The following is a 43,691-nucleotide window of genomic DNA, read 5'->3' as shown; positions in this document are numbered from 1 at the left end:
TATACAGACGGCCTCACCGCTCGGGTGCGAAATGGGAGAGGACCTCGGGGTTGGCCATCGCGTCGGGGTTGGCGGCCTTCTCGACCGGGGTGCCGAGCAGGATCTTCCGTACGGGGACCTCCAGCTTCTTGCCCGACAGCGTCCTCGGGATGCCGGGGACGACGTGGATCTCGTCGGGCACGTGCCGGGGCGACAGCTCGGTGCGCAGGGCCGTGCGCAGGCGGGACGCCAGGTCGTCCGACAGGGACACGCCGTCGGCGAGGGTGACGAACAGCAGCAGCCTGCCCTCCTGGCCGAGCTGCCCGGTGTCGATGACGAGGCTGTCGGCGATCTCGTCGAAGCGCTCCACGACGCGGTAGAACTCGCTGGTGCCCATGCGCACGCCGCCGCGGTTCAGGGTCGAGTCGGAGCGGCCGTAGATGACGCAGCCGCCGTCGGGGAGGATCTTGATCCAGTCGCCGTGCCGCCAGACGCCCGGGTAGTCGGCGAAGTACGACTCCCGGTAGCGGTCGCCCGAGGGGTCGTTCCAGAACATGACCGGCATGGACGGCATCGGCCGGGTGATGACGAGCTCCCCCACCTCGCCCACTACCGGGGAGCCCGAGGGGTCGAAGGCCTCGACGGACGCGCCGAGGCAGCGGCACGGGATGACGCCGGCCCGGATCGGCAGCAGCGGCACCGCGCCGACGAACCCGGTGCACACGTCGGTGCCGCCGGAGAACGAGCCGAGCTGCACGTCGGGCTTCACGTCGGAGTAGACCCAGGCGAACCCCTCGGGCGGCAGCGGCGAGCCGGTCGAGCCGATCCCGCGCAGCCGCTCCAGCCCCTCCGGCTTCACCCCGGCCTTCATCGACGCCGTGATGTACGGCGCGCCGGTGCCGAAGTAGGTCACGCCCTCCTCGGCGGCCAGCCGCCAGAGCGCGCCGGTGTCGGGATGGGCCGCGCTGCCGTCGTAGAGCAGGACGGTGGACCCCACCAGCAGGCCGCCGATGAGGTAGTTCCACATCATCCAGCCGGTGGTGGTGTACCAGAAGAACACATCGCCCTCGCCGAGGTCCTGGTGGAAGGACAGCGACTTGAGGTGCTCCAGGACGATCCCGCCGTGACCGTGGACGATGGGCTTGGGCAGGCCGGTGGTGCCCGACGAGTACAGCACCCACAGCGGATGGCCGAACGGCACCCGCTCGAACTCCAGCGGCGCGGTCTCCGCCCGCAGGTCGTCCCAGATCAGACCGGCGTCACCCGCATCCGCGCCGAGGGTGGGAATCCAGACGGTCGCCTCCAGCGTCGGCAGCCTGCCGGCGATCTCGCGCACCACCGCCGACCGGTCGTACGCCTTGCCGCCATAGCGGTAGCCGTCCACCGCGACCAGCACCTTCGGCTCGATCTGGGCGAACCGGTCGGTCACGCTGGGCGCGCCGAAGTCGGGCGAGCAGGAGGACCAGATCGCCCCGAGCGAGGCGGTGGCCAGGAAGGCGATGAGGGCCTCGGGGATGTTCGGAACATAGGCGGCGACCCGGTCGCCACGCCCGACGCCCAGCCGTACGAGCCCGGCCCGGACCCGGGCGACCTCCTCACGGAGCTCACCGAGCGAGTACTGCCAGCGGCTGCCCGATTCGTTGCGGAAAATCACCGCCGTCCGGCCGGGGTGGCCGCGCAGGGCGTTCTCCGCGTAATTCAGGGCCGATCCCGCGAACCATTCGGCGTCCGGCATCGTTCCCTGGATGACGGGCCCGTCACCACGTGTACCGACCACACCGAAGTAGTCCCATATCGATGTCCAGAAGTCGGCCGGCGACTCGACCGACCACTTCCACACGTCCTCGTAGTCACCCGTGCGGCCCAGTCGTTCCAGGTAACGGGTGATCCGAGCCGCGCGTACGACGTCGGGCGTGGGTTCCCAGAGCAGAGCGCCTTCCTCGACCATGCCCCCATCTTGGCCACGCTTGAGCCGCATGTCACCCTTCCCGCCCACATAGAAAGGCTCTGTCATATGTGGGTCCTGAGCTGGTCGATCGCCGTCCGGGCGGCGGTCCCGATCGCGGCGTCGGCGCGCGGCTGGTTCTGCGCCGTGCTGAGCGACCGGGTGAACACGGCCACGGCGTAGCGCCCGCCGTCGGGATACTCCACCACCCCGACCTCGTTGCGGAGCGTCGGCAGCGTGCCCGTCTTGCCGCTGACCGCGACGTCGTCGAACGGGAAACCGGAGGCCAGCCGGTGCGGCCACACCTGCAGCGCCATGAGGCGGCGGATCGCCGCGCAGGAGGCCTCCCCCGCCGCCTCGTCCCGCCAGATCATGGCCAGCAGCCGCGTCATCTCGCGCGGCGTGCTCCGGTTGCTCCGCGCCGGGTCGAGCGCGCGCAGGCGCGCCACCACCTCGGGGTCGGCGCATGCCTGGGTCACCGCGGCCTGGTCGGCCACTCCCGCGTCCACCCACAGGCTGGTGAGCATGTCGCGGCAGTCGTGCACCACCCGGGTCGCCGTCAGCCCGAGGCCGTCGAGCAGCGCGTTGACCGACTCCCTGCCCACCCGGGCGAGCAGCACGTCGGCCGCCGCGTTGTCGCTGACGGCCATCATCAGGTACGCCAGGTCGCGCAGCGACAGCGTGGCGTCGTCCAGCATCGCCGCCAGCCCGGTGCCCCCGCCCGTACGGTCCGCGGACGTCACCCGGACGCGCTCGGCGAGGTCGAGCAGCCCGCGCTCGGCCTGGCGGTGCAGTTCGAGCAGCAGGGGCACCTTGAAGACCGACGCGAGCACCACCGGCTCGTCGGCCCGCAGGCCCACCTCGCGCCCGCTGTCGATGTCGACGGCGTGCAGCCACCCGCTGACACCGGCGTTGCGGAACACCCGCTCCACGGGGTTCGGCGCGGGGTTCATGCGAGGAATCCGGTCGCCGGGCGCGGCGCAACCCGCGGCGGAGGCGGAGCGCCTTCGTCCACCATGCCGGCGCTGCCTTTCAGCACCTGCACGGCCACGGCCGTGAAGTCCCGCACGTACGGGCCCGGCTCGGCCCGCCAGGCCGGGGTGCAGCGCCAGGCCAGGGGGGTGCCCGCGAGGGGCCGCCACACCACGCCCGGCATGTCCGCGGGGACGCCGAACGCGACGGCCGTGCCGGACAGGACCAGACCGAGGGCGAACTCCACGCGGTCGGTGCAGATGATGTCGGCGGGGACGAAGCCGCCGCGGCGGCAGGTGGCCAGCGTGTCGTCGTACAGGCCGGGCTCGGCGTCCCGGGGGAACAGCACCAGATCCCGCCCGGCCAGGTCGCCGAGGTGCACGGTCGCCCAGGCGGTCAGCTCGTCGCCCTCGGCCAGCAGGACGCCCGGATGCCGGACGAGCACCGGCCCGTAGGCCAGGCCGTTCGCGGCGACCGGATGTCGCAGCAGACCGACGTCGAGCCTGCCCTCCAGCAACGCGGCGACCTGCGCGGCCGTGCCCATCTCCGTCAGCGACAGCCGTACGTCGGGGCGGCGGTCGCGAAACCCCGCGATGAGCGCGGCGAGCACGGCGGCGCCGAGATCGGCGGGAACGCCCGCACGCACGACGGCGGAGTCGCCGCGCGCCAGGTCGGACATGAGATCGCGCATTCGCTCCACCCGGGCGACGATCTCACGGGCCTCCGGCACCAGCAGCCGGCCCGCCTCGGTCAGCGCGACCCGCCGGCTCGACCGCTCGAACAGGCGCACGCCCAGTTCCTCCTCCAGACGCCTGATGCGCTGGCTCAGCGGCGGCTGGGCCATCCCCAGCCGCGCGGCCGCGTTCCCGAAATGCAGCTCTTCCGTGACGACGAGGAAGTAGCCGAGATGCCGGACAAGGTCCACGAGCTTGGAGCATATCCGAACTGCACATGAAGCACGTTGATATCCATATTGGACATACTCCCGGCGCATCTGCTGCTCTTGGCGGGCACTCGATTCGAAGGGGGACGCATGCGAGAGCGGAGGCGCCGGCCATGGATAACGGCGGCGGTGCTCGTGCCGGTGGTGGCCGCGGGGGCCACCGTGTGGCTGCTGCGCACGAAGGGCTCACCGGAGGAGACCGCGCGGGAGTTCCTCGCGGCATGGTCACGCTCGGACTACGCGGCGATGCGCGTGCTCACCGCCGATCCGCCGGCCGGCTTCGAAAGCACCTACCGCCGGTTCCACGACGACCTGAAGCTCACCGGGCAGCGTTTCCAGGTGACGGCCGTTCAGGAGGAGACCGTACGGTTCCGGGCCCGGCTGACCGGCCCGCTGCCCGTCTCCTATGACGGGAGGCTGCGGCTGATCGAGCGCGACCGTTCCTGGAAGGTGGCCTGGACCCCGGCGGCGGTCCACCCCCGGTTGACCCGCGACCTGCGGGCGAAGCTCACCACGGTGCCCGCCGAGCGCGCCCCCGTCACGGCCGCCGACGGCACCCGCATCGACACACCCGGGACCCCCGGCTCGGTGCAGCAGATCGTGGAGGGGCTGCGCGAGCAGTACGGCTCCCGCCTGAACGGCACCGCGTCCGCCCGGGCCGATCTGGTGGACGCCCGGACGGGTTCGAAGGTGGTGACGCTCGCCGAGGGCGGCGCGAAACCCGGCAAGCCGCTGCCGACCACGCTCGACCTGCGGGTCCACCGGGCGGGGGCGCAGGCTCTGGAGGGCGTGGACAAGCCCGCCTCGCTCGTCGCGCTGCGCCCGTCCACGGGCGAGGTCCTCGCGGCGGTCAACAAGCCGGGCGGCTACAACCGCGCCCTGCTCGGCGCGTACCCGCCCGGGTCCACCTTCAAGATCGTGACCGCGTCGGCCCTGGCCGCCGGAGGCGTCACGCCCAATCAGACCGTCGAATGCCCGGCCGAGAAGACGATCGGCGGCTTCCCGTTCCACAACGCCGAGTTCCACGACTACGGCACGCTGCGCTTCATCGACGCCTTCGCCCATTCGTGCAACACGACGTTCGGCGACATGGCGGTGCGACGCCTGGGCGCCGACCGCCTGTCCAAGGTGGCCGCCGACTTCGGGTTCGGCGCCAGCATCAAGATCGGCGTGCCTGCCGTGGACGCCGCCTTCCCCGCGCCGCACGACGCCACCGATCTCGCGTCCGCCGCCATCGGCCAGGGCCGCGTCCTGGCCAGCCCGCTGAACATGGCCGCGGTCGCCGGCGCCGTCGCCGCCGGCACCTGGCGGCAGCCCCGGCTGGTCCCGGCCTCGCTCGTCCCCGAGGGCGGCACGCCCCCGCGCACGCTGGAGCCCGCGGTGGTGTCCGCGCTGCGCCGCCTCATGCCCGCCGTCGTCAGCGAGGGCACGGCGAGCGGCGTCTCCTTCCCCGCGGGCACGGCCGGCAAGACCGGGACGGCCGAGTACGGCTCGGCCAAGGACGGTGAGAACCCGCCCACGCACTCGTGGTTCATCGGCTACAAGGGCGACCTGGCCTTCGCCGTCGTGGTCGAGGGCGGCGGGACCGGGGCGCAGGTCGCCGCCCCCGTCGCCGCCCGCTTCCTCAACGCGCTGTGACGTTCGGTACGGAACGCTCAGTACGGCCAGCCGGGGACGTTCAGCCGGACGCGGTAGAGGCCGAAGTTGCCGCTGTTCCCGCCGCGGGAGGGTGTGCCCGAGGTGATGTACAGCGTCTGACCGTCAGGGCCGCCGAAGGCGACGTTGGTGCTGTTGAGCCCGGCGGAGATGGTGCCGAGCTGCGCGCCGGACGGCGCGTACACGTGGACCTTGCCGTCGTTGAAGGAGGCCTGGTAGAGGTTGCCGGCACAGTCGATGGTCGCGCCGTCCGAACCGTTCAGTGACGCGAAGTCGGAGCGGGCGCCGACACTGCCGTCGGAGTTGACGGGCCACTTGTAGATCCGGCCCGTGCCGTTGCCGCCGACGTAGAGCGTCTTGCCGTCGGGGGACAGCACGATGCCGTTCGGCTCCCGGATGGTGTCGTCGATCAGCGAGACGACGTTGTTCTTGACCCGGAACACGCCCGTACGGCCGGACATCTGGTCGGGCCGGTTGGCGCGCTGGAAGTCGGGGTCGGTGAAGTAGACGGTGCCGTCGGCGCCGACGGTGAGGTCATTGGGCGAGTTGAAGGCGCGGCCCTGGTAGGAGGAGACGACCACGCCGCGTGTCCGGTCGGGCAGGTGGAAGGAGGAGACGCTGCGCTGGTCGTGTGTCGCGGCCAGCAGCGTGCCGCCGTCCCGGGTGAGGGCGAGGCCGTTGCTGCCGGCGTTGGGAATGAAGGTCTCGAAGGTGTTCGGCTCGGTGAACCGCAGGACGTCCGAGGGCTGGACGTTCTCCGACCCGGTGCCGTCACGCATGAGCGACAGCAGCAGGGTCTGGGTGGCGGAGTCCCAGACCGGGCCTTCCAGGAAGTTGAACCCGTCCCGGATCTTGGTGGCGGTCACCGACGACGACGGCAGCGGGTTGGGGTAGGTCGCGCCCGGCGTGCACGGCCCGACGCCGGGGCGCGGCGTGCCCGCTGTGGGGGTGACACTCGGGCTTGGGCTTGGGCTCGGGCTCGGCGACGCGCTCGGGCTGGGGCTCGGGCTCGGGCTCGGGCTCGGAGTGGGGCTGGGGCTGGGGCTGAGGGTCACGGGACCGCTGCACATGACGCCGTTGAGCCAGAACGTGGTGGGCACGGGGTTGGCGCCGGTGAGGTTGGCGGTGAACGCCATGCCACTGGCCGTGGCGTTGGTGGGGATGGAACCGTTGTAGGACATGCTGGTGGCGGTCACGTGGGTGCCGGACTGCGTCCAGGTGGCGTTCCAGCCGGACGCGATCTTCTGGCCTGAGTCGGGGAAGTCGAACTCCAGCTTCCAGCTGCCGACGGGGTCGCCGAGGTTGGTGATGGCAACGTCGCCCTGGAAGCCGCTGCCCCATTGATTCACGATTTTGTAGGTCACCTTGCACCCGGCGGCGGCCGCGGCCGGCGTCGTCGTCATCGCGGCTCCACCGGCGGCGACCAGCGCGGCGGCCAGTCCGGTGGCCGCGACGGTGGCGAGACTTCGTCTCATCAGGAGTCCTTTCGGGGACGACGACGGGCGACTGCCGGCCGGGACGGAGCCGACCGGCACGCCACGCGGCGCACAGCGGCCGCGCGTTCCGAAATTAAGCGACCGAGTAGGCGGTCCCCAGATACGCCGTCCGCGGTGCAGGACCCGGCGTGTTCCTCATTGCCGTGGTGACCCGGTCGCACGTCGCGCCGGGAGCCGCCTCAGCCTGGGCGAACGCGGGCGCCCGCCCAACCGGCGAGCCGATCGGCGGCGGAAAGGATCCCAGCCGCGGCACTGAAACGTTCAGCGCGCCGTACGGTCGGCCGGGGTGGTGAGGCGGGCGACGGCGGCGACGACCTCGGAGGGGTTGGACAGGTCGGGCAGCACGATGTCGGCGCCCGCCTCCTGCAACTCGGCGGTCGTGGACCGGCCCGACGCCACCGCGATCATGGCCGCGCCGCCGATCTTCGCCGCCTGGACGTCACGGGTGGAGTCGCCGATGAGCACGGTGTTGCCGGCGGTGAAGGCGACGCCGTACCCGGCCTTCGCCCGGCCCTGGGCCACCTGCAGCAGGGTGGCCTTCGGGTAAACCTCCTCACCGTAGCCGCCCACCTCGACGTCGATCCACTTGTCCAGCCCGAACGCCTTGAGCTTGTGCACGGCGTTGCTCTTGATGGTGCCGGTGAGCACCGACTGAACGACGCCGTCGAGGCGGGAGACGGCCTTGAGCGCGTCCTTTGCTCCGGGCAGCGCACGGCCGTCCTTGGCCAGCCGCCCCCGCCGCTCCGCGAAGCTGACGGCCAGCGCGTCGATGAACCTGGGCAGGTGATCGTCCTCGACGGCGATGCCGTTGACGGCCAGCGTCTCGAAGATGATCTCCGAATCGGGGCGGCCGAGCGCCGGGGCGAGCTTCACCAGCGGCCGCCCCGTCACCCGCCGGAACGCGTCCGCGTAGGCGTCACGGGTGACGATGGCGACGTCGACGAGCGTGAGGTCGACGTTCCAGAGAACGAGGCGGTTGATCGCGGCCTCCGTGGGGGTGCGGTAGGAATCGCCCCCAGCGTACGACCCCTCCCCCCGTGATCTTGCAATTTGTCGCAGCGATGTGCGATGACCTGACCTGACACCCTCCGTGATCTTGCAGTTTGTCGCACGCAGGGCCGCCTACCTGGCCTCCCGCACTCCGTGATCTTGCACAGGGCGCGCCACAACGACCGCCGAGCAGAGCAGACACGGTTCACGACCTTGCAATTGCTTGATCACGAACGATGAAGGCGCAGGTCAACGGCACATGCGACCAAAGCAGTGCAAGATCACGGAAGAAAGACCCCCAGCTCAGGCCAGGTGTCTGCGACAAACTACAAGATCACGCCCTGGAGGGGGGTCAGACGAGGTCGAGGGCGTCGGCCAGCGAGTCGACCACGGGCACGCCGACGCCCTCCAGCTCCGACCGCCTGGTCATGCCGCCGGTGTAGAGGATCGCGCGGGCGCCGACGTGCCGGGCCGCGTGGGCGTCGTCCACGCTGTCGCCGATGACGACGACCTTCGCCGAGTCGACACCGAGCGCGCGCAGGTGCTCGACCATGTGCTCGGCCTTGTGGCCGCCGGTCGCCGAGCGCGAGCCGTCGATCCGGGTGAAGTGGCCGTCGATGCCGAACTCGCCGGTCTTGCGGACCAGCCGCTCGTGCCCCCACATGGACAGCAGCGACTGCGTGCGGCCCGACTCCTCCCAGGCGCGCAGGCTCGACAGCGCGCCCTCGGCGAGGCTGCACGCCTCCATCAGCCGGTGGTAGTGATCGTGGAAGCCCGCGTCGAGCAGCTCCCACTCGCCCTCCCTGAGCGGCCGGCCGAGCATCCGCTCGTACGCCACCCAGATGGGGCGGGTGTACACCTCGCGGAAGCCCTCCGCGTCGTACGGCCCGAGGCCGTACGACTGGAAGAGCTCGTTGGTCGCGCCGACGACGGCGTCGATGTCGTGGAAGAGCGTGCCGTTCCAGTCCCAAACAATGTGTGTCATCTCGCCTCCCAGCTTAGACGCCGGGTGTGACAGATCCATGAACGCCGTGGGTCAGGTGAGCAGATCCGGGATCTCCTGCGTGGCGTACCACAGCAGTTCGTGGTCCTCCACACCGTCCACGACGAACCGCGCGTCGTCGTCCCCGGTGTCGGCCGCCGGCAGCGCGGCGATCGCCGCCTCCACGTCGGGCGCGGCGTCCGTGTCGTCCACGTGCACCGCGGCGACCAGCCGCAGCGGGACCGGCTCCAGCACCCGCACGCGGGCGCGCTCCTCCAGGTCGGCGCCGGCCTTCACGGTCTCGTCGGGCACATCCGCCGCGATCACGATCCGCCGCGCGGCCACCTCGACGCCGTCCTTGCGATCGGCGGCCAGCATGCGCAGGGAGGCCCGGGCGGCCTCGGTCAGCGCGACGTACTCCAGCTCCTCGGTGTCCCCGGAGACGTACCACTCGATCAGAGCGGGGGTGACCGCGAAGCCGGTCAGCGGGGCCGGGCCCAGCTCTCCCGCGGCGACGACGCGCGCCAGCGCGGGAATCGTGGACGGCAGATACACGCGCATGCGTTCCTCGACTCGGTTCTATGGTTCGGGCTACAGGCGGGCGGTGCCGGTCTCGCGGAGAGGCAGGCCGAACAGGCGCTCCAGCTCGGCGATGGTCGCCGCGGGCTCGTCGTGGTGGACGCCGACCAGGCCGATCGCGCGGGCGGCCAGGATGTTCGCCTCGATGTCGTCGACGAACACGCACTGTCCCGGCTCCAGCCCCAGCAGTCCGAGCGCGTGGTGGAAGATCCGCTCCTCGGGCTTGCGCATGCCGACCTCGCCCGAGATGACGACCGCGTCGAAGATGGCCTCCCAGCCCTCACGCGTGTAGTGGTCGCCCCAGGAGTTGGACAGCAGACAGGTGCTGAAACCGGCCGCGCGGGCCAGGCGCAGCATGTCGTTCATCTCCTCGACCGGCCGGAAACCGGCGAACATCCGGGCCAGCAGGCCGTCGGCCTCCGGCGGCCCGCCGTCGAGGGTCACCAGCCGTGCCGCCAGGTCGCGCTCGAACTCGAGGACGGGGATCTCGCCCCGCTCCAGCGCGTGGATCGGGTTCTCCGCGCCGGGCTCGGCGCCCGCCCGGTACGCCTGCGCGACCAGGGCGCGCATCACCTCCCGGTAGTGCCGGGGGTCGATCCGGTCCGCCTCGATCCACTCCGCGACGGACTCGGCCAGGCTCGTGGTCAGAACCCCGCCCCAGTCGATCAGCACACCCTTGAGCACCGCGCCTCCCAGCCGACGTGCCTCAAATACTAGGCCGCCCGGCCCGCCCGCCTGGTCATCCGGCGGCGGCGAAGACGCGATGGGCGATTTCGAGGTGCGCGGCGGATTTCAGCGCGCCGGGGTCGGTGCGGATCGGGCCGAAGACACCGCGCTTGTCCTTCAGCCGCAGGATCCGCAGCACCGACTCGTCGATCCTGCGCTCGGAGATTCGTCCCGACTTCACCGCGTCGAGGACCGCGTCGTACGCCTTGGGCAGGTTAGGCGGCATGAGGAGGATGTCGGCCCCGGCGAGGACGGCCCGTACGGCGACCTCGGTGTCGCCGTACTTCTTCCGCACCCCGGCCATGTCGAGCGCGTCGGTGCTGATGACACCGTCGAAGCCGAGCTCCTCGCGAAGCAGGCCGGTGAGGATGCGGGGGGACAGCGTCGCGGGGTCGCCCGACGGGTCCAGCTTCGGCATCACCACGTGCGCCGACATGATCGCGTCGACACCGTGCTCGATCGCCGTGCGGAACGGCGGCGCGTCCAGCTTCCGCCACTGCGTCTTCGAGTGCCTGATGACCGGCAGGCCCGTGTGGCTGTCGACCGAGGTGTCCCCATGGCCGGGGAAGTGCTTGGCGACCGAGGCCACGCCCGCCGCGTGGAAGCCGTCGACGGCCGCCCCGACCATCGCGGCCACCTTCTTCGGGTCGGAGCCGTACGCGCGGGGGCCGATGACGGGGTTGCGGGGGTTGATGTTGACGTCGGCGACCGGCGCGAAGTCGAGCGAGATGCCGAGATCGCGCAGCTCCGCACCGGTCACCTTGGCGACGTCGCGCGCGTTCGCGGTCTTGCCGGTCGCGCCGATCTGCGACGCGCCGGGAAGCTTGGTGACGATCGGCTTGAGCCGGGAGACCAGGCCGTTCTCCTGGTCCACACCGATCATCAGCGGCGCCTCGCCCGACCTGGCCGCCGCCTCACGCAGGCCGGTGGTGAGCGCGGCCACCTGCTCCGCGCCGGAGACGTTGCCCGCCCAGTCGAACAGGATCACTCCGCCGGGGCGGAACTTCTCCACCACCTCCGCCGGCGTCGCCACGCCGTACCGCGCCTCGTTCTCCTTGCTCGCCGCCCCGGCCTTCGGGCCCCAGACCACGATGGTGAACAGCTGCGCGACCTTGTCCCGCAGGCTCATCGCCGCGAGCGTCCGCTCGGCCCGGTCACCGGAGGGCCGGGCCGCGGGCGATGGCGATGGCGATGGCGACGGCGCCGCCGATGACCCGGACTTCGGTGGCACCGACGTGGGTGGCACAGACGCCGGGGACACGGCCGCGGGGGACACGGACGAGCACCCGGTCGCGAGAAGGGCGAGCATGACGACACCGTGTCTGATTCGTGGCACGTTCTTTACCGTATCCGTGCCCCGGCAGCGACCGGGCCGGGAACCGGCATGCCGGGGAGTCAGAGCGCGAGCGCGTCCAGGCCCGGCAGCCGCACGCGGGCGGCCGCTTTGGCCTCCTGCGCCGAGGTGGCCGAGCGCGCCGCGGCGGCGGCGTCCCGGCACTGCGCGAGCGTGTGCCGCGACAGGGCCGCGCGCACCCAGGGCAGCGCGGGGGCGCCCATGGACAGCGAGGTGACCCCCATGCCGACGAGCACGCAGGCGAGCACCGGATCGGCCGCGGCCTCGCCGCAGACACCGCAGCCCTTGCCCGCCGCGGAGGCCGCCGAGGCCGCCATCGCGATCAGGTCGAGCACCGCCGGATGCCACGGGTCCTGCAGCCCGGCGACGGCGCTGACCTGGCGGTCGGCCGCGAGCGCGTACTGCGTGAGGTCGTTGGTCCCGATCGAGAAGAAGCCGACCGCCCGGATGAGGTCCGCCGCCCGCAGCGCCGCCGACGGCACCTCGATCATGATGCCCGCGTCGTCGAGTCCCGCCGTACGGCAGGCCTCGGCGAACCACTCGGCCTCCTCCACTGTGGCCACCATGGGCGCCATGACCTGGACCTTGGCCGAGGTCCCCGCCGCGGCCCCGGCCAGCGCGCCCAGCTGGGCGGTCATGATCTCGGGATACCGGCGGAACATGCGCAGGCCGCGCTCGCCGAGCGCCGGGTTCGGCTCCTCCTCCGGAGGCGGCAGGAACGCCAGCGGCTTGTCGGCGCCGGAGTCGAGCGTGCGCACCACCACCCGGCCCTCCGGGAACGCCTCGAACACCGCCCGGTAGGCCTCCTCCTGCTCGCTCGCCGACGGCGCGGTCTCGCGGTCGAGGAAGAGGAACTCGGTGCGGTAGAGGCCGACGCCCTCGGCGCCGTTGGCCAGCGCGCTCTCCAGGTCGCGGGGGCCGCCGATGTTGGCCAGCAGGGGCACGGGGTGGCCGTCGGCGGTCGCGCCCGGGCCGGTGGCCGCCGAGAGCGCCGCGCGCCGTGCCTCGTCGGCGGCGCGGGCCTCGGCAACGCGGGCCGAGCCGGGCGCGAGCAGCACCTGCCCCGAGGCGCCGTCGACCAGCACGGGGGTGCCGGGGCCGATCGCGGTCGCGCCGGCGCAGCCCACGACGGCGGGCACGCCCATCGAGCGGGCGAGGATCGCGGTGTGGCTGGTCGGCCCGCCCTGCTCGGTGACGAACGCGGCGACCACGTCCTTCGACAGCAGCGCGGTGTCGGCCGGGGCGAGGTCCTTGGCGACGAGCACGAACGGCTCGTCGGCGCCGGTCGGCACGCCTGGCATGGGCAGGCCGGTGAGCACGGCGATCACCCGGTCGCGGATGTCGTCGAGGTCGGCCACGCGCTCGGCCAGGTAGCCGCCGGCCGCCGCGAGCAGGTCCCGATACTTGCCGAACGCGTCGAAGACGGCACGCGGGGCGGCCACGCCGCGGTCGACGAGCTCGCCGACCTCCATGGCCAGGCTCGGGTCGCGGGCGATCAGCGCCTGCGCGCCGAGCACCTCCCGGGCCTCGCCGCCGGCCCTGGCGCCGCGCGCCTCCAGGTCGGCGGCCACCTCCTCGACCGCCCGTTCGGCACGGGCGCGCTCGGCGGCGGCGTCGCCGTCGTGGCGGGCGTCCTTGTCGGGCTCGGGGATCTCTCCCACGAGCACATGGGCCGGGCCGTACCCGGCGCCGGGGCTGACCCCCGTGCCGGCGAGCACAGTGCCGGCAAGCACAGTGCCGGCAAGCACAGTGCCGTCGTCGTCCCCCGCCGTCATCCCCGTCGTCCCCGTCGTCTCGCGCCCGTCCATCGGCGTCAGGGTGCCGAGGCGATCTGGGCGAGCTCGTCGAGCAGCTCTTCGGCGCCCTCGCCGTCCGCGCTGATGACGATCGACTCCCCCTGCCGTACGTCGAGCGCCAGGACCGACAGGATGCTCTTCGCGCTCACCGGCGCGCCGCCCGCCTTGGCGATGGTGACGTCGAAGGGCACCTTCGCCGCGGTCTGCACGAACGTCGCCGCCGGCCGGGCGTGCAGACCGACCTCGGACGTGACGCTGACTGTGCGTTCGGCCACGTTTCCTCCTCTTGGGGCGGTGGTCTAGACCGCCGGTAGTTCCGTCAAGGGCCAGTCAATACCCGACATATCGGGGATTACCAGATCCGCGTGCGACAGTTCATCCGGATGATGGGTGGTGGCCACCGCAACGCAGGTCATACCCGCGGCCCGGGCCGCCGCGATCCCGGCGAGCGAGTCCTCGAACACCACGCACTTCGCCGGGTCCACCTGGAGCAGGTCGGCCGCCAGGAGATATCCGGACGGGTCGGGCTTGCCCACGCTCACGTCCTCGGCGGACACGATGGTCCGTACCACCTCCACGACGCCGATGTCGGTGAGCCGTTCCACCGCCCACCAGCGCTGGGCCGAGGTGACCAGGGCCAGCGGAGCCCCCTGCTCCGCGACCCGCGACACCAGCTCGGCCGCCCCCGGGACCGGCACGATGCCGGGCAGGTCCGGATGGTCGTAGTAGGAGCGGATCTCCTCCATCACGACCTCCGGATCCGTCCCGGGCAGCACCTCGGGCACGACGTCCACCCCGCGACGGCCCATGACGCGCCGCAGCGACGTCTCGTCATAGGTGATCCCGTGGTTGTCCAGGAGCATCCGCCACAGAGCCAGACTGCGGATCTCCGTGTTGATCAGTGTGCCGTCGAGGTCGAAGAGAGCCGCCTCCATCACGACCACTCGAACAGCGCGTCGCCCGCGTTCACGCCGCCCTCGGCGACCTTCCCCACCGCGTCCGCCGGCGCGTCGAGCGCCACCACCGGGCAGACCGGCGAGCGGCCGCCGGCCTCGACCGCCGCGGGGTTCCAGGCCACGACCGGCTGCCCCGCGCCGACGCGGTCCCCCTCGGCCGCGAGCAGGCGGAAGCCCTCGCCCTTGAGCTGCACGGTGTCGATGCCGAGATGCACCAGCACGCCCCTGCCGTCGTCCCCCACCACGACGTACGCGTGCGGGTGCAGTTTCACGATCGTGCCGCTGATCGGGGCCACGGCCTCGACGGGCCCGCGTACGGGGTCGATCGCCCTGCCCGGACCGACCATCGCCTGGGAGAACACCGGATCCGGCACGGCGGCCAGGCCGATGGCCGCCCCCGCGACCGGGGCGAGAACAGTCGTCAATGAAGCGCCCTTTCCTGGGACCGGGCAGGCGTCACCGATAGGTCCGCCGGATACCGGCGGACCTGCCGTGACCTCCCGGTCAGCCGATGATGTCCTCGATGTCGCTGGCGATGGTGTCGGCCTCGGGGCCCACCACGACCTGGACGACGTTGCCCGCCGCCATCACTCCGTGGGCGCCGGCCGCCTTGAGCGCGGCCTGGTCCACCTTGGAGGCATCGTGCACCTCGGTGCGCAGCCGGGTGATGCACGGCTCCACCTCGATGATGTTGTCGGCGCCACCGAGCCCGGCGATGATCGCCTCGGCGTCTGCAGCCATGGGGGATCCTCCTGTTGTTCAGTCGGTCTGGGTGACCTTCTTCAGACCGCGGGGGGAATCGGGGTCGATTCCGAGCCTGCGCGCGAGCGCTTCGGTGAGCAACTGCCCGGGGACGATGAGTCCCAACGGGGCCACCCACTCGGGCAGGTCCGGACCGTTCAGTGCGGCGGTCGAGGCGGCGGCGAGCCGTTCGCCACCCCCGACGCCGAAGGCTGCGGCGCCCGCGCCGGTGACCCGCTCGGCCAGCGCGACCGTGCCCGCCAGTGTCGGGCCCTGCCCCGCCGCCACCAGGATCGCCGGGGTCTCGGCGTCCACGACCGCGATCGGGCCGTGCAGCAGATCGGCGTACGACAGGCCCATGGCGTGCAGGTAGCACGCCTCCTTGAGCTTGAGCGCCAGCTCCAGCGCGGTCGAGAACGCCAGGCCGCGGCCGGAGACGACGACGCCGGGCTTGTCGGCCAGGCCCTCGACCACGGCGTCCAGGTCCCCGGGGTCGGAGACCAGCTTCTCCACCGCGTCCGGCACCCGGCGCAGGTCGTCGGGGTCCACGTCGGCGCCGAGGCCGATCGCGAGCACGGCCAGCGCCGCGAGCTGGGTCGTGTAGGTCTTCGTGGCCGGGACGGCCTTCTCCTCGCCGGCGAGCGTGCACAGCGCGAGGTCGGCGGCCTGGGCCAGCGGCGACTCCTCGCCGCCGTTGGTGATCGCGACGGTCTTCGCGCCGCAGTCCTTCGCCCACTGGAGGGTCTCGACGATCTCCTCCGTACGGCCGGACTGGGACAGGCCCACGGCCAGCACCCCGTCGAGATCGAGCCTGCGGCGGTAGGTGGTGGCGACGGAGGGCGCGCCCATCGCGGCCATCCGGCCCGCCCGCGACTCGATCAGGTAGCGGCCGTAGACCGCCGCGTTGTCCGAGGTGCCGCGGGCCACGAACAGCAGGTGGCGGGTGCCGCGCGCGACCGCCTCGACGTCGCCGGTCCTCGGGAGGAGGGCGTCCAGCGTCGCCCGGATCGCCGCGGGCTGCTCGGCGATCTCACCGCGCATTCTGGTCGTCATCGATGATCATCCCTTGCTTGGCGAGATTTGTCCGTTATCGATCCGTCGCCGGCCCATACATTGACACACATTTCCCGGCTGTGGTCTAGTCCGGACTAGACCAGTAAGAACCTTAACTTATTCGGACGATCCAGAGCGAGAGGGGAGGATCAGTGGCCCAGATCGATCCGGACAGCCCGGTGCCCAAGTATTTCCAGCTGCGGGAGATCCTGCTCGACCTCATCGAGAGCAACGAGCTGCCGATCGGCGCGGCGATCCCCTCCGAGCGTGACCTGAGCCAGCGTTACGACCTGTCCCGTATGACGGTACGGCAGGCCGTCGACCACCTGGTGTCCGAGGGCCGGTTGCACCGGGTCCCCGGCAAGGGCACGTTCGTGGCCCGGCCGAAAATCGAGCTGGCGCTTCAACTCACCTCCTTCACCGACGACATGCGGGCGCGCGGCATGGAGCCGGGCTCCCGTGACCTGGACCGGCGGGTGGTCCGGGCCAGTGCCCACCTCGCGCGGCAGCTCGGCATCCAGCCGGGAGACGCCGTCCACTTCATCGAGCGGCTGCGCACGGCGGACGGGGAACCGCTGAGCATCGAGCGCGCCCACATCCCGGTCGCGCTCGCGCCCGATCTCGACACCTACGACCTGACCGGACGATCCCTGTACTCCCTGCTCGAGTCGCGCTACGGACTCGTCATGGACGCCGGGGAGCTGACCATCGACGGCGGCGTCGCCGATCCGAGCGACGCCGACCTGCTCAAACTGCCCCGGGGCGGGGCCGTGCTGCTGCTGCAGCGCCGGTCCTTCGCCGGCGGGGTCTGCGCCGAACTCGGCGTCTCCACCTATCGCGCCGACCGCTACCAGCTCCGGACGCTCCTCGGAGCCCCGGCCAGACGCCTCTAGTAGTCCCCCCACCCTGGAGGAACACCCGATGAGTTCCACCTCCGCCGACGCGGGCCTGCCCGCGGCACCCTCGAACCAGAACGCGGTGATGACCGCGCTGTCCCGTATCGGCCGCTCGCTGATGCTCCCGATCGCGGCGCTGCCCGCCGCGGCGATCCTGCTCCGGATCGGCCAGGACGACCTCCTCGGCCGCACGGACAACGCCGCTCTCGACAAGATCGCTCATGTCATCGCCAACGCCGGCGGCGCCCTGTTCGACGCGCTGCCGCTGCTGTTCGCGGTCGGTGTCGCGATCGGTTTCGCCCGGCGCGCCGACGGCTCGACCGCCCTGGCGGCCGTGGTCGGCTACCTCGTCTGGGACCGGGTCACCCACCTGATGTTCTTCGACGCCTCCGCGGACTCGGCGGTGCACACGAAGGTGGCGCAGACCGTCGTGGGAGCGGACGGCAAGCCGGCCGAAGCGCTCAACCTCGCGTCGGCCAACCCGACCGGAGTGCTCGGCGGCATCCTCATGGGAATCGTCACGGCCATCCTGTGGCAGCGCTTCTATCGGACGAAGCTGCCCGCCTACCTGGCCTTCTTCGGCGGCCGCCGTTTCGTGCCGATCCTCACCGCGCTCGCCGGGCTCATCCTCGGTGTGATCTTCGGCCTGATCTGGCCGCCCATCGGGCAGGGCCTGAGCAACTTCGGCGACTGGCTCGCCACTCACTCGACGCTCGGTGCGGGCATCTACGGGATCGTGAACCGGGGCCTCATCCCCTTCGGTCTGCACCACTTCGTCAACTCGATCGTCTGGTTCACCGTGCCGGAGTGCACCGTCGGCGCGACCCAGGCCGCGGGCGACCTGAACTGCTACTTCGCCGGTCAGGACGGCGCCGGAGCCTTCATGGCGGGCTTCTTCCCGGTCATGATGTTCGGCCTGCCGGCCGCCGCGATCGCCATGTGGCGGGCCGCCCCGCCGCACCGCCGCGCCACGGTCGGCGGCATCATGCTCTCCTCTGCCCTGATCTCCTTCGTCACCGGCATCACCGAGCCGATCGAGTTCGCGTTCATCTTCGTGGCCCCGATCCTGTTCGGGGTGCACGCGCTGCTCACCGGCGTCTCGATGGCCGTGGTCGCCGCTCTGGACGGACGGCTCGGCTTCGGGTTCTCCGCGGGCCTGATCGACGCCGGCCTCAACGCGTCCAAGGACAACACGCACAACTTCCTGCTGATCATGCTGATCGGCGTCGTCTACTTCGTCCTCTACTACGTGATCTTCAGCTTCCTCATCAAGAAGCTGAACATCATGACGCCCGGCCGCGAACCCGAGCCCGACGTGGACTCCGGGGAGAGCGCCGAGACGGCGCGAGCCCGCGCCTGACGCGTCACGTCCCCTCTCAGGGAGACAGGGGCGCCCGGTGATCCCGGGCGCCCCTGTTGTGTTTCCCGCGGTTGCGGATGCCGTTAATCACCGATCGGACCATGCGCGAATCCAAAGGGATCACGCCAACCCGAGGGGATTTCCCGGACGAACGGCGGCACAAAGGCCCGCCATTCGGCAAAGTTGGCGTGTCCCGTATCAGGAGGGATGACCGCAACCTCTATTAGGCGTCAGGTTCACGGCGCACGAGAGCGGAGTCCCGATGCCCAAGCCCGTCCCCCTGCCACGGCTCGCGTCCGTCCCCCCGGCCGACCCGCCGTACGACGAACGCGACGGCGGCGGCCGCATCACGCGCCCCGGCACGTACGGCGCGCTCGCCCTGGCCCCGGTCCCGCGCCGTACGGGCACGCCAACGGACGAGCGCCGCCTGCGGGGGCTCGGCCAGGCACTCGCGGAAGTCCTGGCGGGCCGCAGGCCCCCGGAGACGGTCGCCGGGCGGCTCACCGAGCGGGCCTACCGCGAACTGGTCCGGGCCGGGAAGATGATCGACGCCGAGCGGCCGCCGCTGACGGGGCTTCCCCATGTGCAGCGCCCCCGCGACGGCGCGATCGAGATGTGCCTGCTCGTCCACTGCGGGCCGCGCAGCCACGTGCTCGCCGTACGGCTGGAGCGCCAGGGCGTGCAGTGGCTGGTCACCGAGTTCGAGACCGCGTGACCGGGACCCCCATGACGCGAAGGACCCCGCCGGGCAGGCCCGGCGGGGTCCGTTCTCAGGTCAGGTCACGCCTGCTGGTTGCGCGGGTCACCGTGGCAGCGCTTGTACTTCTTGCCCGACCCGCAGGGGCAGGGCGCGTTGCGCTCGGTGTCGCCGTAGGCGGCGCGCTGCTCGGGGGTCGACCGCACCCGGCTGACCTCCACGTCGCCGCTCTCGCCCGGCGCGCTGTAGACCATCTCCGTCGGCCGCGACGGCTGCCGCAGCGCCCGGGCGATGATCGAACCGGTCTCGGAGAGCGTCGTGTCGTCCTCGGCGTTCTCCTCGACGATCGGGTTGGCCTGCACCTCGACCTCGAGGTTGAACAGGTAGCCGACCGACTCCTCCTTGATGCCGTCGAGCATCGCGGAGAACATCTCGTAGCCCTCGCGCTGGTACTCGATCAGCGGGTCCTTCTGGGCATAGGCGCGCATGCCGATGCCCTCCTGGAGGTAGTCCATCTCGTAGAGGTGCTCGCGCCACTTGCGGTCGAGCACGGAGAGGATGACCCGGCGCTCCAGCTCGCGCATCGCCTCGGAGCCGAGTTGCTCCTCGCGGCGGTCGTAGGCCGCGAGCGCGTCCTCCTTGACCTTTTCGGCCATGAGTTCCGCCGTCAGCTCCTCCCGGTCGCCGCCGATCCGCTCGATGAGCTCGTCGACGGTGAAGGAGATCGGGTAGAGCTGGCCGAACGCCTTCCACAGCTTCTCGAGGTCCCACTCCTCGGCGAAGCCCTCCGCGGTGGCGCCCTTGACGTAGTCGTCGATGACGTCGGTGACGAAGGTGCGGACCTGCTCGTGCAGGTCGGCGCCCTCCAGCACCCGCCGCCGCTCGGCGTAGATGACCGTGCGCTGGCGGTTCATCACCTCGTCGTACTTCAGGACGTTCTTGCGGATCTCGAAGTTCTGCTGCTCGACCTGGTGCTGCGCGGAGGCGATGGCCTTGGACACCATCCCCGACTCGATCGGCACGTCGTCCGGGATGTTGAGCCGCGTCATGATCATCTCGACCCGGGCCGAGTTGAACAGCCGCATGAGGTCGTCCTCGAGCGAGAGGTAGAAGCGCGACTCGCCGGGGTCGCCCTGACGGCCGGAACGACCGCGGAGCTGGTTGTCGATGCGCCGCGACTCGTGCCGCTCGGTGCCCAGCACGTAGAGGCCGCCGGCCTCGGTGACCTCCTCGTGCTCGGCCTTGACGGCCTCCTTCGCCTTCTCCAGCGCCTCGGGCCAGGCCTTCTCGTACTCCTCCGGAGTCTCGGAGGGCGACAGGCCGCGCTGCTGAAGCTCGAGGTCGGCGCGGAACTCGGGGTTGCCGCCGAGCATGATGTCGGTGCCTCGACCGGCCATGTTGGTCGCCACGGTGACCGCGCCCTTACGGCCCGCCTCGGCGACGATCGCGGCCTCACGGGCGTGGTTCTTCGCGTTCAGCACCTCATGGGGCACGCCCTGGCGCTTGAGCATCCGCGACAGCTTCTCGGACTTCTCGACGCTGGTGGTGCCGACGAGGACCGGCTGGCCCTTCTCGTAGCGCGCCTTGATGTCCTCGACGCACGCCTGGAACTTGGCGTCCTCGGTCTTGTAGACGACGTCGGGCTGGTCCTTGCGGACCATCGGCCGGTTCGTCGGGATCGGGACGACGCCCAGCTTGTAGGTCTGGTGGAACTCGTTGGCCTCGGTGGCGGCCGTACCGGTCATGCCGGCGAGCTTCTCGTAGAGGCGGAAGTAGTTCTGGAGGGTGATCGTGGCGAGAGTCTGGTTCTCGTCCTTGATCTTCACGCCTTCCTTGGCCTCGATGGCCTGGTGCATGCCCTCGTTGTAGCGGCGGCCGTGCAGGACGCGCCCGGTGAACTCGTCGACGATCAGGACCTCGCCGTCGACGACGATGTAGTCCTTGTCCTTCTTGAACAGTTCCTTGGCCTTGAGCGCGTTGTTGAGGAACTGCACGAGGTGGGTGTGCTCGGGCTTGTAGAGGTTGTCGATGCCGAGCCAGTCCTCGACCTTCTCCACGCCCGCCTCGAGGATGCCGACGGTGCGCTTCTTCTCGTCGACGACGTAGTCGCCGGTGCTCTCCTCGCCGTCCTTGCCCTCGGTGCCGCGCCGCAGCCGCGGCACGATCTTGGCGAACTCCTGATACCACTTGCCCGACTGCTCACCCGGGCCGGAGATGATGAGCGGAGTCCTGGCCTCGTCGATCAGGATCGAGTCGACCTCGTCCACGATGGCGAAGTTGTGGCCGCGCTGGACGCACTCCTCCTTGGACCACGCCATGTTGTCGCGGAGGTAGTCGAAGCCGAACTCGTTGTTCGTGCCGTACGTGATGTCGGCGTTGTACTGCTTGCGGCGCTCCTCCGGCGACATGTTCGCCAGGATGACGCCGACCTCCAGGCCGAGGAAGCGGTGGACCCGGCCCATGGTCTCGGCGTCGCGCTTGGCCAGGTAGTCGTTGACCGTGACGACGTGGACGCCCTTGCCGGAGATGGCGTTCAGGTACGCGGGAAGGGTACAGGTGAGGGTCTTGCCCTCACCGGTGCGCATCTCGGAGATGTTGCCCATGTGCAGGTTGGCGCCACCCATGAGCTGCACGTCGAAGTGGCGCTGCCCGAGGACCCGGCGAGCGGCCTCGCGGACGGTCGCGAACGCCTCCGGCAGCAGGTCGTCGAGGGACTCGCCCTCGGCGTGGCGCTGCTTGTACTCGGCGGTCAGCGCGCGGAGCTCGGCGTCGGACAGGCTCGTGAAGTCCTCTTCGATGGAGTTGACCTGCTCGGCGATGCGCTTGAGCTTCCGCAGAGTCTTGCCTTCGCCGGCGCGAAGGATCTTGTCGAGAATGGCTGGCACTTTTAGTAAAGCTCCTCGCAGGTCTACCCCGGCCGATCACCGGGGTGTGAGGACGAGACATACTTCCCCGCTAGCCATCGTAGGCGGTTCCAGTACCAGACACACCCACCTGCAATCGACGGAGCGCCGCGGCACAATCGCGTAACTCATAAGGGGAAAACCGCGCCCAAGGATCCCCCGATGTTCCGACCACCTCTGCCATCAGGTAGAAAACGGGGTATGGCACAGAGCGGACACCAGGGCAGCCACGCGGGTAGCGCCAAATCTTGGCTCGCCGTCTCCATCATCCTCATCGGCTTCACGTTCGGGGGCGTGGCGCTGACCCTCGGCCCGAACTGGCTCTTCGTCTGGATCGGCGTGGGCATCTGCGCCGTCGGCGGCCTCCTCGCGCTCGCGTTCGACATCTTCTCGGACGTGATCGTGGACGCCCCCAGAGAGGTTCCGGTCCAGGAGCACCACTCGCCGTTCGAGCACCGGTCCATCACCTCCTGAGGTCGCTCCGGACCCGAATCCGAACCACCGTAAGAGTTTTGTCGGTCACGGCGTCTAGCATCTGTGGCTGTGACCGACCTGACCGCCGATCTCACCGCTGACGAGGCCCGAAGGATCATCCTCCGGGCCCAGGGTTTCCTCGGCGCCGCGGCCCGCGGCGGCGGTGTCTCCGCCATGCTGCGGCGCGTCGGCGCCGTTCAGCTCGACACCATCTCCGTCCTCGCCCGCTCCCACGAGCTCGTCGCGTACGCGCGCCTCGGGGCGGTCGGGCGCCCCGCGGTCGAGCGGGCCTACTGGGACGACCCCGCCCGGGCCTTCGAGTACTGGTGCCACGCCGCCTGCGTCCTGCCCATCGAGCAGTGGCCGCTGTACGCCTTCCGCCGCCGGGCCTACCGGGAGCGGCGGTTCCGCTGGCACGAGGTGCCTCCCGTCGTCGACAAGGTCCTGGAGCAGGTGCGCACGGACGGCCCGCTGACCACGGCCGACATCGGCGGCGCCAAGAACGGGGGCCCGTGGTGGGACTGGTCGGACACCAAGATCGCGATTGAGTTCCTGCTCGACATCGGCGAGGTCGTCTGCACCCGCCGCGTCGGCTGGCGGCGCGTCTACGAGCTGGCCGAGCGCGCGGTCCCCGCGGACCTGCTCGCGCAGGACCTGTCCGACGAGGAGTGCGTGACCCGGCTGACCGCGATCGCGGGTCGGTCGCTCGGCGTGGCGACCAGGGCGGACCTGGTCGACTTCACCCGCGTCAAGGGCGGGCACGCCGCCATGCTCGACGAGGCGCTGCTGAGCGGCGCGGCCGGCCTCGTGCCCGTACGCGTGTCGGGCTGGCCGGGCCGGCGCGGCGCGGACGCGGGCGGGCCGAACGCCTGGGCCGATCCCGCGGCGCTGGACGGCGAGCCGCGCGGGCGGCACCGCACCACGCCGCTGTCGCCGTTCGACTCGCTCATCTGGGAGCGGGCGCGGGCGGAACGGGTCTTCGGCCTCAACCACCGCCTGGAGGCGTACGTCCCGAAGGACAAGCGGGTGCACGGCTACTTCGCGATGCCGGTGCTCGCGGGCGGGCGCATCATCGGCCGGGTCGACCCGGCCCGCGAGGGCGCCACACTGGTCGCCCGGCAGGTCGGCTTCGAGCCGGGCGGCGGCCGCAGCCGGGCCGTGGAGGCGATGAGCGACGCCCTCTGGGAGGCCGCGAGCTGGGTCGGCTGCAGCGACGTGCGGGTGGAGCGGGTCACCGCCCCGGACCTGGAGGCTCCGTTGCGCGCCGCCGTGGCCCGCGGTCCCGAGCGGGCGCCGGCCAAGCAGTCGCCAAGTGTCCCCTAAGGACGTGTTCCGACAGTGGACGCATGACGACAGACGACGCGGTCACCCCGCTCCCCCTGCACCGGCTCGCGTGCGGCATCGCGCTCGCGGCCTACGCCGCCTCCATCGCCTTCCAGATCTACCGGGCCACCCGGGGCACCGGCCTCGCGGTCGACGACTTCGGCGTGAACGCCGTGGTCGTCTACGGGGCCGGGGTCGCCCTCGCCCTCACCCTGCTCGGCGACCGCCGCTGGTCGTGGTGGGTCAACGGAGCGCTGTCCGCCGTGGTGGTCGCGCAGGCGCCGTTCGCCTACTACCCCTCGGTGGCCGGCGCCCGCCCGCTGGAGACCTGGGACTGGCTGGAGGGCATCTGGTTCACCGCGCTCCTGGTGCTCGTGGTCGCGTGCGCGGTGGTCCGGCTCAGCGGCGTCCGGCTCGTGCGGGCACGGCCCGGCGCCCTCACCCCGCTCAGGTGATCTCCAGCAGCCGCTCGCGCACCGCGTAGACCACGGCCTCCATGCGCGAGTGGAGCTGGAGCTTCTCCAGGATGTTGCGGACGTGGTTCTTCACCGTGTTCTCGGAGATGAACAGGTCCTTGGCGATCTCGCGGTTGTTCATGCCCTTCGCGACGAGGCGCAGGACCTCCATCTCCCGTTCGGTCAGGCGGGGAACCGGGAGCTGGGGCGGCCGCTCGGCCTCCTTGCGGCTCATGTTCGCGAACTCGCTGATCAACTTGGCCGCCATGGCGGGGTTGATGAGCGACTGACCCTCGTGGACGCCGCGCACGGCGTCGGGCACCTCGTCGATCTGGACGTCCTTGAGCAGGTATCCGGTGGCACCCGCCTTGATCGCCTCGAAGAGGTCCTCCTCCTCGTCGCTGACCGTCAGCATGATGATCCGGGTGCTCGGCACCGACTCCTTGATCTTCCGGGTCGCCCCGATGCCGTCCAGCCTCGGCATGCGGACGTCCATCAGGACCACGTCCGGCATCAACCGGTCCGCGAGTTCGACGGCCTCCTGGCCGTCGTTCGCCTCGCCTACCACCTCGATGTCCGCCTCCGCGGCCAGCGCGAGCTCCAGACTGCGGCGGATCAGCGCGTGATCGTCCACGATCAGCACACGGATCGGCTCGCTTCGACCGGCTGCTCGGGCCGCCTCGTCGGGTCGGGTCACGGAACCTCCTTGCGGGGGCCAAGGACGCTGGATCGCCATCATTACACGGGTGCCAGGGTGGTTAGGGATCTTGTCGCGCCCGTCCGTCCCTCTCCGCCCGGTTTCTGCCCGGATGTGCGGAGCCCCGGCCCAGATGTCCGGGCCGGGGCGCCTCGCGGAAGCTAGCTCTCGACGAGCCTGAGGACTCCGTAGTCATAGCCGCGCCGGCGGTAGACGACGCTCGGCTGGCCCCCTTCCTTGTCGCGGAAGAGGTAGAAGTCGTGACCCACCAGCTCCATCTCCAGGAGCGCCTGGTCGATCGTCATGGGGTCGGCCTTGTGGAACTTCTCGCGGACGATCAGCGGTCCTTCGCCGTCCATCTCGATGGGCACGATGGGCTCGGACGTCGCGCCCCGCTCCGCGGCGGTCTCCGCCGGGATCTCTGCGACCGGCGTCGGCTCCGGTTCCTCCCGGAGGGTCTGGATCTCCCCCTGGACGTCCGCCACCGCGGTGTACGAGGCGACCGAGCGAGGATAGTTCTTCCCATGGTGGATCTTGCGGCGGTCGGCGAGGCGCCTCAGCCGCTCCTCCAGCTTGCCGATGGCGATGTCCAGCGCCGAGAACCGGTCGTCCGCACAGGCCTCGGCGCGGATGGCGGGGCCCCGCGAGTGGATCGTCAGCTCCACCCGTTCACGTTGCCCGCTCTGCCGGTGATTGGGCTCTTTCGAGACCTCTACGTCGATCTGGATGAGCTTGTTGTTGAGCTTCTGGATCCTGGCCAGCTTGGACGTCACTTGATCGCGGAACCGGTCACCTACAGTGGTGTGCCGTCCCTTGACGATGATTTCCACGCAAAGCCCCCCTTCGCACATCGACGGTGGTGCACGCGCTCCTTGGACACCCGTCCGGCCGACCTGGTCTTCGTCCCCACATCCGCCTGCTGAGAGATTCGCAGCTCACTCGCCACTACTACCCTTCTCCTCTGACGGGGGACATCTGGACCCCCGGGAGGGCAGGACTTACCTCTAAGCCGCACCGTGATCGGTCGACCAAGAGTCGCCTTACGTGGGCCGTTTCGCCTGCGGCTGGCATCGGCTAACCAGGCCGGACTCCGCGATGGAGTCGGCCCGGCGCAACCACGGACCCGAACGGGTGCCATGTCTGAACGCTAGTCGCTACCGCCTCGAATGTCAGCCAGGAGATCGGCTAAACGATCACTTTGCGTGATCCCGGTTGCCGTCTCGCCGATGGAAAATTCGCGGTCATGTTCTGGGAATCCCCGCCAGCACGGGATCCACACCTGCATTGAGCAGGGAACTCACCGCAAATCCGACAGGTATCCGCTCCACCGCGCGACGTCCCCGGCTTGCACGAGTCTTTACTCTCGGTGATATTCACCAATCCGGCGTCTCCGGCGTGTCGCGGCGATCGTCACCGCCACGGCCGGCTCCGTGCCCGTGGCGCGCAGCGCCCTCGCCGCCTCCGCCAGCGTCGTCCCGGTCGTCACGACGTCGTCCACCAGGACCACGGCGACGGCTCCCGGACGGCGGCCGGAGGGCAGGAGCCGCGCCGCCGCGCCCGGCACGACCTCGAAGGCGCCCGACAGGTTGACGGCCCGCTCCGCCGAACCCAGCCCGGCCTGGTCGGCCACGCGCCGGCCCTGGCGGAGCAGGGGCGCGAGCACGGCGGGGCGGCCCCGCCGGCACAGCTCACGGGCCGCCGCCGTGGCGAGGCTCCGCACGGGATCGTGCCCGCGGCGGCGGGAGGCGGCCCTGGCGCTCGGAACCGGCACCAGCCACAGCTCGCGCTCCGCTTCCCCGCCCGCCGCCCACGCGGCCACACAGGCGCTCACGGAGGCGGCCAGGGCCGGCACCAGGGCCGTACGGCCGCGTTCCTTGTGCGCCAGGATCATCCGGCGGGCCGCTCCGTCGTAGGCGGTGGCCGACCAGCAGTCGGGCAGGCCCGCGGGCGGCGGATCCGGCGGCCGGGGAGCCGGCTCCCGCAGCAACCCGGTCGTGCAGGACGGGCAGGCCACCGCGCCCGGCGCGCCGCATCCGGCGCAGCGGGGCGGGAGGATCAGGTCGAGCAGGGCCGCCGGCACGTCCCCAGCATGCCGCCCGCCACCGACAAACCGCTCCGGGCGGCTCAGCCGAGGGGGTAGACGGGGTTGGTGGCGCCGTTGTAGGCGCGCGGGGTCCAGGCGTGCTTGTCCATGCTGTAGGTGAGCACCTGGCCGTCGTCGGCCGCCGCGAGGATGTGGTCGGGGGCGGCGGCCACCGACTTGACCTTCGAGTCGAGCTTGATGGGCCCGTCGCCCGGCACGACGCCCTCCATCACCGACCACGTGACCAGTTCCTGGCCGCTCCTGCCCTCGGACAGCACGAGCAGGTCGGCGGCGTCCTGCCACGCGATGTCCTTGATCTTCTGCGCGTCGCGCGGCTCGATGAGCGTGCGTACGGACTCGATCCGGGTCTGCTGGCCGTTGCGGACGATCGTGCCGATCTTCACGGAGGTGCCGAGGCCGTCGTCGAGGATCGCGGCGACGCGGGCGCCGTCCCGGGAGACCCGCAGCTTGACGATGCGCCCGTACGACAGCTCCTCGTTGACGTCCACCCGGCGGGCCCGGCCGTTCTCGGCCACCCAGACCCGGCTCTCGTGCGGGTTGACCCTCTCGGCCGACCAGACGGCCCCGTACCGGTCCCATGAGGGAGGGCTCATGTCCCCGCCCGCGATCCACCGCTGCCACTGGCTCCCCGGCGTCATCGGGGCGGCGTAGACGCCGTCGCCGTTGACCAATGCGGCCACGAGGGGCGGGAAGTCGCCGGGGTCGGAGACGGCCGGCTGGGAGAACTTCCCGGCCTGCTCGCCGGCCGCGCCGGGCACCGGCGTGCCGTCGCCCTTCTCCTTGAACTGCAGCAGCCTGCCGCCCTGCATGTAGTACGCCTGCACCGAGCCGGTCAGCACGCTCGGGTCGTAGCGGGCGTAGTCGGCGGGCCGGAAGCGCAGCCCGGAGCCGCCGTTCGCGCGGATCTCGACGGTCCGGCCGGTCACCAGCTCGCCGAGCGTCCAGACGAGCTGGGCCTTCAGCGCGTCGAGACGGTCGGCGGGCACCGAATCCAGCTCCGCGGAGAAGTCGATCACGACCGTGTCGCCCTCGACCGTGATGCGGTTGAGCTGCGTTCCCGGCGGGAACGCGCTGCTGACCGCGTTCCTGACGGACGAGGTCGGCCCGGCGAGCAGGCGGCGGACCAGCGTCTCCGGCACCCCCCGGCTGGGTTCGACGGGCGCCCACACGCGGTCGGCCACGAGGCCGACCTCACCGGTGGCCGGCGGGTAGTACAGGTCCACCTTCCGGTACGCGCGCCACAGGTCGTCGTACGACAGCAGGCGGGCGTCGGGCGGCACGTCGATCCGCCACTCGCCGTTCTGCTTGACCAGCGTGAACGGCTCGACGAAGTTGCCGGCGGCCGGGGTGGACCTGCCCTCCTCGTCGATCGTGGCGACCGCCGTGCCCTTCAGCGTCACCGTCGTCCGGCTCACCTCCTGGAGGTTCTGCGCGCGGTCCGACTCGATCTTGCCCTCGTAGATCCGGGTCTGCCGCCACGGGTTCCAGACCTTGGCCGCGCCCGGGGTGAGGTACTCCCTGGCGACGCTCAGGTTCCGGTCGTCGAAGGCCGCCATGGCCGCCTGGAAGCCCTTGACGATGTCCTCGGGCAGCGCGCCCTTCTTCGGCCGCGTGGCGATGAGCCGCACGTACGGCTGGCTGAGCGTGTCCTTGCCGTGGTCCTCCTGGGCCGGGCGGGGGCTGCCGCTCGTCGGCACGGTGGCGCACCCCGCCCCGCCGGTGACCAGGACGAGCGCCGCACCGGCGACAGCGGTGAGTCGCCGGGCGCCGATCCTCTCACTCCGCATCGAACGCCCCCGCCTCCGCGATCTCCCGCGCGCGGGGCGCCGCCTCCGGCACGCGCGGCAGTGTCTCGGGCACGGTGCCGGCCGCCGCGGTCAGGACCGGCGTGGCGTGGCCGCGCCAGGTGCGCCGCATCTCGACCTCCGGCGGCACGAGCGGGAGCGGCGACCCGCGCAGCGGGGCGCCCGCCACGCGCGGCAGCGACAGGCGGAACTGGCTGCCCTCCCCCGGAGCGCCCCACGCCTGGAGCCAGCCGCCGTGCAGCATGGCGTCCTCCCGCGAGATCGCCAGGCCGAGCCCGGTGCCGCCGATGGTCCGGGCGCGGGAGGGGTCGGCCCGCCAGAAGCGGTCGAACACCATCGTCTCCTCACCCGGCTTCAGGCCGACCCCGTGGTCGCGTACGGCCACGGCCACGGCGTCGCGGTCGGCGCCGAGCGTGACGACGATGTCCTTGCCCTCGCCGTGCTCGATGGCGTTGAACAGCAGGTTGCGCAGGATGCGCTCGACCCTGCGGCCGTCCACCTCGGCCATGCAGGGCTCGTTGGGCAGGCGCAGCTCGAACCGGGTGGCCTGCCGCTCGGCGAGCGTCTCCGAGTCGCCCACCGCGCGCAGGACCACGTCGCGCATGTCGACGGGATCCAGGTCGAGGGTGGCCGCGCCCGCGTCGTACCGGCTGATCTCCAGCAGGTCGGCGAGCATCGACTCGAAGCGTTCGAGCTGGTTCTGCATCAGTTCGGCGGCCCGGGCGGAGGCGGGATCGAAGTCGTCGCGGCCCTCGTACAGCAGGTCGGCGGCCATCCGGACGGTCGTCAGCGGCGTGCGCAGCTCGTGGGAGACGTCGGAGACGAACTGCCGCTGCACCTGCGAGAGCTCCTCCAGCTGGTGGATCTTCAGAGCGAGGTTGGACGCCATCTCGTTGAACGAGGTCGCCAGCCGGGCGAGGTCGTCCTCCCCGCGCACCTTGAGCCGCTCCTCCAGGCGGCCGGCGGCGAGCCGCTCCGCGGCCTGCCGCGCGAGCCGTACGGGCGTGACCACCTGCCGGGTGACCAGGGAGGCGACGCCGGCGAGCAGCAGCACGAGCGCGGCTCCCGCGCCGAAGACCATCTGCTGCACCGTGAGCAGCGTCTTCTCCTCGTCGCCGAGCGGGAAGACGTGGTAGATCTCGTAGGTGCCGTTCACACGGGCGCCGACCACCATGCCGCTCTCGGGCTGCTTGGCGCCGATGTAGCGGATCGTCGTGAACGCCTTCCAGAGCGACTGCTCCTCGCTGCCCTGCACCTTCTCCCGCAGGGAGGCCGGGATGCTCGACCAGTCGACCTGGCCGGACGCCCGGCCCTCGCCGACCGAGCCCTCGTTGAAGACGACGACGTCGTAGCGGCCGCCGGAGCGGTCGGTCAGGGCCTTGGCCGCCGCGTCGACCGGGTTGACCGTCTGCCCCTGGGCCGTGGTGTCCTGGGCGTTGTCGGTCACGTCCGCCGGTTGGGTGAGGTAGCCGCTCGCGGTCGCGACGTTCGCCCGGGACTCCTCGACCGCGGCCACCTCGCTGGAGGTCAGCACCGAGGCGCTGATCGACTGGTACAGGAAGACGCCGAGGACGGCCACGACGGCCATCGACAGCACGAGCGTGCTGGTGACCACGCGAAGCTGGAGCGAGCGCCGCCAGGCGCGCCGCAGCCGGCCCGCGAGGCGGCGCGTGCGTCTGCGGACCCCACGGGCGATCTGGCCCGGGGTCCTGCGACGGGGTTTCCTCGCGGGGACCGGCATGACGGTGACGACCGGCTCAGGCCGGTCCGGCCTTGTAACCCACGCCCCGGACCGTGACCACGATCTCGGGGTGCTCGGGGTCCTTCTCGATCTTCGCGCGCAGGCGCTGGACGTGCACGTTCACCAGGCGGGTGTCGGCGGCGTGCCGGTAGCCCCAGACCTGCTCCAGCAGCACCTCGCGGGTGAAGACCTGGCGGGGCTTGCGGGCCAGCGCGACCAGCAGGTCGAACTCGAGCGGCGTGAGGTTGATGGTCTCCTCGCCGCGCTTGACCGAGTGGCCGGCCACGTCGATGGTGATGTCGCCGATCTGCAGGATCTCGGGGGTCGGCTCGTCGGTGCGGCGCAGGCGGGCCCGCACGCGGGCGACGAGCTCCTTGGGCTTGAACGGCTTGACGATGTAGTCGTCCGCGCCGGACTCCAGGCCGAGCACGACGTCGATGGTGTCGCTCTTGGCCGTGAGCATCACGATCGGGACACCGGACTCCGCGCGGATGCGGCGGCAGACGTCGATGCCGTCGGCGCCGGGAAGCATCAGGTCGAGCAGGACGAGGTCCGGCCGGGTGTCCCTGAAGGCGTCGAGCGCCTTGTCGCCATCGGACACGAACGACGGCTCAAAACCCTCCCCGCGCAAGACGATGCCGAGCATCTCGGCGAGAGCGGCGTCGTCGTCGACGACCAGCACGCGTCCTTTCATGGCCCCTCATTCGTACGCGTATGGGAGATTTGGGCGTTTGTCACAGGTTCCCCCGCAGGCTACCGGTGGCCGCCACTTGGGTGTTACACGACCATGACAGAGGATGGAGTTTAGGCGCAGCAGACGTAGCGCGCGATTATCTGACCAGATGCGGTCACACCGGCGGGAATCCCGTGGTGCGGTCACGTTCCAAGTGTGCTCCCGCATCCCCCGTTTCGGCCATCCCCCTGGGAGCCTCGCCTACGATCGCGCGGCAGGCCCGTACATCATGCCAGGATTGGGACATGACAGACGGCCCCGGCTCCACCCCCGACGTGCCCTCCGGCTGGGCGGCCGAGCAGCCTCCCCCGTACGGCGGGGCCGCCGGGTCCTGGGCCTCCCCCGGCGCGTCGGATACTCCCGCCGGTCCTCCGCCCCCCGTTCCGCCGCAGGACGCGTATCCGCCCGCTCCCCATGCGCCCGCTCCCTATGCGCCTGCTCCGGGCGGGCCGTACGGACACCGGCCGCAGGACGCGCCGCGGCCGGGCATCATCCCGCTGCGGCCGCTGGCGCTCGGCGACATCCTCGACGGCACGATCAAGCTGATCCGCTCGAACCCCAAGGCCACGCTCGGTCTGTCGGCGATCGTGGCGGCGATCACCGCGATCCCGACCGCGATCGGAGAGGCCTTCTCCTTCGGTTCGGTCGGCGATCTGATGAACGACCCGTACGCCGCCGACGCGGTGAGCGGGCCGCTCGCCGGAGGGGTCTCGCAGCTCGTCGGCGGGATCATCGGCTACGTCATGACGTTCGTGGGCACGACGGTCCTCACCGGCGTCCTCACCCGGGTGCTCGGCCGCGCGGTGTTCGGCGGGCGCATCACGGTGGGCGAGGCGTGGCGGCTCGCGCGGTCGCGCGTGCCCGCGCTGTTCGGGCTGGTGCTGCTGCAGGGGCTCATCCTCCTGCTGCCGCTGCTCGCGCTCGTCGCGGTGTTCGTGAGCCTGGCCGCGGCCGGCGCGTTCGACGGCACGGTGAACACCACCGCCGGGGTCGGGGTCCTCGTCGGCCTGCTGTTCTTCCTGGCCTACATCCCGTACCTGCTGTTCTTCTACACGCGCCTGTCGCTGGCGGCCCCCGCGGTCGTGCTGGAGGGCCGCGGGGTCACCGACGCCATGAGCCGCTCGTGGCGGCTGGTGAAGGGCGACAGCTGGCGGGTGCTCGGCATCCTGCTGCTCACCTCCCTGCTCGCGGCCGTCATCAGCAGCGTGCTGGCGGTGCCGTTCACGGTCGGCGGCATGCTCGTCGGGATACTGAGCGGCGGCACGGCGGCCGCGACCGTCATCGCGGCGATCCTCCTGACGGTCGGCCAGGCCCTCGCCTCCATGATCACTTTTCCCTTCTCGGCGGGCGTGGCCGGACTGCTGTACGCCGACCGGCGGATGCGGGCCGAGGCGTTCGACCTCGTGCTGCAGACGGCGGCGGCGCGCAACCAGTCGCAGGGCTGGGTCCACGCGGGGATCGACGACCTGTGGCACCCGGGTTACGGCGCCGAGCCGGGCTCCGCGCCCTACCACGGGGCTCCGCCGTACGGGCCGTACGGCCCGCAGGCGTGACGGCCGTGCGGGCCGCCGCACTGCTCGCCTCGCCCGTCGACGCCGGCCGCGACGAGGCCGCGCGGGAGGCGGCGCGCGAGTTGTCAGGGGCGGGCTACCAGCACGAGCCGCTGTTCGACCGGTTGCAGCGGGAGATCTCGCAGTTCCTCGGCGACCTGCTGAGCGGCGGCGGCACGGGCGAGGGCGGCGTGATGTCACTCGTCCTCCTCGTCGTCCTCCTCGCCGTCCTGGCCGTGCTGCTCCTGTGGGCCCTGCGCCGCTTCTCCGGCAGCCGGCGTACGGAGAGCGGAGCGGTGTTCGGACAGCGCGAGCGGACGGCCGCCGAGCATCGCGCCGAGGCCGAACGCCTGGCGGCCGAAGGCGGGTGGGCCGGGGCCATCCAGGAGCGGCTGCGCGCCATCGCCCGCGAGCTGGAGGAACGCGCCGTCGTCAGCCCGATGCCGGGCCGGACCGCCGACGAGCTGGCCGAGGTCGCCGGGCAGGCGCTGCCGCCCCACGCGGCCGGCCTGCGCGCGGCGGCACGCCTGTTCGACGACGTGACCTACGGCGGGGCGGGCGGCACCCGGGAGGGCTACCTGACGCTCACCGCGCTGGACGAACGCCTGCGGTCGGCCCGCACGGGCGCGGCCGCATGACGACCACCACGACGCCGGGGCGCGCGCGGCGGACGGCCTGGGTCACGCTGCTGGCGGCGCTCGTGCTGCTCGCGGCGGCGCTGCCCATACTGCTGTCGGGGGGACCGTCCGGCGGCCGTGCCCTCGATCCCGAAGACACCTCGCTGCAGGGCGGCGCCGCCCTCGCCCGGCTGCTGCAGGCGCACGGGGTGCAGGTGGCCCGCGTGGAGACCCCCGCCGCGGCCGTGGCCGCCGCCGGGCCGCATACCCTGCTGCTGGTCAGCGAGGCGAGCTTACTGAGCCGCGACGCCGCGGGCCGCATCGCCGTGGCTTTCGGCGACCGGCTCGTCGTCGGCTCCGTGCCGTACCTCGACGTGCTCGCCCCCGGCGTCCGCAGGCAGGGCGCGGCGCGCACCCGATCCCGGGCTCCGGAGTGCGCGCTGCCGGAGGCGGTGCGGGCCGGCCACGCCTACACCGGCGGCGTGTCCCTCACCGGGCCGCCGGGGGCCACCGGCTGCTACCCGGAGGGCGACGGGCACACCCTGGTCCGTTACACCGAGGACGGGGACACGGTGACCGTGCTCGGCGACGCGTCGTTCCTGACCAACCTGCGTCTCGCGGAGGACGGCAACGCGGCGCTCGCGCTGAACCTGGCGGGAGCGCGGGCGAAGCTCGTCTGGCTCGCCGCGCCGGACGACTCCGCGGAGACCGGCGGCGGGACGGACGAGGAGGCCCGATCGCTCGGCGACCTCATCCCCGCCGGCGTGAAGTGGGCCGTCGTCCAGCTCGCCGTCGCGGTGGCCGTGGCCGCCCTGTGGCGGGGACGCAGGCTCGGGCCCGTCGTGGCCGAGCGCCTGCCCGTGGTCGTGCGGGCGGCGGAGACCGTGGAGGGCCGCGGGCGCCTCTACCGGTCCCGCCGGGCGAGGGACCGGGCCGCCCTCGCGCTGCGGGCCGCCGCGGCCGACCGGCTCGCCCCCCGCCTCGGACTGCCCCGCACCGCCACCCCGGAGGAGGTCGCCGTCGCGGCGGCCGCCCGTACCGGCCGGGACCCGGAGCCGGTGCTGACGCTGCTGTGCGGCCCGCCGCCCGGGGACGACACCGCGCTGGTGGCCCTCGCCGCCCACCTGGACACACTCGAAAGGCAGGTACGAGACTCTTGACCATTCCTGAATCGGACGCCGCGCGCGACGCGCTCGCGGCGCTGCGTGCGGAGGTGGCCAAGGCGGTCGTGGGCCAGGACCCGATCGTCACCGGCCTGGTCATCGCGCTGCTGTGCCGGGGTCACGTGCTGCTGGAGGGCGTGCCCGGCGTGGCCAAGACCCTGCTCGTACGCACGCTGTCGGCCACGCTCGCGCTGGACTTCAAGCGGGTGCAGTTCACCCCCGACCTCATGCCGGGCGACGTCACGGGTTCGCTGGTCTACGACGCGCGGACGGCGGAGTTCGAGTTCCGCGAGGGGCCGGTCTTCACCAACCTGCTGCTCGCCGACGAGGTCAACCGCACCCCGCCGAAGACCCAGGCCGCCCTGCTCGAGGCCATGGAGGAACGGCAGGTCAGCGTCGAGGGCGAGGCCCGCGCGCTGCCCGACCCGTTCATCGTCGTGGCGACGCAGAACCCCGTCGAGTACGAGGGCACCTACCAGCTTCCCGAGGCGCAGCTCGACCGGTTCCAGCTCAAGCTGACCGTGCCGCTGCCGCCGCGCGAGCAGGAGATCGCCGTGCTGGAGCGGCACGCGCTCGGCTTCGACCCGCGCGACCTGTCGGAGATCAAGCCCGTGGCGTCCGCGGCCGACCTCGAGGCGGGACGCCGGGCGGTCGCCCAGGTCCACGTGGGAGCCGAGGTGCTCGGCTACATCGTGGACGTCGCCCGGGCCACCCGGCAGTCGCCCTCGCTGCAGCTCGGCGTCTCCCCCCGGGGGGCCACCGCGCTGCTGGCCGCCGCCCGCGCGTGGGCCTGGCTGTCGGGCCGGTCGTACGTGACGCCGGACGACGTGAAGGCCCTGGCGCGGCCCGCCCTGCGGCACCGGGTGGGGCTGCGCCCGGAGGCCGAACTGGAGGGCGCCACCCCCGACGGCATCCTGGAAGGCATCCTGGCCACCGTCCCCGTTCCCCGGTGAGGGCCGCGTGGCGCTGACCGGACGCGTGGGACTGCTCGCCGCCCTCGCCGCGATCGTCGTGCTCCTCGCTCCCGAGCCCGGCCTGGTCGTGCTGGCCGCGCTGCTCGTGCTCGCCGTGCTCGTGGCGGCCGACCTGCTGCTCGCGGGGGCCGTGCGCGGGCTGCGGTTCGCACGCGACGGCGATCGGCGGGTGCGGCTCGGGCAGTCGGCGGCGATCGGCCTGATCGTGGACAACCCCGGCCGGCGGCGGGTCCGGGGCGTCCTGCGCGACGCCTGGCAGCCCTCGGCCGGGGCCGCTGCGCGCCGGGCGGCGCTCGACGTGCCGCCCCGCGAGCGGCGGCGCCTGGTCACGACGCTGACGCCCACCCGCAGGGGCGACCGGGAGGCCGTCGCCGTGACGGTCCGCTCGGTCGGGCCCCTCGGCCTGGCGGCGCGCCAGCGCACGTTCCACGTGCCGTGGACGGTCCGGGTGCTGCCGCCGTTCCTCAGCCGCAGGCATCTGCCCGCGCGGCTGGCCCGGCTGCGCGAGCTCGACGGGCGGCATCCCGCGCTGGTGCGCGGCCAGGGCACCGAGTTCGACTCGCTGCGCGAGTACGTGGTCGGCGACGACGTCCGCTCGATCGACTGGCGGGCGAGCGCCCGGCGCAGCGACGTCGTCGTGCGGACCTGGCGGCCCGAACGCGACCGCCGCGTGCTGATCGTGCTCGACACGGGCCGCACCTCGGCGGGCCGGGTCGGGGTGGCGCCGGTGCCCGGCTCCGGCCCTTCCGGATGGCCCCGGCTGGACTGGTCGATGGACGCCGCGCTGCTGCTGGCCGCCCTCGCCGCCCGGGCCGGCGACCGCGTCGACTTCCTCGCCTACGACCGGGCCGTACGGGCACAGGTGTCCGGCGTGTCGCGAACCGAGGTGCTGTCGTCGCTGGTGAACGTGATGGCGCCGATCGAGGCGGAGCTCGTCGAGGCCGACGCGGCCGGGATGGTGGCGGCCGTGCTGTCCAGGGCGAGGCGGCGCTGCCTGGTGGTGCTGCTGACCGATCTGAACGCGGCGGCCATGCAGGAGGGCCTGCTGCCCGTGCTGCCCAGCCTGTCGTCCCGGCACATGGTCCTGGTGGCCTCCGTCGCCGACCCGCGGGTGGCGGACATGGCGGGCGGGCGGGGCACCGCCGAGGCGGTCTACGACGCCGCCGCGGCCGAGCGGCTGCGCGGCGAGCGGCGCGAGATCACCGCCGTGCTGCGCCGTCACGGTGTGGAGGTCGTGGACGCCCTGCCGGAGGACGTCGCCCCCGCGCTGGCCGACGCGTATCTCGCCTTGAAGGCCGCCGGCCGGCTCTGAGTTCTCCGCGGGTGCAGGCGGCCGGAGCTCAGGCGGCCGGAGTTCAGGCGGTCGGAGCGAGGTCGGGGGCGTGCTCGATGTCCCCCGTCTCGTTCCTGCGCTCCGCCCGGCGGCCGAAGACGATCACGTACGCCAGGAAGAGCGCCTCCGCGAGCGCGCCGATCGAGATGCGCGCCCAGGTCGGCAGGCCCGACGGGGTGACCCCCGCCTCGATGAGCCCGGACACGAGCAGCACCACGACCAGACCCAGCGCGACGCTCATCACGGCCCTGCCCTGCTCGGCCAGCACCTCCGCGCGACGCCTCGGGCCGGGATCGATGACGGTCCAGCCCAGCCGCATCCCGGCGCCCGCCGCCAGGAAGACCGCGGTCAGCTCCAGCATGCCGTGCGGCAGGATCAGCCCCCAGAACACGTCCGCCTTGTCGTGCGCGTGCATCAGTCCGCCGAGGAGCCCCACGTTGGCGGCGTTCTGCCACAGGATCCAGGGAATGGGCAGGCCGAGCAGGATCGCCGAGACCACGACCTGCATGGACAGCCAGGCGTTGTTCAGCCACACGTGACCGGCGAACGACGCCGCCGGGTTCTCCGAGTAGTAGTCGGCGAAGTCGTGCTCGACGAGCTGGCGGATCTCCTCGGGCGTGCCGATGAGGTTCTGCACGGCGGGATCGCCCGCCACCCAGACGCCCACCACGTACGCGACCGCGAGCGAGGCGACGGTGGCGCCGATCCACCACCGGCGTGCCCGGTAGGCCACCACGGGGAACGACACCGTGAAGAACCGGGCGACCTCCCGCCAGGCCGGGCTGTGGGCGCCGGTGACCGCCGAGCGCGCCCTCGCCACCAGCGACGACAGGCGGCCGACGAGGAGGGCGTCGGCCGGCCCCGACCGCACGATGGACAGGTGCGTCGCCGCCCTCTGGTAGAGCTCGACCAGCTCGTCGACCTCCGCGCCGCGCAGCGTGCGCTGCCGCCGTACGAGGTCGTCCAACCGGTCCCAGGACGGCTTGCTCGCGGCGACGAACGCATCGATGTCCACGGATCGGACCCTATCGGCGGCAGCCGCGAGACGCGGCAATCGAACCCAGTAGGGTGCGCAGTGTGTCCGAAGTCGTGACCGGCGAGGCCGTCGTCGTCGAGGTTCGCATCGCCCAGCTCTCCAGCCGCGCGCTGGCCTTCCTCATCGACTGGGCCGTCCAGTGGGCGGCGATCATCACGGCGTTCGTGCTGGTCACGCAGGCGTCCCTGGTGACCGACGAGTCGCTGTCCACCGGTCTGCTCATCCTGTTCATCGTGCTGGTCACCGTGGGCTACCCGGTCGCGTTCGAGACGATCAGCAGGGGCCGCTCGCTGGGCAAGCTCGCCCTCGGTCTGCGCGTGGTGAGCGACGACGGCGGGCCGGAGCGCTTCCGGCAGGCGTTGTTCCGCGGGCTCGCCGGGTTCCTGGAGTTCTGGACGTTCTCCGGCGCCCCCGCGCTCATCACCTCGCTCGTCAACCAGCGCGGCAAGCGCCTCGGGGACCTGTTCGCCGGCACGACCGTCATCGGGGAGCGGACGCCGCGCCAGGCCCCGCCGCCGGAGATGCCCCCGGCGCTCGCGTCGTGGGCCGCCACGCTGGAGCTGTCCGGGCTGTCCGACGACCTGGCCAACACCGCGCGGCAGTACCTCTCCCGATGGCACCAGCTCAGCCCCGGCATGCGGGAGGACATGGGCCTGCGCGTGGCCGGGCAGGTCAGCGCCCAGGTGGCGCCGCCGCCCCCGCCGGGCGTCCCGCCGTACGCCTACCTGGCCGCCGTACTGGCCGAGCGCAGGCGCCGCGAGGAGATCCGGCTCGCCCGGGCCCGTTCCGCTTCCCCGCCGTACGGCCCGCAGGGGTATGGGGTTCAGGGGCACGGGGTTCAGGGGCACGGCGTCCAGGGGCACGTGGTTCCGGGCTCCGCCTACCACGCGCCGCCGCCCCCGCCGCGGGAGCCGGGGCCGCCGCGCGGAGAGGCTCCGCCGACATCGGGAGGATTTGTTCCACCTATTTAGGTGTAGAGCCCGATTTGCGGGGCACCTGTGGTCATTGCAGGTCATGGGGCATACCTGCAGTGGGGTTGAGGCGGGCATCGCCGGTGCGTTGAGGGAGAGGCCGCACCGGAGATGCCCGCCTCCGTCTCTGTCGTGTTTCTCGTGTCTCCGTCTGTGTGGCTAGCGCCTGCCGTGCTCGCGGTACGAGCCCTGGCTCTGCACGTTGAGGATGTCCATCTTCACGCTGTTGGCCTGGTTCGTACGCGGGTCGTTGATCCGCAGGACGTCGAATCCCTTGTTGAAGTCGCTGCCGTAGATGTAGCCGTTGTAGTAGTAGGCCGACCAGAAGCCGCCGCTCAAGGGCTGCGACCACGGGCCGCGCTCGAAGAAGCCGATCTCCTGCGGGTGCGCCGAATCGGTGAAGTCCCAGATCGAGACGCCGCCCTGGTACCACGCCTGCACCATGATGTCGCGGCCCTTCACCGGAATCAGCGAGCCGTTGTGTGCGACGCAGTTCTCGGTGTCGTCCTGGTAGCGGCCGATTTTGAAGTAGCTCTTGAAGACCAGCTTGTTGCCGCGGGTGATGTCGTAGACGGCGTCGGCGCCGCGGTTCGGGCCGATCGCCTCGTTGCAGGTGGCCGCGCCGCCGCCGCCGAGCTCGTCGGTGAAGACCACCTTGGTGCCCTCGTTGTTGAACGTCACCGAGTGCCAGAAGGCGAAGTTCTCGTCGTCGCGGACGACGTCGAGGACCTTGGGGTGCTCGGGGTCGCGGATGTCCATCAGGATGCCGTCACCCATGCAGGCCCCGGCCGCGATGCCCTTCTCCGGGTAGGCGGTGATGTCGTGGCACCCGGTCGTCGCGAATGTGCCATAGGGGTAGGACTGCCCGTCACCCGGGTTGCCGCCGTCCGGGAACAGCACCGGCGTCGCCACGACCGAGGCGGCGGTGGGGTTCTTGAGCGGAACCTTGATGATGGAGATCAGGTCGTGCGGCGGCCGGCAGTCGGGGAAGTCCTCCGACGGGCTGTAGGAGGAGACGTAGATGTAGACGTTCTTGCCCCTCCTGTCCGGCACGAGGGTGTGCGTGTGGGAGCCGCAGTTCGTCTCCACCGACTTGATGTACTTCGGGTTCGACTTGTCGCTGACGTCGAAGATGCGGACGCCCTCCCACGACTCCTTGACCGACGCCGCCTGGCCCGTGCTGGAGCACGAGTCGTTGTTGCGGGAGGAGTCGACGGACCCGAAGAGCAGATCGCCGTACACGGACATGTCCATCTGGGAGCCGGGGCAGACCACCGAGCTCACCACCGCCGGCTGTCTCGGGTTCCTGATGTCGAAGATCGTGAACCCGCCGTAGTTGCCGACGTAGGCGTAGTCGCCCTGGAAGGCCATGTCGGTGTTGATGGTGCCGGCCAGCGCGGCCGGGGTCGGCACGTTCGCGACGTGCGTGACGTTGGCGCTCATCGCGATCTCGTCGGGGGCCAGGACGTCGGCGGCCTGTGCGGGACCGCCGGACAGGGCCAGGACGACCGCCGCTCCCGCCACGGCCAGCGCCCGGCCGCTGCGGCGTAAGGTGAACACCTCGCTGTCCTCCTCATATAAGAGGGCGATAAATGATCGCATCGTCACCCTTGACAGCTCCTTTTCGCCAGCTGTCAAACTGTCAATAAAACTGCCATATGTCGCCCTTTGACCTGATGCTCGTACCGGGTTAGCGTCGTGATCATCTCCACACGCTCCGTGACGAGGAGGCTGCGTGCGGGTCGCACGAGTGAGCAGGGTGCTGGTGGCACTGACCCTTGTGACCGGTGCCGCCTCACTCCTGAGCGGCTGCTCCCAGGACGTACATGCGAGTGGTCCGGTGTCGACCGCCCCCGTGATCGCACCCGGCAGGCCCGGAGAGGAGGCCAGAACCCTCAGCCCCGCCGAGGCGGCCACCGCGATCCCCACTCCCTCGATCAACGCGGCCGACGTCCGGTACGTCCAGGACATGATCGTCCACCACAGGCAGGCGCTGGACATGACGGACCTGGCGCCCGCGCGGGCCTCGTCCGCCAAGCTGAAGGCGCTCGCGGCCCGCATCCACGACGTACAGGGACCGGAGATCCGGGTCATGACCTCCTGGCTGGACCGGGAGGGTCTCCCCCGGCCCGATCATCACGCGAGCCATGAGGACATGCCGGGCATGGCCGCCCCGGAGCAGATGGAGGCGCTCAGGGCGGCGTCCGGCACCGGGTTCGACAGCCTCTTCCTCCAGCTGATGATCGCTCATCACGAGGGCGCGATCACGATGGCGACGCGGGCGCTCACCGGCGCTTCGCACCCCACCATCGAACAGTGGGCCACCGACGTGATCGCCGAGCAGACCGCCGAGATCCGGCGCATGCGGGTAATGCAGGGCGCCTGATTTTCGCATTTCACCCCCCGGCAATCGATCCAACATGCGGGTTACGGGACCAGCCCCATAGCAGGACTCAGCGAGATATGAGTAGTCATATCCGCATCGGCGATTTCCCTCCATTCCTGTGACCCCAGGAAATCGTCCGGCGAGCTTGCCTCCCGCTTCCAGGGCATGACACGATTCATACAAGTTTTCGAATCGGCGAGCGGGGGGTGCGGTGGACATGTCGAAATTCGGCCCTGATCACCACGACCGTTCGAACGGCCCCGATGACGACTGGTGGGATCGGCTGACAGCCGGTTCGCCATTGTGGTCGTCCGACGGGTCACTCGCCCGGGATGACTGCCGCCCCGACTATTTCTTGAGCGCGAGCGATAAAGCCTCATTCACGGACAATACGCATAACGATTTCAGAGCCACCGGTGCCGGCGCCCCGAATGCCGCGACCGGTGCCGCTCGGGGCCGGTCGTCGTGGGTGCTGGTGGCCTCGGTGCGGGAGTCGGCGCAGGCGTTGGCGCTGGCGCCGGTTCCCGACGATGCGGATATCTGCCTGGCCGAGGCCGAGGACCTGTTGTTCGCCCGGGATCGGATCACGTCTGCTCTTGCCGATCTGGTGGGGCGGGTGCATCGGGCGGGGCAGGCCAGGCGGCACGGTCATGCCTCCACCCGTAGCTGGCTGCGCACCTCGGGCGGGATGACCGTCGCCGGTGCGGGCCGGCTGCTGACGTTGGCGGTGGAGCTGGCCCGCCTGCCCCTCGTGCGGGAGAAGTTCGCCGCCGGCGAGTTGGCGGCGGGGGTGGCAGAAGCCATCTGCGTGGCCGTCTCCGGGCTGTCGGATGAGCAGGCCGCGCTGGCCGAGCCGATCCTTTTGGAGCTGGCGGCCAGGGCGGGTGCGGCGGAGGTGGCCAAGGCGGGCCGTTATCTGCGGGCCGTGCTGGATCCCGATGGTGCGGACCGCGATGAGCGGGCCGATTACGGGCGGCGGTTCCTGCGGGTCCGCCCGGGCAAGGGCGGCGGGCTGGAAGGGGAGTTCTATCTCCCGCGTGAGGCGGCCGCCCGGTTGCAGGCGCTGCTGGACGCCTATGCCAAACCCAAAGCGGAGGGTGATGACCGGCCGCTGCGGGTGCGTCAGGCGGATGCGTTCATGGCGTTGCTGGAGGAGAAGATCGCCGCCGAGCTCCTCGTCCTGGTCAACGCCGAATCCCTCCCCACCGACCCGACCCCCGGCCCTGCCGCCGACAGTCCCGAGGCCTCAAAGACCGGCGACCATCCCAAGAGCGCCGACCGGCCAGTGACTCCCGAGCACCCCGAGGCCCCCGGAGACACCCCGGACGACCAGGGCACCGAGCGCACCGAAAGCACCCGGGACGCCGGGGACAGCCGGGGCACCGGGCACACCGAAGGCGCCCGGAACACTCAGGACGCCGGGGAGAGCCGGGGCGCCCGTCACGCCGAGGATGCTCGGGACAGCAGCGTCCCCGAGGACACCAGCGCCCCCACCGGGAAGAGCGGCTCGGCTGACGTCGGCAGCACCAACCCCGCCTCCCCCGCCGAGACAGGTGACGCCGAGGAGACCGCGTGTGCGGTGGGTGCCGATGCCGATGTAGCCGCTGGGGCCGCCGTCGAGAGCACCGTCAACAGCGCCGACCGGGCAGCCGGACCACGTGACGTGCGGTCCGGCGGTGACGCGACCGGATACGCGCAGGCGAAGAGCAGGCAGCGGAGCGAGTCACAGCAGCAGCCACAGCAAAGCGCGCCACAGCAGAATTCGCAGAAGCGGCCGGAACCACAGTCGTGGCAGTCGCGGTGGGGCGAGTGGCGATCGCCTGATCCTTGCGGGGACGCCTGTGCCGCTCACGCCCACGCCGGGCCTCGGCCTGCGGGGGACTGCCGCCATGCGCAGCCCACCCGTGAGAACGACCGCCAGCACCGGTGGCACGGCGAGGACACGCGCGGGTGCGGGTGCGGCGGTGGGGTGGGGTGCTCATCCGCAGCGCCGGAACCACCGGGGACGCCGGGGACGCCACCGGAACCAGAGCCGGGGTCGGCACCGGGAGCAGCGGCCGGCGGACTGCTGGGCACGGTGTGGGGGACGCTGCTGGGGACGGCGCCGGGGTTGCTGCTGGCGACCGGGCAGGTGCTGCCCATCTCCGCCGTGCACCGGCTGGCCCGCACCTCCACCCTCGTGCGCCTGGTCATGGACGCCGACGGGCAGGTGCTCGACATGGGCCGCAAGGTCAGATTGGCCACCCCCGCCCAGCGGCGGGCCATCTACGCCCGCTACGCCACCTGCTGGATCGACGGCTGCCCG

The 43,691-nt window shown here is 71.6% G+C and carries 39 protein-coding genes; 15 read left to right on the top strand and 24 right to left on the bottom strand.

All coding sequences use genetic code 11. The features are described 5' to 3' along the window. Nucleotides 1-13 precede the first annotated feature (13 nt). The 3 genes from AAH991_RS35895 to AAH991_RS35885 all read right to left on the bottom strand — a co-directional run bounded on the left by AAH991_RS35895 (nucleotide 14) and on the right by AAH991_RS35885 (nucleotide 3,821). A complete protein-coding gene (locus tag AAH991_RS35895) occupies nucleotides 14-1,927 on the bottom strand; it encodes an acetoacetate--CoA ligase (protein ID WP_346230395.1) in 1,914 nt (637 codons plus the stop codon). A 62-nt stretch (nucleotides 1,928-1,989) separates the two neighbouring features. Beyond that, nucleotides 1,990-2,877, bottom strand: coding sequence for a serine hydrolase (locus AAH991_RS35890; RefSeq protein WP_346230394.1), 888 nt, complete (start codon nucleotides 2,875-2,877; stop codon nucleotides 1,990-1,992). Further along, complete coding sequence (locus AAH991_RS35885; protein WP_346230393.1) at nucleotides 2,874-3,821, bottom strand: LysR family transcriptional regulator; 948 nt, start codon at nucleotides 3,819-3,821, stop codon at nucleotides 2,874-2,876. The genes AAH991_RS35890 and AAH991_RS35885 overlap by 4 nt, the downstream gene beginning before the upstream one ends. Before the next feature lie 108 nt (nucleotides 3,822-3,929). On the opposite strand from AAH991_RS35885, the gene AAH991_RS35880 reads away from it, so the two are divergent. Further along, nucleotides 3,930-5,477: a penicillin-binding transpeptidase domain-containing protein gene (locus AAH991_RS35880; protein ID WP_346230392.1), complete on the top strand. Its 1,548-nt coding sequence runs from the start codon at nucleotides 3,930-3,932 to the stop codon at nucleotides 5,475-5,477. Nucleotides 5,478-5,494: 17 nt separating this feature from the next. On the opposite strand, the gene AAH991_RS35875 is transcribed toward AAH991_RS35880, so the two are convergent. The 12 genes from AAH991_RS35875 to AAH991_RS35820 form a co-directional block, all read right to left on the bottom strand. Then, nucleotides 5,495-6,970, bottom strand: a complete 1,476-nt coding sequence (locus AAH991_RS35875) for an SMP-30/gluconolactonase/LRE family protein (protein WP_346230391.1) — start codon at nucleotides 6,968-6,970, stop codon at nucleotides 5,495-5,497. 282 nt (nucleotides 6,971-7,252) lie between these two features. After that, nucleotides 7,253-7,972 (bottom strand): HAD family hydrolase, encoded by a 720-nt coding sequence (locus tag AAH991_RS35870; protein WP_346230397.1) that lies wholly within the window; start codon nucleotides 7,970-7,972, stop codon nucleotides 7,253-7,255. Nucleotides 7,973-8,333: 361 nt separating this feature from the next. After that, nucleotides 8,334-8,966, bottom strand: coding sequence for an HAD family hydrolase (locus AAH991_RS35865; protein WP_346230390.1), 633 nt, complete (start codon nucleotides 8,964-8,966; stop codon nucleotides 8,334-8,336). A gap of 51 nt (nucleotides 8,967-9,017) precedes the next feature. After that, nucleotides 9,018-9,524: a DUF6912 family protein gene (locus AAH991_RS35860; RefSeq protein ID WP_346230389.1), complete on the bottom strand. Its 507-nt coding sequence runs from the start codon at nucleotides 9,522-9,524 to the stop codon at nucleotides 9,018-9,020. Nucleotides 9,525-9,554: 30 nt separating this feature from the next. Continuing rightward, nucleotides 9,555-10,226, bottom strand: coding sequence for an HAD family hydrolase (locus AAH991_RS35855; protein ID WP_346230388.1), 672 nt, complete (start codon nucleotides 10,224-10,226; stop codon nucleotides 9,555-9,557). Nucleotides 10,227-10,281: 55 nt separating this feature from the next. After that, on the bottom strand, nucleotides 10,282-11,397 hold the full coding sequence (nagZ, locus tag AAH991_RS35850; protein ID WP_346230387.1) for a beta-N-acetylhexosaminidase: 1,116 nt from the start codon (nucleotides 11,395-11,397) through the stop codon (nucleotides 10,282-10,284). A gap of 266 nt (nucleotides 11,398-11,663) precedes the next feature. Beyond that, on the bottom strand, nucleotides 11,664-13,397 hold the full coding sequence (ptsP, locus tag AAH991_RS35845) for a phosphoenolpyruvate--protein phosphotransferase (protein ID WP_346230396.1): 1,734 nt from the start codon (nucleotides 13,395-13,397) through the stop codon (nucleotides 11,664-11,666). Between the two features lie 38 nt (nucleotides 13,398-13,435). After that, complete coding sequence (locus tag AAH991_RS35840) at nucleotides 13,436-13,693, bottom strand: HPr family phosphocarrier protein (protein WP_346230386.1); 258 nt, start codon at nucleotides 13,691-13,693, stop codon at nucleotides 13,436-13,438. A gap of 24 nt (nucleotides 13,694-13,717) precedes the next feature. Next, a complete protein-coding gene (locus tag AAH991_RS35835) occupies nucleotides 13,718-14,353 on the bottom strand; it encodes an HAD family hydrolase (RefSeq protein ID WP_346230385.1) in 636 nt (211 codons plus the stop codon). Next, nucleotides 14,353-14,799: a PTS sugar transporter subunit IIA gene (locus AAH991_RS35830; protein WP_346230384.1), complete on the bottom strand. Its 447-nt coding sequence runs from the start codon at nucleotides 14,797-14,799 to the stop codon at nucleotides 14,353-14,355. The genes AAH991_RS35835 and AAH991_RS35830 overlap by 1 nt, the downstream gene beginning before the upstream one ends. Nucleotides 14,800-14,878: 79 nt before the next feature. Next, nucleotides 14,879-15,115 (bottom strand): PTS sugar transporter subunit IIB, encoded by a 237-nt coding sequence (locus AAH991_RS35825; protein WP_030509331.1) that lies wholly within the window; start codon nucleotides 15,113-15,115, stop codon nucleotides 14,879-14,881. Between the two features lie 18 nt (nucleotides 15,116-15,133). Beyond that, the gene (locus AAH991_RS35820; RefSeq protein WP_346230383.1) at nucleotides 15,134-16,168 is read right to left on the bottom strand and encodes an SIS domain-containing protein; all 1,035 of its coding nucleotides are present in this window, start codon (nucleotides 16,166-16,168) and stop codon (nucleotides 15,134-15,136) included. Nucleotides 16,169-16,320: 152 nt separating this feature from the next. Here AAH991_RS35820 and AAH991_RS35815 point away from each other — a divergent pair, with 152 nt between their 5' ends. The 3 genes from AAH991_RS35815 to AAH991_RS35805 all read left to right on the top strand — a co-directional run bounded on the left by AAH991_RS35815 (nucleotide 16,321) and on the right by AAH991_RS35805 (nucleotide 19,139). Beyond that, nucleotides 16,321-17,061, top strand: a complete 741-nt coding sequence (locus AAH991_RS35815; RefSeq protein WP_169982841.1) for a GntR family transcriptional regulator — start codon at nucleotides 16,321-16,323, stop codon at nucleotides 17,059-17,061. Between the two features lie 28 nt (nucleotides 17,062-17,089). After that, entirely contained in the window at nucleotides 17,090-18,424 is a 1,335-nt protein-coding gene (locus AAH991_RS35810) for a PTS transporter subunit EIIC (RefSeq protein WP_346230382.1), read from the top strand. A 262-nt stretch (nucleotides 18,425-18,686) separates the two neighbouring features. Continuing rightward, entirely contained in the window at nucleotides 18,687-19,139 is a 453-nt protein-coding gene (locus tag AAH991_RS35805) for an Rv3235 family protein (protein WP_346230381.1), read from the top strand. Between the two features lie 65 nt (nucleotides 19,140-19,204). On the opposite strand, the gene secA is transcribed toward AAH991_RS35805, so the two are convergent. Next, a complete protein-coding gene (gene secA / locus AAH991_RS35800; RefSeq protein ID WP_346230380.1) occupies nucleotides 19,205-22,006 on the bottom strand; it encodes a preprotein translocase subunit SecA in 2,802 nt (933 codons plus the stop codon). Between the two features lie 219 nt (nucleotides 22,007-22,225). Here secA and AAH991_RS35795 point away from each other — a divergent pair, with 219 nt between their 5' ends. The 3 genes from AAH991_RS35795 (at nucleotide 22,226) to AAH991_RS35785 (ending at nucleotide 24,276) form a co-directional block, all read left to right on the top strand. Continuing rightward, on the top strand, nucleotides 22,226-22,498 hold the full coding sequence (locus AAH991_RS35795; RefSeq protein WP_346230379.1) for an HGxxPAAW family protein: 273 nt from the start codon (nucleotides 22,226-22,228) through the stop codon (nucleotides 22,496-22,498). A gap of 69 nt (nucleotides 22,499-22,567) precedes the next feature. Then, nucleotides 22,568-23,821 carry a winged helix-turn-helix domain-containing protein gene (locus tag AAH991_RS35790; RefSeq protein WP_346230378.1) on the top strand — a complete coding sequence of 418 codons (1,254 nt, stop codon included), beginning with the start codon at nucleotides 22,568-22,570 and terminating at the stop codon, nucleotides 23,819-23,821. Nucleotides 23,822-23,844: 23 nt separating this feature from the next. Continuing rightward, nucleotides 23,845-24,276, top strand: a complete 432-nt coding sequence (locus AAH991_RS35785; protein WP_346230377.1) for a hypothetical protein — start codon at nucleotides 23,845-23,847, stop codon at nucleotides 24,274-24,276. On the opposite strand, the gene AAH991_RS35780 is transcribed toward AAH991_RS35785, so the two are convergent. The 6 genes from AAH991_RS35780 to mtrA all read right to left on the bottom strand — a co-directional run bounded on the left by AAH991_RS35780 (nucleotide 24,269) and on the right by mtrA (nucleotide 31,317). After that, nucleotides 24,269-24,973: a response regulator gene (locus AAH991_RS35780; protein WP_346230376.1), complete on the bottom strand. Its 705-nt coding sequence runs from the start codon at nucleotides 24,971-24,973 to the stop codon at nucleotides 24,269-24,271. The two genes, AAH991_RS35785 and AAH991_RS35780, sit on opposite strands and share 8 nt — an antisense overlap. Nucleotides 24,974-25,134: 161 nt before the next feature. Next, nucleotides 25,135-25,803, bottom strand: a complete 669-nt coding sequence (gene hpf, locus AAH991_RS35775) for a ribosome hibernation-promoting factor, HPF/YfiA family (RefSeq protein ID WP_346230375.1) — start codon at nucleotides 25,801-25,803, stop codon at nucleotides 25,135-25,137. A 527-nt stretch (nucleotides 25,804-26,330) separates the two neighbouring features. Continuing rightward, nucleotides 26,331-27,053, bottom strand: a complete 723-nt coding sequence (locus AAH991_RS35770) for a ComF family protein (RefSeq protein ID WP_346230374.1) — start codon at nucleotides 27,051-27,053, stop codon at nucleotides 26,331-26,333. 44 nt (nucleotides 27,054-27,097) lie between these two features. Further along, nucleotides 27,098-28,864 carry an LpqB family beta-propeller domain-containing protein gene (locus tag AAH991_RS35765; protein ID WP_346230373.1) on the bottom strand — a complete coding sequence of 589 codons (1,767 nt, stop codon included), beginning with the start codon at nucleotides 28,862-28,864 and terminating at the stop codon, nucleotides 27,098-27,100. Further along, nucleotides 28,854-30,623: an MtrAB system histidine kinase MtrB gene (mtrB, locus tag AAH991_RS35760; protein ID WP_346230372.1), complete on the bottom strand. Its 1,770-nt coding sequence runs from the start codon at nucleotides 30,621-30,623 to the stop codon at nucleotides 28,854-28,856. The genes AAH991_RS35765 and mtrB overlap by 11 nt, the downstream gene beginning before the upstream one ends. A 16-nt stretch (nucleotides 30,624-30,639) precedes the next feature. Beyond that, complete coding sequence (gene mtrA, locus AAH991_RS35755) at nucleotides 30,640-31,317, bottom strand: MtrAB system response regulator MtrA (protein ID WP_030509347.1); 678 nt, start codon at nucleotides 31,315-31,317, stop codon at nucleotides 30,640-30,642. A 284-nt stretch (nucleotides 31,318-31,601) separates the two neighbouring features. On the opposite strand from mtrA, the gene AAH991_RS35750 reads away from it, so the two are divergent. From AAH991_RS35750 to AAH991_RS35730, 5 genes are read left to right on the top strand one after another with little or no spacing between them, the layout of a single operon-like run. Beyond that, entirely contained in the window at nucleotides 31,602-32,909 is a 1,308-nt protein-coding gene (locus AAH991_RS35750; protein ID WP_346230371.1) for a DUF7847 domain-containing protein, read from the top strand. After that, a complete protein-coding gene (locus AAH991_RS35745; RefSeq protein WP_346230370.1) occupies nucleotides 32,906-33,544 on the top strand; it encodes a DUF4129 domain-containing protein in 639 nt (212 codons plus the stop codon). Before AAH991_RS35750 ends, AAH991_RS35745 begins: the two co-directional genes overlap by 4 nt. Next, nucleotides 33,541-34,683 carry a DUF4350 domain-containing protein gene (locus AAH991_RS35740; RefSeq protein WP_346230369.1) on the top strand — a complete coding sequence of 381 codons (1,143 nt, stop codon included), beginning with the start codon at nucleotides 33,541-33,543 and terminating at the stop codon, nucleotides 34,681-34,683. The genes AAH991_RS35745 and AAH991_RS35740 overlap by 4 nt, the downstream gene beginning before the upstream one ends. Next, nucleotides 34,680-35,639 (top strand): AAA family ATPase, encoded by a 960-nt coding sequence (locus AAH991_RS35735; RefSeq protein WP_169982828.1) that lies wholly within the window; start codon nucleotides 34,680-34,682, stop codon nucleotides 35,637-35,639. Before AAH991_RS35740 ends, AAH991_RS35735 begins: the two co-directional genes overlap by 4 nt. 7 nt (nucleotides 35,640-35,646) lie before the next feature. Continuing rightward, nucleotides 35,647-36,972: a DUF58 domain-containing protein gene (locus AAH991_RS35730; RefSeq protein WP_346230368.1), complete on the top strand. Its 1,326-nt coding sequence runs from the start codon at nucleotides 35,647-35,649 to the stop codon at nucleotides 36,970-36,972. A gap of 43 nt (nucleotides 36,973-37,015) precedes the next feature. Here AAH991_RS35730 and AAH991_RS35725 read toward each other — a convergent pair whose 3' ends face one another. Further along, a complete protein-coding gene (locus tag AAH991_RS35725; RefSeq protein ID WP_346230367.1) occupies nucleotides 37,016-38,008 on the bottom strand; it encodes a stage II sporulation protein M in 993 nt (330 codons plus the stop codon). Between the two features lie 62 nt (nucleotides 38,009-38,070). On the opposite strand from AAH991_RS35725, the gene AAH991_RS35720 reads away from it, so the two are divergent. Then, a complete protein-coding gene (locus AAH991_RS35720; protein WP_346230366.1) occupies nucleotides 38,071-39,000 on the top strand; it encodes an RDD family protein in 930 nt (309 codons plus the stop codon). 159 nt (nucleotides 39,001-39,159) lie between these two features. Here AAH991_RS35720 and AAH991_RS35715 read toward each other — a convergent pair whose 3' ends face one another. Next, nucleotides 39,160-40,560, bottom strand: coding sequence for an LVIVD repeat-containing protein (locus AAH991_RS35715; RefSeq protein ID WP_346230365.1), 1,401 nt, complete (start codon nucleotides 40,558-40,560; stop codon nucleotides 39,160-39,162). Between the two features lie 175 nt (nucleotides 40,561-40,735). Here AAH991_RS35715 and AAH991_RS35710 point away from each other — a divergent pair, with 175 nt between their 5' ends. Next, nucleotides 40,736-41,386 carry a DUF305 domain-containing protein gene (locus tag AAH991_RS35710; RefSeq protein WP_346230364.1) on the top strand — a complete coding sequence of 217 codons (651 nt, stop codon included), beginning with the start codon at nucleotides 40,736-40,738 and terminating at the stop codon, nucleotides 41,384-41,386. 469 nt (nucleotides 41,387-41,855) lie between these two features. Next, the coding region (locus AAH991_RS35705; RefSeq protein WP_346230363.1) for a DUF222 domain-containing protein at nucleotides 41,856-43,691 on the top strand (1,836 nt) is incomplete at its 3' end.

This window comes from Microbispora sp. ZYX-F-249 (assembly GCF_039649665.1).
Lineage (GTDB): Bacteria > Actinomycetota > Actinomycetes > Streptosporangiales > Streptosporangiaceae > Microbispora > Microbispora maris.
This window is presented reverse-complemented; position numbering and strand designations above follow the sequence as displayed.

Bases quoted from the DNA above. Each gene is read 5' to 3' on its own strand.
- AAH991_RS35895 (WP_346230395.1), bottom strand. From the start codon at position 1,927: ATGGTCGAGGAAGGCGCTCTGCTCTGGGAACCCACGCCCGACGTCGTA.
- AAH991_RS35890 (WP_346230394.1), bottom strand. From the start codon at position 2,877: ATGAACCCCGCGCCGAACCCCGTGGAGCGGGTGTTCCGCAACGCCGGT.
- AAH991_RS35880 (WP_346230392.1), top strand. From the start codon at position 3,930: ATGCGAGAGCGGAGGCGCCGGCCATGGATAACGGCGGCGGTGCTCGTG.
- AAH991_RS35875 (WP_346230391.1), bottom strand. From the start codon at position 6,970: ATGAGACGAAGTCTCGCCACCGTCGCGGCCACCGGACTGGCCGCCGCG.
- AAH991_RS35865 (WP_346230390.1), bottom strand. From the start codon at position 8,966: ATGACACACATTGTTTGGGACTGGAACGGCACGCTCTTCCACGACATC.
- AAH991_RS35860 (WP_346230389.1), bottom strand. From the start codon at position 9,524: ATGCGCGTGTATCTGCCGTCCACGATTCCCGCGCTGGCGCGCGTCGTC.
- nagZ (WP_346230387.1), bottom strand. From the start codon at position 11,397: ATGAGCCTGCGGGACAAGGTCGCGCAGCTGTTCACCATCGTGGTCTGG.
- ptsP (WP_346230396.1), bottom strand. From the start codon at position 13,397: ATGACGGCGGGGGACGACGACGGCACTGTGCTTGCCGGCACTGTGCTT.
- AAH991_RS35835 (WP_346230385.1), bottom strand. From the start codon at position 14,353: ATGGAGGCGGCTCTCTTCGACCTCGACGGCACACTGATCAACACGGAG.
- AAH991_RS35825 (WP_030509331.1), bottom strand. From the start codon at position 15,115: ATGGCTGCAGACGCCGAGGCGATCATCGCCGGGCTCGGTGGCGCCGAC.
- AAH991_RS35820 (WP_346230383.1), bottom strand. From the start codon at position 16,168: ATGACGACCAGAATGCGCGGTGAGATCGCCGAGCAGCCCGCGGCGATC.
- AAH991_RS35810 (WP_346230382.1), top strand. From the start codon at position 17,090: ATGAGTTCCACCTCCGCCGACGCGGGCCTGCCCGCGGCACCCTCGAAC.
- AAH991_RS35805 (WP_346230381.1), top strand. From the start codon at position 18,687: ATGCCCAAGCCCGTCCCCCTGCCACGGCTCGCGTCCGTCCCCCCGGCC.
- AAH991_RS35795 (WP_346230379.1), top strand. From the start codon at position 22,226: ATGGCACAGAGCGGACACCAGGGCAGCCACGCGGGTAGCGCCAAATCT.
- AAH991_RS35785 (WP_346230377.1), top strand. From the start codon at position 23,845: ATGACGACAGACGACGCGGTCACCCCGCTCCCCCTGCACCGGCTCGCG.
- AAH991_RS35765 (WP_346230373.1), bottom strand. From the start codon at position 28,864: ATGCGGAGTGAGAGGATCGGCGCCCGGCGACTCACCGCTGTCGCCGGT.
- mtrB (WP_346230372.1), bottom strand. From the start codon at position 30,623: ATGCCGGTCCCCGCGAGGAAACCCCGTCGCAGGACCCCGGGCCAGATC.
- mtrA (WP_030509347.1), bottom strand. From the start codon at position 31,317: ATGAAAGGACGCGTGCTGGTCGTCGACGACGACGCCGCTCTCGCCGAG.
- AAH991_RS35750 (WP_346230371.1), top strand. From the start codon at position 31,602: ATGACAGACGGCCCCGGCTCCACCCCCGACGTGCCCTCCGGCTGGGCG.
- AAH991_RS35740 (WP_346230369.1), top strand. From the start codon at position 33,541: ATGACGACCACCACGACGCCGGGGCGCGCGCGGCGGACGGCCTGGGTC.